At 67.8% G+C, this 55185-nt stretch carries 59 protein-coding genes and 1 tRNA gene (2 of these 60 only partly in view); 45 read left to right on the top strand and 15 right to left on the bottom strand.

The features are described from left to right. A protein-coding gene (gene pyrF, locus BM004_RS18385) for an orotidine-5'-phosphate decarboxylase (RefSeq protein WP_093215578.1) crosses the window boundary here: on the top strand, nucleotides 1-362 show its end. The gene continues 463 nt to the left of window position 1, outside the view; 362 of the gene's 825 nt are visible here — the last part of the coding sequence; its start codon lies beyond the left edge, outside the window; its stop codon occupies nucleotides 360-362. 10 nt (nucleotides 363-372) lie between these two features. Here the strand turns inward: pyrF and BM004_RS18390 are convergent, their stop codons facing one another. Next, the gene (locus BM004_RS18390) at nucleotides 373-1107 is read right to left on the bottom strand and encodes a helix-turn-helix domain-containing protein (protein WP_093129097.1); all 735 of its coding nucleotides are present in this window, start codon (nucleotides 1105-1107) and stop codon (nucleotides 373-375) included. A 138-nt stretch (nucleotides 1108-1245) separates the two neighbouring features. On the opposite strand from BM004_RS18390, the gene BM004_RS18395 reads away from it, so the two are divergent. The 7 genes from BM004_RS18395 (at nucleotide 1246) to BM004_RS18425 (ending at nucleotide 7640) form a co-directional block, all read left to right on the top strand. After that, a complete protein-coding gene (locus tag BM004_RS18395; RefSeq protein ID WP_177206531.1) occupies nucleotides 1246-2109 on the top strand; it encodes a hypothetical protein in 864 nt (287 codons plus the stop codon). A 14-nt stretch (nucleotides 2110-2123) separates the two neighbouring features. Then, on the top strand, nucleotides 2124-4076 hold the full coding sequence (locus BM004_RS18400) for an MFS transporter (RefSeq protein ID WP_093215580.1): 1953 nt from the start codon (nucleotides 2124-2126) through the stop codon (nucleotides 4074-4076). Nucleotides 4077-4192: 116 nt separating this feature from the next. After that, entirely contained in the window at nucleotides 4193-4693 is a 501-nt protein-coding gene (locus tag BM004_RS18405; RefSeq protein ID WP_093215583.1) for a YiaA/YiaB family inner membrane protein, read from the top strand. Between the two features lie 28 nt (nucleotides 4694-4721). Beyond that, nucleotides 4722-5180: a hypothetical protein gene (locus BM004_RS18410; RefSeq protein ID WP_093129100.1), complete on the top strand. Its 459-nt coding sequence runs from the start codon at nucleotides 4722-4724 to the stop codon at nucleotides 5178-5180. A gap of 23 nt (nucleotides 5181-5203) precedes the next feature. Beyond that, entirely contained in the window at nucleotides 5204-6001 is a 798-nt protein-coding gene (locus BM004_RS18415) for a DUF2145 domain-containing protein (RefSeq protein WP_093215741.1), read from the top strand. 36 nt (nucleotides 6002-6037) lie between these two features. Beyond that, a complete protein-coding gene (locus BM004_RS18420; protein ID WP_093215586.1) occupies nucleotides 6038-7126 on the top strand; it encodes a serine endopeptidase in 1089 nt (362 codons plus the stop codon). Nucleotides 7127-7250: 124 nt separating this feature from the next. Then, entirely contained in the window at nucleotides 7251-7640 is a 390-nt protein-coding gene (locus tag BM004_RS18425) for a DUF3597 domain-containing protein (RefSeq protein WP_093129102.1), read from the top strand. Between the two features lie 73 nt (nucleotides 7641-7713). On the opposite strand, the gene BM004_RS18430 is transcribed toward BM004_RS18425, so the two are convergent. Beyond that, nucleotides 7714-8502 carry an SDR family NAD(P)-dependent oxidoreductase gene (locus BM004_RS18430; RefSeq protein ID WP_093215744.1) on the bottom strand — a complete coding sequence of 263 codons (789 nt, stop codon included), beginning with the start codon at nucleotides 8500-8502 and terminating at the stop codon, nucleotides 7714-7716. Nucleotides 8503-8659: 157 nt separating this feature from the next. On the opposite strand from BM004_RS18430, the gene BM004_RS18435 reads away from it, so the two are divergent. Beyond that, nucleotides 8660-9025, top strand: coding sequence for a hypothetical protein (locus BM004_RS18435; protein WP_093129104.1), 366 nt, complete (start codon nucleotides 8660-8662; stop codon nucleotides 9023-9025). A gap of 18 nt (nucleotides 9026-9043) precedes the next feature. Here BM004_RS18435 and tgt read toward each other — a convergent pair whose 3' ends face one another. Both tgt and queA read right to left on the bottom strand, forming a co-directional pair. Next, on the bottom strand, nucleotides 9044-10216 hold the full coding sequence (tgt, locus tag BM004_RS18440) for a tRNA guanosine(34) transglycosylase Tgt (RefSeq protein ID WP_093215589.1): 1173 nt from the start codon (nucleotides 10214-10216) through the stop codon (nucleotides 9044-9046). A 10-nt stretch (nucleotides 10217-10226) separates the two neighbouring features. After that, a complete protein-coding gene (gene queA / locus BM004_RS18445; RefSeq protein WP_093215591.1) occupies nucleotides 10227-11270 on the bottom strand; it encodes a tRNA preQ1(34) S-adenosylmethionine ribosyltransferase-isomerase QueA in 1044 nt (347 codons plus the stop codon). A 139-nt stretch (nucleotides 11271-11409) separates the two neighbouring features. Here queA and BM004_RS18450 point away from each other — a divergent pair, with 139 nt between their 5' ends. Genes BM004_RS18450 through recG form a run of 3 tightly spaced genes read left to right on the top strand, consistent with a single transcriptional unit; the run spans nucleotide 11410 to nucleotide 15748 of the window. Continuing rightward, nucleotides 11410-12099 carry a DUF4166 domain-containing protein gene (locus BM004_RS18450; protein WP_093129107.1) on the top strand — a complete coding sequence of 230 codons (690 nt, stop codon included), beginning with the start codon at nucleotides 11410-11412 and terminating at the stop codon, nucleotides 12097-12099. Continuing rightward, the gene (locus BM004_RS18455; protein WP_093215594.1) at nucleotides 12096-13589 is read left to right on the top strand and encodes a TIGR01777 family oxidoreductase; all 1494 of its coding nucleotides are present in this window, start codon (nucleotides 12096-12098) and stop codon (nucleotides 13587-13589) included. Before BM004_RS18450 ends, BM004_RS18455 begins: the two co-directional genes overlap by 4 nt. An 11-nt stretch (nucleotides 13590-13600) precedes the next feature. Then, complete coding sequence (gene recG / locus BM004_RS18460) at nucleotides 13601-15748, top strand: ATP-dependent DNA helicase RecG (RefSeq protein WP_177206532.1); 2148 nt, start codon at nucleotides 13601-13603, stop codon at nucleotides 15746-15748. A gap of 27 nt (nucleotides 15749-15775) precedes the next feature. Here recG and BM004_RS18465 read toward each other — a convergent pair whose 3' ends face one another. Next, a complete protein-coding gene (locus tag BM004_RS18465) occupies nucleotides 15776-16408 on the bottom strand; it encodes a LysE family translocator (RefSeq protein ID WP_093215596.1) in 633 nt (210 codons plus the stop codon). 349 nt (nucleotides 16409-16757) lie between these two features. Between BM004_RS18465 and BM004_RS41460 the strand changes: the two genes are divergently transcribed. After that, entirely contained in the window at nucleotides 16758-19880 is a 3123-nt protein-coding gene (locus tag BM004_RS41460; protein WP_256219943.1) for an autotransporter outer membrane beta-barrel domain-containing protein, read from the top strand. 21 nt (nucleotides 19881-19901) lie between these two features. Here BM004_RS41460 and BM004_RS18475 read toward each other — a convergent pair whose 3' ends face one another. Further along, nucleotides 19902-20606, bottom strand: a complete 705-nt coding sequence (locus BM004_RS18475) for a GntR family transcriptional regulator (RefSeq protein WP_093129111.1) — start codon at nucleotides 20604-20606, stop codon at nucleotides 19902-19904. A gap of 328 nt (nucleotides 20607-20934) precedes the next feature. Between BM004_RS18475 and BM004_RS18480 the strand changes: the two genes are divergently transcribed. From BM004_RS18480 to BM004_RS18535, 12 genes are all read left to right on the top strand, one after another. Further along, entirely contained in the window at nucleotides 20935-21675 is a 741-nt protein-coding gene (locus BM004_RS18480) for a DUF969 domain-containing protein (RefSeq protein WP_093129112.1), read from the top strand. A 2-nt stretch (nucleotides 21676-21677) separates the two neighbouring features. Next, the gene (locus BM004_RS18485; RefSeq protein ID WP_093129113.1) at nucleotides 21678-22634 is read left to right on the top strand and encodes a DUF979 domain-containing protein; all 957 of its coding nucleotides are present in this window, start codon (nucleotides 21678-21680) and stop codon (nucleotides 22632-22634) included. Between the two features lie 10 nt (nucleotides 22635-22644). Then, complete coding sequence (pcp, locus tag BM004_RS18490) at nucleotides 22645-23343, top strand: pyroglutamyl-peptidase I (protein WP_256219944.1); 699 nt, start codon at nucleotides 22645-22647, stop codon at nucleotides 23341-23343. Nucleotides 23344-23391: 48 nt separating this feature from the next. Beyond that, nucleotides 23392-24156: a LamB/YcsF family protein gene (locus BM004_RS18495; RefSeq protein ID WP_093215751.1), complete on the top strand. Its 765-nt coding sequence runs from the start codon at nucleotides 23392-23394 to the stop codon at nucleotides 24154-24156. 8 nt (nucleotides 24157-24164) lie between these two features. Then, nucleotides 24165-25784 (top strand): 5-oxoprolinase subunit B/C family protein, encoded by a 1620-nt coding sequence (locus BM004_RS18500; protein WP_093215753.1) that lies wholly within the window; start codon nucleotides 24165-24167, stop codon nucleotides 25782-25784. Nucleotides 25785-25794: 10 nt separating this feature from the next. Further along, nucleotides 25795-27522, top strand: a complete 1728-nt coding sequence (locus tag BM004_RS18505) for an acetyl/propionyl/methylcrotonyl-CoA carboxylase subunit alpha (RefSeq protein ID WP_093215601.1) — start codon at nucleotides 25795-25797, stop codon at nucleotides 27520-27522. Nucleotides 27523-27527: 5 nt separating this feature from the next. Next, complete coding sequence (locus BM004_RS18510; RefSeq protein ID WP_093215604.1) at nucleotides 27528-28550, top strand: TRAP transporter substrate-binding protein; 1023 nt, start codon at nucleotides 27528-27530, stop codon at nucleotides 28548-28550. Between the two features lie 216 nt (nucleotides 28551-28766). Then, nucleotides 28767-31190: a sensor domain-containing protein gene (locus BM004_RS18515; protein WP_177206533.1), complete on the top strand. Its 2424-nt coding sequence runs from the start codon at nucleotides 28767-28769 to the stop codon at nucleotides 31188-31190. A gap of 113 nt (nucleotides 31191-31303) precedes the next feature. Beyond that, entirely contained in the window at nucleotides 31304-32269 is a 966-nt protein-coding gene (locus tag BM004_RS18520; protein ID WP_093135137.1) for a LysR substrate-binding domain-containing protein, read from the top strand. A gap of 171 nt (nucleotides 32270-32440) precedes the next feature. Further along, nucleotides 32441-33016, top strand: coding sequence for a Dps family protein (locus BM004_RS18525; RefSeq protein ID WP_093135134.1), 576 nt, complete (start codon nucleotides 32441-32443; stop codon nucleotides 33014-33016). A gap of 66 nt (nucleotides 33017-33082) precedes the next feature. Then, the gene (gene ubiA, locus BM004_RS18530; protein ID WP_093135185.1) at nucleotides 33083-33943 is read left to right on the top strand and encodes a 4-hydroxybenzoate octaprenyltransferase; all 861 of its coding nucleotides are present in this window, start codon (nucleotides 33083-33085) and stop codon (nucleotides 33941-33943) included. A gap of 11 nt (nucleotides 33944-33954) precedes the next feature. Next, a complete protein-coding gene (locus tag BM004_RS18535; protein WP_093215609.1) occupies nucleotides 33955-34425 on the top strand; it encodes a MaoC/PaaZ C-terminal domain-containing protein in 471 nt (156 codons plus the stop codon). Nucleotides 34426-34468: 43 nt separating this feature from the next. On the opposite strand, the gene proC is transcribed toward BM004_RS18535, so the two are convergent. Beyond that, on the bottom strand, nucleotides 34469-35335 hold the full coding sequence (gene proC, locus BM004_RS18540; protein WP_093215612.1) for a pyrroline-5-carboxylate reductase: 867 nt from the start codon (nucleotides 35333-35335) through the stop codon (nucleotides 34469-34471). Then, nucleotides 35332-36528 (bottom strand): esterase-like activity of phytase family protein, encoded by a 1197-nt coding sequence (locus BM004_RS18545; RefSeq protein WP_256219945.1) that lies wholly within the window; start codon nucleotides 36526-36528, stop codon nucleotides 35332-35334. Before BM004_RS18545 ends, proC begins: the two co-directional genes overlap by 4 nt. Before the next feature lie 226 nt (nucleotides 36529-36754). Here BM004_RS18545 and rplN point away from each other — a divergent pair, with 226 nt between their 5' ends. The 18 genes from rplN (at nucleotide 36755) to BM004_RS18635 (ending at nucleotide 45668) form a co-directional block, all read left to right on the top strand. Next, nucleotides 36755-37123 (top strand): 50S ribosomal protein L14, encoded by a 369-nt coding sequence (gene rplN / locus BM004_RS18550; protein WP_009124801.1) that lies wholly within the window; start codon nucleotides 36755-36757, stop codon nucleotides 37121-37123. Nucleotides 37124-37136: 13 nt separating this feature from the next. Then, entirely contained in the window at nucleotides 37137-37469 is a 333-nt protein-coding gene (gene rplX, locus BM004_RS18555; RefSeq protein WP_093135127.1) for a 50S ribosomal protein L24, read from the top strand. A gap of 11 nt (nucleotides 37470-37480) precedes the next feature. After that, the gene (rplE, locus tag BM004_RS18560; RefSeq protein ID WP_013544114.1) at nucleotides 37481-38020 is read left to right on the top strand and encodes a 50S ribosomal protein L5; all 540 of its coding nucleotides are present in this window, start codon (nucleotides 37481-37483) and stop codon (nucleotides 38018-38020) included. A gap of 8 nt (nucleotides 38021-38028) precedes the next feature. Then, the gene (gene rpsN / locus BM004_RS18565) at nucleotides 38029-38334 is read left to right on the top strand and encodes a 30S ribosomal protein S14 (RefSeq protein WP_093135124.1); all 306 of its coding nucleotides are present in this window, start codon (nucleotides 38029-38031) and stop codon (nucleotides 38332-38334) included. 20 nt (nucleotides 38335-38354) lie between these two features. Further along, nucleotides 38355-38750, top strand: coding sequence for a 30S ribosomal protein S8 (rpsH, locus tag BM004_RS18570; protein WP_056516708.1), 396 nt, complete (start codon nucleotides 38355-38357; stop codon nucleotides 38748-38750). Between the two features lie 24 nt (nucleotides 38751-38774). Continuing rightward, nucleotides 38775-39308, top strand: a complete 534-nt coding sequence (rplF, locus tag BM004_RS18575; protein WP_093135121.1) for a 50S ribosomal protein L6 — start codon at nucleotides 38775-38777, stop codon at nucleotides 39306-39308. Nucleotides 39309-39322: 14 nt separating this feature from the next. Continuing rightward, nucleotides 39323-39688, top strand: coding sequence for a 50S ribosomal protein L18 (gene rplR, locus BM004_RS18580; protein WP_042672913.1), 366 nt, complete (start codon nucleotides 39323-39325; stop codon nucleotides 39686-39688). A gap of 18 nt (nucleotides 39689-39706) precedes the next feature. Continuing rightward, the gene (rpsE, locus tag BM004_RS18585) at nucleotides 39707-40225 is read left to right on the top strand and encodes a 30S ribosomal protein S5 (RefSeq protein WP_093135118.1); all 519 of its coding nucleotides are present in this window, start codon (nucleotides 39707-39709) and stop codon (nucleotides 40223-40225) included. Between the two features lie 25 nt (nucleotides 40226-40250). Next, a complete protein-coding gene (gene rpmD, locus BM004_RS18590; RefSeq protein WP_009124818.1) occupies nucleotides 40251-40436 on the top strand; it encodes a 50S ribosomal protein L30 in 186 nt (61 codons plus the stop codon). 11 nt (nucleotides 40437-40447) lie between these two features. Beyond that, nucleotides 40448-40879 (top strand): 50S ribosomal protein L15, encoded by a 432-nt coding sequence (gene rplO, locus BM004_RS18595; RefSeq protein ID WP_093215614.1) that lies wholly within the window; start codon nucleotides 40448-40450, stop codon nucleotides 40877-40879. Between the two features lie 27 nt (nucleotides 40880-40906). Further along, complete coding sequence (gene secY / locus BM004_RS18600) at nucleotides 40907-42220, top strand: preprotein translocase subunit SecY (protein ID WP_093135113.1); 1314 nt, start codon at nucleotides 40907-40909, stop codon at nucleotides 42218-42220. A 64-nt stretch (nucleotides 42221-42284) separates the two neighbouring features. Continuing rightward, nucleotides 42285-42398, top strand: a complete 114-nt coding sequence (gene rpmJ, locus BM004_RS18605; protein ID WP_013544106.1) for a 50S ribosomal protein L36 — start codon at nucleotides 42285-42287, stop codon at nucleotides 42396-42398. 23 nt (nucleotides 42399-42421) lie between these two features. Beyond that, on the top strand, nucleotides 42422-42787 hold the full coding sequence (gene rpsM, locus BM004_RS18610; protein ID WP_013544105.1) for a 30S ribosomal protein S13: 366 nt from the start codon (nucleotides 42422-42424) through the stop codon (nucleotides 42785-42787). 12 nt (nucleotides 42788-42799) lie between these two features. Further along, nucleotides 42800-43204, top strand: coding sequence for a 30S ribosomal protein S11 (rpsK, locus tag BM004_RS18615; RefSeq protein WP_009124825.1), 405 nt, complete (start codon nucleotides 42800-42802; stop codon nucleotides 43202-43204). Between the two features lie 130 nt (nucleotides 43205-43334). After that, on the top strand, nucleotides 43335-43958 hold the full coding sequence (gene rpsD / locus BM004_RS18620; RefSeq protein ID WP_093135111.1) for a 30S ribosomal protein S4: 624 nt from the start codon (nucleotides 43335-43337) through the stop codon (nucleotides 43956-43958). A gap of 142 nt (nucleotides 43959-44100) precedes the next feature. Further along, nucleotides 44101-45090 (top strand): DNA-directed RNA polymerase subunit alpha, encoded by a 990-nt coding sequence (gene rpoA, locus BM004_RS18625; protein WP_009124827.1) that lies wholly within the window; start codon nucleotides 44101-44103, stop codon nucleotides 45088-45090. 84 nt (nucleotides 45091-45174) lie between these two features. After that, the gene (rplQ, locus tag BM004_RS18630; RefSeq protein ID WP_093135108.1) at nucleotides 45175-45570 is read left to right on the top strand and encodes a 50S ribosomal protein L17; all 396 of its coding nucleotides are present in this window, start codon (nucleotides 45175-45177) and stop codon (nucleotides 45568-45570) included. Between the two features lie 21 nt (nucleotides 45571-45591). Continuing rightward, nucleotides 45592-45668: transfer RNA gene (locus BM004_RS18635), tRNA-Met, on the top strand. 103 nt (nucleotides 45669-45771) lie between these two features. On the opposite strand, the gene BM004_RS18640 is transcribed toward BM004_RS18635, so the two are convergent. Further along, complete coding sequence (locus BM004_RS18640; RefSeq protein ID WP_093215617.1) at nucleotides 45772-46422, bottom strand: HD domain-containing protein; 651 nt, start codon at nucleotides 46420-46422, stop codon at nucleotides 45772-45774. A 114-nt stretch (nucleotides 46423-46536) separates the two neighbouring features. On the opposite strand from BM004_RS18640, the gene BM004_RS18645 reads away from it, so the two are divergent. Then, the gene (locus tag BM004_RS18645) at nucleotides 46537-47511 is read left to right on the top strand and encodes a GlxA family transcriptional regulator (protein ID WP_093215619.1); all 975 of its coding nucleotides are present in this window, start codon (nucleotides 46537-46539) and stop codon (nucleotides 47509-47511) included. 28 nt (nucleotides 47512-47539) lie between these two features. Here the strand turns inward: BM004_RS18645 and BM004_RS18650 are convergent, their stop codons facing one another. From BM004_RS18650 to BM004_RS18675, 6 genes are read right to left on the bottom strand one after another with little or no spacing between them, the layout of a single operon-like run. After that, nucleotides 47540-47938 (bottom strand): RidA family protein, encoded by a 399-nt coding sequence (locus tag BM004_RS18650; RefSeq protein ID WP_093135100.1) that lies wholly within the window; start codon nucleotides 47936-47938, stop codon nucleotides 47540-47542. Next, a complete protein-coding gene (locus tag BM004_RS18655; RefSeq protein WP_093215622.1) occupies nucleotides 47935-49557 on the bottom strand; it encodes an AMP-binding protein in 1623 nt (540 codons plus the stop codon). The genes BM004_RS18650 and BM004_RS18655 overlap by 4 nt, the downstream gene beginning before the upstream one ends. Nucleotides 49558-49562: 5 nt before the next feature. Further along, complete coding sequence (locus BM004_RS18660; RefSeq protein ID WP_093135095.1) at nucleotides 49563-50756, bottom strand: acyl-CoA dehydrogenase family protein; 1194 nt, start codon at nucleotides 50754-50756, stop codon at nucleotides 49563-49565. Nucleotides 50757-50760: 4 nt separating this feature from the next. Further along, the gene (locus BM004_RS18665; protein WP_093215625.1) at nucleotides 50761-51615 is read right to left on the bottom strand and encodes an enoyl-CoA hydratase family protein; all 855 of its coding nucleotides are present in this window, start codon (nucleotides 51613-51615) and stop codon (nucleotides 50761-50763) included. Then, entirely contained in the window at nucleotides 51612-52091 is a 480-nt protein-coding gene (locus BM004_RS18670; protein WP_093135090.1) for a MarR family winged helix-turn-helix transcriptional regulator, read from the bottom strand. Before BM004_RS18670 ends, BM004_RS18665 begins: the two co-directional genes overlap by 4 nt. Nucleotide 52092: 1 nt before the next feature. Further along, a complete protein-coding gene (locus BM004_RS18675; protein WP_093135087.1) occupies nucleotides 52093-54477 on the bottom strand; it encodes a bifunctional salicylyl-CoA 5-hydroxylase/oxidoreductase in 2385 nt (794 codons plus the stop codon). Between the two features lie 128 nt (nucleotides 54478-54605). Here BM004_RS18675 and BM004_RS18680 point away from each other — a divergent pair, with 128 nt between their 5' ends. Continuing rightward, nucleotides 54606-55185: the 5' portion of a class I SAM-dependent methyltransferase gene (locus BM004_RS18680; RefSeq protein ID WP_093135180.1), read on the top strand. It continues 692 nt past the right edge of the window; 580 of the gene's 1272 nt are visible here — the first part of the coding sequence; it begins with the start codon at nucleotides 54606-54608; its stop codon lies off the right edge, out of view.

Below are 55185 nucleotides of genomic sequence, written 5' to 3' on the forward strand. Positions count from 1 at the left end.
TGCAGGGCCAGCGCCTGGCGGACGTCGAGGGCCAGCCTTTCCTGTACGAGCACGTCGCCAAGCTGGCGCAGGGCCCGTGGAACCTCAACGGCCAGCTCGGGCTGGTGGTGGGCGCGACCTACCCGGCGGAAATCGAGCGCGTGCGCGCGCTCGCGCCGACGGTGCCGCTGCTGATTCCGGGCGTCGGCGCCCAGGGCGGCGACGCGGTGGCCACGGTGCGCGCCGGCTGGCGTGCCGACGCGCCGATCATCGTGAACTCGTCGCGCGCGATCATCTACGCGTCGTCGGGCGAAGACTTCGCCGAAGCCGCGAAGAACGCCGCGCGCACCACGCGCGACGCGCTGGAAGCCGCCAAGGCCTGAGCCTTCAGGCCTAGGCTCTGCGCAGGCGGGTGAACAGCTCGAACTCCCAGTTGCGCATGCCCAGCAGCAGCGTGTAGCCCTCGCGGTCCTTGGCCGACAGCTTCTGGTCGGTCTGGTGCTGCTGCGCAAAGTCTTGTGCCACGCGCTGCAGTCGCTCCAGGAAGGCCGGCGCCAGCGAACGGCTGATCGAGCCGTGCACCAGCAGCAGACCTTCGGCCGGGCCGTCGAAGCCGCCGCGGTAGTAGTCGAGCACCACGTTCTCGCGGAAGAACTCCATCACCGGGCCGTGCGGGCGCCAGCGGAAGGTCTTGGCCAGCTTCAGGCGGTACCGGTTCAGCGGGCGAAGCTCGATGATGCCGATGCGGTCCAGCTGCGCCAGGCAGCCGATGCACTCGGCCTCGCTGATGCGGTAGGCCGTCACGATCTGCTCCAGCGTCCACTGGCTCAGCACGCTGATGGCCACCAGCAGCAGCTTCTTGTCCTTCACCACGGCCTTTTCCTGCTCGTGCGTCAGCTCCTTCAGCAGCGGCTGGGCGTCGGCCACGCGGCGGGCCAGCTCGGCAAAGTCGATCTTCAGCGCCCGGCAGATGGCGTCCACGCGCGACAGCGGCATGTCGCTCTTGGCCAGCATGCGCTTCACGCTGGACTCGGCCATGTCCAGCGACCGGGCCAGGTCGGCGTAGGTCATGCGGGCGCTTTTGAGTTCGTTCTTGAGGGCTTGGACAAGGTCGACGGTGGTGCTCATGAGGGTGCAGGTCGGGCGAAGGGTATTGAAAGAAGATACCGAAGGGTGTGAATTAGTACCTCGTATCGATTCTCGATGCCTACAGGGAGGCTGGCAACCAGAATCCGCGGCTTGTTACCCCACCCACCGAGGACCGCCATGCTTCTGCCTCTTGCCAGCCGACTCAGCCGCCGCGAACGCGGACTGCTTTTCACCTTCGCGTTGCTGCTGCTGATCGGCTTCTTCGGCCCCGAGCTGCCGGCGGCCGAAGTGGCCATCGCCTCGGAGTTCGCCGACGACCGCGCCTGGCACGGCATGCCCAACGCGATGGACGTGCTGAGCAACATCCCGTTCCTGGTGATCGGCCTGTGGGGCCTGTACCGGCTCAACCGCATCGACCGCTCGCACCAGCAGGCGCTGTCGGTGTTCCCGCTGGCACCGCCCGCCAGCGACCCGCCCGACAACACGCTGGACTGCGCCTGGCTCTTCTTCGCCGGCCTGATCGCCACCGCCGCGGGCTCGGCCTTCTTCCACCTCGTGCCCGACGGCCCCCGGCTGGCCGCCGACCGCGCCGGCATGGCGGTGGCGTTTGCCGGCCTGATCGGCGTGGCGGTGTGCGAGCGGGTGAGCCAGCGCGCCGGCTGGCCGGCCGCCTGGTTCGTGCTGACGGCGGGGCTGCTGTCGGCCGAGGTGTTCCAGGAAACCGGCAACGTCATGCCCTGGGCGCTGGTGCAGTTCGGCGGCATGGCGCTGGTGCTGACGCTGGCGCTGTCCACCCCGATGCGCAAGTCGGTCGGCCTGAAGCTGGGCTGGGTGATCTTCTTCTACGTGGTGGCCAAGGGCTTCGAGCTGGCCGACCAGCCGATCTACGAGCTGACGCAGCACACCATCTCGGGCCATTCGCTCAAGCACCTCACGGCCTCGCTGGCGGGCCTGCCCGTGGTGTTCGCGCTGCGCAAGCTCGAGATGCACTGGCAGGCCGCGCTGCGGCACAATCCGGGCGCCGCCGCCGTGGCCGCCTGAGGAGAATCCTTCGAATGACAACCCCCGCCGCTGCCGCCACACCCGTGGCTCACGAAGCGAACGCCCACGCCAACCAGTTCGCCCTCCTCAAGCAGCGGCGCTTCGCGCCTTTCTTCTGGACCCAGTTCGCGGGCGCGGCGAACGACAACCTCTTCAAGTTCGCCTTCACCGTGATGGTGACCTACCAGCTCCAGCTGAGCTGGATGTCGCCGTCCATGGCGGGGCTGGTGATCGGGGCGCTGTTCATCCTGCCGTTCCTGCTGTTCTCGGCCACGGCCGGCCAGCTCACCGACAAGTTCGACAAGACGAAGATCATCCGCTTCGTGAAGAACCTCGAGATCGCCATCATGGTGCTGGCGGCCTGGGGCTTCGTGCGGGCCGACGCGGTGGTGCTGCTGGGCTGCGTGTTCCTCATGGGGCTGCACTCCACGCTGTTCGGGCCGGTCAAGTTCGCCTACCTCCCGCAGGTGCTCGACGCGCGCGAGCTCACGGGCGGCAACGGCATGGTCGAGATGGGCACCTTCGTGGCCATCCTGCTGGGCCAGGTGGCGGGCGGGCTGCTGGTGGCGCTGCCGCAGGTCGGCCACATGAGCGTGGCCGTGGCCTGCGTGCTGCTGGCGCTGGTGGGCCGGGGCGTGGCGCAGGCCATTCCGCAGGCGCCGGCCACCGACCCCGCGCTGGTCATCAACTGGAACCCGTTCAGCGAGACCTGGCGCAACCTCAAGCTCGCGCACGGCAACGTGGTGGTGTTCCGCTCGCTGCTGGGCATTTCGTGGATGTGGTTCTTCGGCGCGGTGTTTTTGAGCCAGTTCCCCAGCTTCGCCAAGGAAGTGCTGCACGGCAACGAGCAGGTGGCCTCGCTGCTGCTGGTGGTGTTCTCGATCGGCATCGGCGTGGGCTCGCTGCTGTGCGAGACGCTGAGCCGCCGGCAGGTCGAAATCGGCCTGGTGCCGCTGGGCGCCATCGGCATGAGCGTGTTCGCGATCGACCTGTACTTTGCCTCGCGCGGCCTGCCGCAGGTGCCCGAGATGGGCATCGGCGCCTTCGTGCACCAGGGCGCGCACTGGCGCGTGATGGCCGACCTGGCGCTGCTGTCGCTGTTCGCCGGGCTGTACAGCGTGCCGATGTACGCGCTCATCCAGCTGCGCAGCCAGCCCACGCACCGCGCGCGGATCATCGCGGCCAACAACATCCTCAATGCGCTGTTCATGATCGGCAGCTCGGTCATCGCCGGCGCGCTGCTGGGCGCGGGCTTCACCATTCCGCAGATCTTCCTGTTCACCGGCATCGCCAACGCGGTGGTGGCGTTCTACATCTTCCTGCTGGTGCCCGAGTACCTGCTGCGCTTCGTGGCCTGGGTGCTGTCGCGCTTCGTCTACCGCTTCGACATCAAGGGCGACGAGCACATTCCCACCGAGGGCGCGGCCGTGCTGGTGTGCAACCACGTGAGCTTCATCGACGCGGTGCTGCTGATGGCGGCGAGCCCGCGGCCCATCCGCTTCATCATGGACCACCGCATCTTCAAGGTGCCGGTGCTGGGCTGGCTGTTCAAGCTGGCCAAGGCCATTCCCATCGCCTCGCAGAAGGACGACCCGGCCGCCTACGAGGCCGCCTTCGCCAAGGCGCTGGAGGTGCTGCGCGAGGGCGACCTGCTCGCCATCTTCCCCGAGGGCGCGATCACACGCGACGGCGAGCTGCAGCCCTTCAAGGGCGGGGTGATGAAGATCATCGAGAGCGCGCGCGCCGAAGGCCTCGAGCCGCCGGTGATCCCGATGGCGCTGACCAACCTGTGGGGCTCGTACTTCAGCCGCATCGAGCTGCGCGGCGGCCAGAACGTGGCCATGGCCAAGCCCTTTCGCCGCGGTTTCTACAGCCGCGTGGGCCTGAACGTCGGCGGTGCCGTGCCGCCGGCCGAGGTGCAGCCCGACGCGCTGCGCCAGCGCGTGAGCGGCCTGCTCGCCGCCTGAAAGTACCGTCCTGAGATACCAGTGGCGCCGCCGGCCGCCACTGGTGCAAGCATTCAAGCCTCGCGGTGCGGGAGCGAACCATCATTCGCCCACCTTCACTACGCCGCGAGGCACACATGCAACCCCTTTCATCCACGACCGTCTCCATTCATCGCGACACGCGGGCCTGGCAGTTCCAGACCTGGGCCTCGTTCGCGATCGCCGTCTTCCTGTGCGCCACCGGCTTGAGCTGGCTGCCGGGCGAGGCGCTGGACCGGGCGTTCATGGTGATGGGCTACGTGTTCTGCCTGAGCACGGCCTTCATGCTGTCCAAGTTCATCCGCGACGGCGAACAGGCCGCCTCGGCCACAGCCACCGCCAGCCGCGACGTGCCCATGTGGCGCGTGGTGGTCTGGGGCGGCTTCTTCACCGCCATGGGCCTGACCGCCTGGGGCCTGGTGCGCATGGAGATCAACGACTCGTACAAGGCCTTCCTGGGCGTGAGCTGGCTGTTCCTGGTCAGCTCGGCCTTCACGCTGGCCAAGACGCTGCGCGACCGCCATGAAGCCGACATGGCCGAGGCCCGCCTGCAAGGCCGCCGCATGGCCCGCGCCGAAGCCGCCACCACCGCCGAGTAAGCCTGTGCCCGAACCACGAAAGACCGTCATGAAAAAGCAATTTGCCGCTGTCCTCGTCGCCGTCTGCACCGCCTTCGCCGGTGTCGCGGCCCCCTTGCAGGCCCAGGCGCAGAGCGACGCCTCCGTGGCCCTGTCGATGATGCCGGTGGCCTCGGTGCTGGTGGCCGGCTCGGCCGTCGGCGCTTCGGCCACCGCCGTGGTGGCGGTGCCCGCCGCGCTGTCGGCGGGCGGCTCCACGCTCGCGGTGGTCGCGGTCGAAGCCTCGGCCGACGGCACGGTGTACGTGCTCGAGCGCGCCTCCGACGGCGCCCGCGCCAGCATCAAGGTGGCGGGCCGCGCCACGCGCGGCGTGTCGAACGCCGTGGGCACCAGCGTGCTGGTCACGGTGATCGGCTCGGGCGTGGTGCTGTCGGCCGCCGGCGAGGTGCTGGCCTTCGTGCCCAACGCCATCGGCCGCGCGCTGCTCTACAACGAGAGGCTGTCGTGAAGCGCGCGCGGCCCCTCGCGGGCGTGCCCGCCGCGTTCGCCACGCTCGCCGTCGTTGCCGCCGCTGCCTTGCTGCCACTGCAGGCGCAGGCCGGCCGCTCGTGCGAGCAGGTCAAGCCCACGCCCGCGGTCATCACCAAGGGCATGCAGCTGGCCGAGCGCACCTCGCAGGCGCTGGACGCCAGCGGCGCGCGCGTGGTGATCCTGGCGCGCGCCGGGCAGGACCTGAGCAAGTACGGCCTGCGCTACTCGCACCTGGGGCTTGCCTACAAGACCGAGGCCGGCCCCTGGCGCGTGGTGCACAAGCTCAACCAGTGCGGCACCGCCGTGGCCGACATCTACCGCCAGGGCCTGGGCGAATTCTTTCTCGACGACCTGTGGCGCTACGAGGCCGCGTGGGTCGTGCCCACGCCGGCCGTGCAGGCGCAGCTGATGGCCGTGCTCACCGAGCCGCCCACGCGCATCGTGCGGCTGCACACCGCGCCTTACAGCATCGTGAGCTACGCGTGGGGCCAGAAGTACCAGCAGTCCAACCAGTGGGCCGTCGAGACGATGGCCGCCGCCATGGAGCCCGCCACCATCAACACCCGCGCGCAGGCGCAGGCGTGGATGCAGTTCAAGGGCTACGAGCCGACCACGCTGAAGCTCGGGCCGCTGACGCGGCTGGGCGGGCGCGTGGGCTCGGCCAACGTCGCCTTCGACGACCACCCGAACGACAAGCGCTTCAGCGACCGCATCGAGACCGTCACGGTCGACTCGGTGTTCGCCTGGCTGCCGCGCGCCGGCCTGGGCGCGGCGCCGGTGACGCTGAAGCTTCAATAAGACAGAGAAGACAAGGAAAACAGAGGAGAGAACGACATGAGCAAATCACTGCGCCTGTCAGAGAAATGGTTTCGCCGCGGCCTCTGGCTCGTGGCCTTCGTGTTCGCGAGCTTCCTGATCGGGCTCGGCAGCACCGTGGTGAGCGACCTGCCGCAGGTCGAGCGCGTGCGCGTGCTGGACGACTTCATCGACAAGCCCGCGGCGGAGCCGCTGCGCGCCGTCATCAAGACGTCGGAGACGGCGGAGCAGCAGGCCGCGCGCGAGCTCGACCAGGTCCGCCTGCAGTTGCAGGCCGCGCAGCAGGCCAACGCCAATGCGCGCGAAACCTTCGGCAACTGGCTCGCCACGCGCCGCGCCACCGCGCAGCCCGACCAGGACACCGAACTCATCGCGCGCACCAAGGCGCTCGATGCCTTCAAGCAGAAGGAAGAAGACGTGCAGCGCCGGGTCAACGCGCAGCAGCAGATCATGCTCGACGCGCGCCAGGCCGAGCAGCGCGCGCGCACCGCGCTGGCCGACCTGGAGCGCGACGCGCAGAAGAAGCTCGACGCCGAATACCGCCGCATCGAGCTGCGCGTGTTCGCCTACCGCCTCGCGCTCACCTTGCCGCTGCTGGTGGTGGCCGGCTGGCTGTTCGCGAAGAAGCGCAAGAGCACGTACTGGCCGTTCGTGTGGGGCTTCATCTTCTTCGCGCTGTTCGCGTTCTTCGTCGAGCTGGTGCCCTACCTGCCGAGCTACGGCGGCTATGTGCGCTACGTGGTGGGCATCGTGGTCACGGTGATCGTGGGGCGCTACGCGATCCTCGCGCTCAACAGCTACCTGGCGCGCCAGAAGCTCGCCGAGCAGCAGCCCGACCAGGTGCGCCGCGAGGAGCTCAGCTACGACACCGCGCTGACGCGCCTGGGCAAGGGCGTGTGCCCCGGCTGCGAGCGGCCGGTGGACCTGAAGAACGGCGAGATCGACTTCTGCCCGCACTGCGGCATCGGCCTGTTCGACCACTGCGGCCTGTGCGAGACGCGCAAGAGCGCGTTCTCCAAGTTCTGCCATGCCTGCGGCTGCTCGGCCGCGCCACGCGTGCTGCCGCCGCTCGATGGCGGCACGCCCGCGATGCCGCCTGCGAACTAGGTCACACCGCGGGCCTCGTTCGACACACCGTGTAGCGGACCCGCCGCACGGGCGTGCTACAACGCCGGCTGCGACACAAATGTTGCCGCAAGTTTGCAATCCCTCTCATCCACGGAGTACTCGCATGAGCATTTTCGGCAGCATCCTTTCCAAGATCTTCCCCTCGGCAAACGCTGCGCCTGCCCCTGCAGCGCCGGACGCCGCGGCACCCGCGGACGCTTCCGCCGCTCCTGCCGCCGCAGCGCCGCCGCCCGCCATCACCGTGGTGGACGTCGAGGCCCTGCTCGACGGCATGCCCGGCGCGAGCAGCCTGAACTGGCGCACCTCCATCGTCGACCTGATGAAGCTCCTGGGCCTGGACAGCAGCCTGGACGCGCGCAAGCAACTGGCCGCCGAGCTGAGCTACGGCGCCGACACCAGCGACAGCGCCAAGATGAACATCTGGCTGCATCGCCAGGTGATGACCAAGCTGGCCGCCAACGGCGGCAAGGTGCCCGCCGAACTGCGCGACTGATCCGCGCGTTCGCAACGCCCAGCAAAAAGCCCGGCATGCCGGGCTTTTTGCTTTGTATCGAAGACCGAGGGCTTCAGGTCCAGCCGGCGTCCACCACGTAGTCCTGCGCGGTGCACATGCGCGAGTCGTCGGCCGCCAAAAAGAGCGCCATTGCCGCGATGTCTTCGGCCATCACGCGACCCGGCAGGCACTGCGCCGCGTCGATCTCCGCGCCCGACTCCGGCTTCACCCACAGCTGGATCTGCCGCTCGGTCATCACCCAGCCCGGCACGATCGAGTTGACGCGGATGCCCTGCTTGCCCAGGTCGCGCGCCAGCGAGCGCGTGAGGCCGCGCGCCGCCGCCTTGCAGGCCTGGTACACGGGGTAGCCCTTGCCCTTGATCATCCAGCTGATCGAGCCGAAGTTGACGATCGAGCCGCCGCCCAGCGCGCGCATGTCGTCGGCCACCGCCTGCGCGGCGAAGAACTGGTGCTTGAAGTTGACGGCCACGAGGCGGTCGAAGTCGTCGCTGCTCACGTCGGCCATCTCGTGGCGGCGGTCGTTGGCGGCGTTGTTCAGCAACACGGCGATCGGGCCGAAGCGTTGGCGCACCGCGTCGATGGCGGCCGTGAGCGCGGCCGTGTCGGTCACGTCGCAGGGCACGAACAGCGCCGGATGCTCGCCCTGCAGCTGCGCCGCGAGCGCGCTGCCGGCGGCGGTGTCGAGGTCGCAGAAGCCGACCTTCGCGCCCTGCGCGTGGAAGGCCCGCACCAGCGATTCGCCGATGCCGCTGGCGCCGCCGGAGATGAACACGGCGCGCCCGGCCAGCGAGGGGTAGCGCGCGGTGTAGGGGGCGGTGTGGGAAGAAGGTGCGTTGGTCATGGGCATGCGGCAACAGCAGTGGGAACGGACGGCTAGCGTACCGGAGGAACGCGCCCGAAGCGAGGGGAAGCGAGGGGAAGCGGGGGGCGGGCAACCGGTCGGCGTATGGCTTCCGGCGAATGGGCAAGGTGCGCCGTCGTGGCTACGCTTGTTCTCCATGACGAAGACCTTTCCCCGCCGCGCCATGCTGGCGCTCGCGCTCCTTCCCGCGGCCCTGGCGGTGCGCGCCGTGCGCGCGCAGGCGAGCGCGCCCGTCCAGCTCTTCAAGGTGGTCTCGCCGCGCGACGAGGTGATCGTGGGCGTCGAGGCGTCGCAGCTCGGCGCGGGCAGCAACCCCGCCGTGGAACGGCTGGCCGCGCAGCTGGCGGCCAAGGGCCAGCTCACGCTGTGGCAGTACGCCTCGCACAAGGACGCGAGCGGCGCGCTGGTGCAGGCGCCGCTCAAGCAGATCGTGGTCTTCAGGAACGAGCTGCTGCGCATCGAGCCCTACAGCTCGCCGCTGCCGGTCCAGCCCGTCAAGTAGACGGGTAGGCGTCGGGCGTCAGACGCCCCTCGCGCGCTCCGACTTGAAGCGAGCGCGGAACTCGGTGAACGTGCCCGCGTCCAGCGCCGCGCGGATCTCGGTCATCAGGTTCAGGTAATAGTGCAGGTTGTGGATGGTGCACAGCATCGGCCCGAGCATTTCGCCGCAGCGGTCCAGGTGATGCAGGTAGGCGCGGCTGAAGCCTTCGCGCCCGCCGTCGTTCCACGACACGCCCGAGGTGCCCGCGCACGCATGGCAGGTGCAGCTCGGGTCGACCGGCTGCGGGTCGGTCTTGTGGCGCGCGTTGCGCATCTTCAGGTCGCCGAAGCGGGTGAACATGGTGCCGTTGCGCGCGTTGCGCGTGGGCATCACGCAGTCGAACATGTCCACGCCGTCGGCCACGCCCTGCACCAGGTCTTCGGGCGTGCCCACGCCCATCAGGTAGCGCGGCTTGTTCGCGGGCAGCCGGTGCGGCGTGTGGCCCATGATGTGCAGCATTTCTTCCTTGGGCTCGCCCACGCTCACGCCGCCCACGGCGTAGCCGGGAAAGTCCATGTCGACCAATGCGGCCAGCGACTCCTCGCGCAGGTTCTCGAACATGCCGCCCTGCACGATGCCGAACAGCGCGTTCGGGTTTTCGAGCCGCGTGAATTCCGTCTGGCAGCGCTTGGCCCAGCGCAGGCTCAGCTCCATCGAGGTGCGCGCCTCGGCCTCGGTGGTGATGTGGCCCTTGGTGTCGTAGGGCGTGCACTCGTCGAACTGCATCACGATGTCGCTGTTCAGCACGGTCTGGATCTGCATCGAGACCTCGGGCGTGAGGAACAGCTTGTCGCCGTTGACGGGCGACGCGAACTTCACGCCCTCTTCGCTGATCTTGCGCATCGCGCCCAGCGACCACACCTGGAAGCCGCCCGAGTCGGTGAGGATGGGCTTGCTCCACTTCTCGAACTGGTGCAGCCCGCCGAAGCTGGCCATCACGTCCAGGCCCGGGCGCATCCACAGGTGGAAGGTGTTGCCCAGGATGATCTGCGCGCCCATCTCTTCCAGGCTGCGCGGCATCACGCCCTTCACGGTGCCGTAGGTGCCCACGGGCATGAAGATCGGCGTCTGCACCTTGCCGTGGTTGAGCGTGAGCGTGGCGCGGCGCGCGTGGCTGTCGGGGTCGGTCTTCAGGAGTTCGAAGTTCAGCATGGTCGTCGTCTCAGTCTTGTTGGCGCTGCAGCAGCATGGCATCGCCGTAGCTGAAGAAGCGGTAGCCGTTGGCAATGGCGTGGGCATACAGCGCCATCACGCGCTCGTAGCCCGCGAAGGCCGAGACCAGCATCATCAGCGTGCTCTTGGGCAGGTGGAAGTTGGTCACCAGCAGGTCGACGTGTTCGAACCCGAAGCCCGGCGTGATGAAGATGCGCGTGTCGCCCGCGGTCTCGCCGCTCTTGGCCCACGACTCGAGCGTGCGCACCGTGGTCGTGCCCACGGCCACCACGCGGCCGCCGCGCGCCTTGCACTCGGCAATGGCGCGCTGCGTGGCCTCGGGCACCTCGTAGCGCTCGGCGTGCATCGTGTGCTCCGCGATGTTCTCGGTCTTCACCGGCTGGAAGGTGCCGGCGCCCACATGCAGCGTGACGCTGGCGCGCTGCACGCCGCGCGCTTCGAGCTCTGCCAGCAGGCCTTCGTCGAAGTGCAGGGCGGCGGTGGGCGCGGCCACCGCGCCGGGCACGCGCGCGAACACGGTCTGGTAGCGGCTCTCGTCGTCGGCCGAGTCGGTGTGCGTGATGTAGGGCGGCAGCGGCACGTGGCCGCAGCGCTCCATCAGCATGTAGGGGTTCTCGCCCGTGTCGCTCTCGAAGCCGAAGCGGAACAGTGCGCCGTCTTCCTCGGGCCAGCGGCCCAGCAGCGTGGCGCGGAAGCCGCCCACCATCTCCAGCGTGGTGCCCACAGGCGGCTTCTTGCTGACTTTCATGTGGGCCACGACCTCCTGGCCCTGCAGCACGCGCTCGACCAGCAGTTCGAGCTTGCCGCCGGTCGGCTTCTCGCCGAACAGGCGCGCCTTGACCACGCGCGTGTCGTTGAAGACCAGCAGGTCGCCTTCGCGCAGCAGCGAGGGCAGGCTCTTGAAGATGCGGTCGACCGGGGCGGGGCCTGTGCCGTCGAGCAGACGGGAGGAGGTGCGTTCGGTGGCCGGGTGTTGCGCCACCAGGTCGGGTGGCAAGAGAAAATCGAAATCGGAGAGCGTGAAAGCGCGCATGGTGCTTGGGGGCCGGACGGCCCGTGTGCTTGAGGGCCGGACGGGCCCGTTCCAAGGAAGACGGCCGGGATTGTCCCACGCCGCGAAAACCGCCTCGCTGCGTGAGGTTGCGCACGAGTTGCCAAGGCAGAATCGGCGCATGGTCGATTCACAAGCAGCACGCGTTTCACCGGGGCCCGAAGCCGGCGTTCCACCCGGTCCCTCCGAAGGCGAGCTCTTCAAGAAGATCATGGGCAACACCTGGCTCGGCCTGCACCCCGACATCCGCCGCCGCTTCGAGAAGAACCCTTCGCCGGGCAAGGCACTGCACTACCTCGGCGCGCTCAGCGAACTGCGCTGCTCGCGCTTCGGCAAGCTGCTGGGCCACCTGACGCAGCCGATGATCCAGGGCGCGCTGATCCCGTACAGCGACAGCAACTTCCCGGTCGAGATCCAGGTCTACGCCAAGCCGCAGGACCCGGCCATCTACAAGCAGCGCATCTACCGCCTGCACGGCCGCAAGCCCATCCAGTTCACCAGCTTCATGCGCGAGAGCGAACGCGGCGAGGTGCTCGAGTACGTCGGCATGGGCCTGGGCATGAAGCTGGTGCTGAGCGTGGAAAACGGCAGCCTGCATTTCGAGAGCGACGGCTATTTCTGGGACGTGTTCGGCTGGCGCATTCCGCTGCCCGGCCTGTTCACGCCGGGCAAGACTTTTCTGTGGCATCACAACGAGACGCCCGAGCGCTTCAACATCCGCATCGAGATCCGGCACTGGCTGATGGGCACGACCTTCACGCAGGTCGGCGTGTTCGAGGAAGTGACCGATCCGAAGACGGTGGCCGCATGACGCTCGACACCCACCTGCTGGCCCTGCAGCTCATGGCCGCCCAGGGCGCGCTCGGCGCGTTCGACACGCTCTACCACCACGAAGGCACCGAGGCGCTGCCGCGGCGCGGCACGGCGGGGCTGGAGCTGTCGATCCACGCGACGCGCTCGTCGATCTATTGCGCCATGTTCATCGGGCTGTCGGCCTGGGCCTGGCACGGCGCATGGGCCTGGGTGCTGCTGGCGGTGTTCGGCGTCGAGATCGTGCTCACGCTGTGGGACTTCGTGGTCGAGGACAACAGCCGCCTGCTGCCGCCCACCGAGCGCGTCACGCACACGGTGCTGGCCATCAACGCCGGCGCGTTCATCGCGCTGCTGGCGATGAACGCGGTGGACTGGGCCGCGCAGCCGACCGCGATGGTGTGGCAGCCGTACGGATGGCTCAGCGCCTTTCTCGCGCTGTGCGGCGTGGGCGTCGGCGTGTCGGGGCTGCGCGACGGCTTCGCGGCGCGCGCGTTGTTCAAGCAGCGCAAGCAGGCGCAGGTGCGCGACGCCCAGGCGCCGGTGCGTTTCGGCACGAAGCCGCAGCGCGTGCTGGTCACGGGCGGCACCGGCTTCATCGGCCAATTGCTGGTGCGACAGCTGCTGGCCGACGGCCATGCGGTGACGGTGTGGACGCGCGACGCGCGCGCCGCCGCCTGGGGCTTCGGCGGCGCGGTGCGCTGCGTGCAGTCGCTCGACCAGGTGCCGGCGGCCGACGACATCGACGTGGTCATCAACCTCGCGGGCGCGCGCATCCTGGGCATGCGCTGGAGCGAGCGGCGCCAGCAGCAGTTGCTCAAGAGCCGCGAAGGGCTCACGCAGCAGCTTGTGGCGTGGGTCGCCGCGCGGCCGCGCAAGCCCTGGCTGCTGCTGTCGGGCTCGGCCATCGGCTACTACGGCGTGCAGCCGCAGGGCGATGCCGCCGAGCTCGCCGAAGACGCGCCGCCGCAAGCCATCTTCATGTCTCAGCTGTGCCAGCGCTGGGAGCAGGCGGCGCATGCGGCCGTGGCGCACGGCGTGCACGTGGCCTGCATGCGCTTCGGCTTCGTGCTGGGCCACCAGGGCTCGCTGCCGCAGCTGCTGATGCCGGTCCAGCTCGGCATGGGCGGACGGCTGGGCAGCGGGCGGCAGTGGCTGTCGTGGGTGCATGTGCACGACCTGGTGCGCGCCATGGCCCATGTGTGGACCGTGACCGAGCAGGCCGCGGCCCCCGCGACGGTGCAGGCCTTCAACTTCACCGCGCCCGGCGCGCTGAGCCAGGAGGAATTCACCCGCGTCGCCGCCAGCGTGCTGCACCGCCCCTGCTGGATGCCCACGCCGGCCGCGCCCGTCAAGCTGCTGCTCGGCGAACAGGCCGACCTGCTGCTCGAAGGCCAGCGCGTGGTGCCCGCGCAGTTGCTGCGCACCGGCTTCAGCTTCCTGTTCCCCGATGCGCGCAGCGCCTTGACGGACCTCTGCCGCCCGCGCTAGAAGCCCAGTTCGTGCCCGCCAAGAAAACCCCGTCCCCTGCCAAGGCCGCTACTGCAGCGAATGCCGCGAACGCCGCCGCGCCTGCGCCAGCGGGCCCGCCCGGCAGCGGCCTGAGCCTCGTGCAGCGCGCGCTGCGCAAGCTCGGCCTGGTGCGCGACATCGACTTCGCGCTCTACCTGCCGATGCGCTACGAGGACGAGACGCGCATCGTGCGACTGGCCGATACGCGCGACGGCGACATGGCGCAGGTCGAGGGCGTGGTCACCGAATGCGAGGTGGTCTACCGACCGCGCCGCCAGCTGATCGCCACCATCGACGACGGCAGCGACACCTGCCAGCTGCGCTTCTTCAATTTCTATCCGTCGCAGCAGAAGCAGTTGGCCGTGGGTGCCAGCGTGCGCGTGCGCGGCGAGATGCGCGGCGGCTTCGTGGGCCGGCAGATCATGCATCCCACGGTGAAGGCGGCAGGCACCGCGCTGCCCAACGCGCTCACGCCGGTCTACTCGACCGTGGCCGGGCTGGCGCAGCCGGTGCTGCGGCGCGAGGTGCGCTCGGGCCTGGCGCGCGCGGTGCTCGACGAAACGATTCCGGTGCAGATCGGCCTGCGCGGCGCATGGGACCTGCGCGCCTCGCTGAGCTTCCTGCACTACCCGACGCCCGACGTGTCCATTGCCGCGCTCGAAGACCACAGCCACCCGGCGTGGCAGCGCATCAAGGCCGAGGAACTGCTCGCGCAGCAGCTGTCGCAGTTGCAGGCGCGGCTGGAGCGCGCGGCGCAACGCGCGCCGGTACTGCCTTCGACCGCCGAGCCGGTGGCCACCTCGCTGCATGCGCAACTGCTCGCGGTGCTGCCCTTCGGCCTGACCGGCGCGCAGCAGCGCGTGGGCGAAGAAATCACGGCCGACCTGCACCGCGCGATCCCGATGCACCGCCTGCTGCAGGGCGACGTCGGCTCCGGCAAGACCGTGGTGGCCGCGCTGGCGGCGGCGCGCTGCATCGACGCGGGTTTCCAGTGCGCGCTGATGGCGCCCACCGAAATCCTCGCGGGCCAGCACTTCGGCAAGCTGGTCGGCTGGCTCGACCCGCTGCTGGCCGCGCGCGGCCAGCGCGTGGCGTGGCTCACGGGCAGCCAGAAGAAGAAGGAGCGCGACGAGATGTCGGCGGCGGTGGAGAGCGGCCAGGCCGCGCTGGTCATCGGCACGCACGCGGTCATCTCGGAGAAGGTGCGCTTCAGGAACCTCGCGCTGGCCATCATCGACGAGCAGCACCGCTTCGGCGTCGCGCAGCGCCTGGCATTGCGCGGCAAGGCTGTCGGCGACCTGGAGCCGCACTTGCTGATGATGAGCGCCACCCCCATTCCGCGCACGCTGGCGATGAGCTACTACGCCGACCTGGACGTGTCCACGCTCGACGAACTGCCGCCGGGCCGCACGCCCATCGTCACCAAGCTGGTGGCCGACCACCGGCGCGACGAGGTCATCGACCGCATCCACTCGCAGATTGCGCAGGGCCGGCAGGTGTACTGGGTGTGCCCGCTGATCGAGGAGAGCGAGGCGGTCGACCTGCGCAACGCGACCGAGACGCGCGAGGAACTGGCCGGCACGCTGGGCGAGCCGATCCAGGTCGGCCTGCTGCATTCGCGCATGCCCACGGCCGAGAAGCAGGCGGTGATGGCCGCGTTCACCGCCAACGAGATCCAGGTGCTGGTGAGCACGACCGTGATCGAAGTGGGCGTCGACGTGCCCAACGCCTCGCTCATGGTGATCGAGCATGCCGAGCGCTTCGGCCTCTCGCAGCTGCACCAGTTGCGCGGGCGCGTGGGGCGCGGCGCGGCGGCCTCGGCCTGCGTGCTGCTCTATGCGCCAGGCGACAGCGGGCGCGTGGGCGAGGCGGCGCGCGCGCGATTGAAAGCCATGGCCGAGACCGGCGACGGCTTCGAGATCGCGCGGCGCGACCTCGAGATTCGCGGGCCCGGCGAGTTCCTGGGCGCGCGCCAGTCGGGCGCGCCGCTGCTGCGCTTCGCCGACCTCGCGACCGACACCTTGCTGCTCGACTGGGCGCGCGAGCTGGCACCGGTCATGCTCGAGAAGCACCCCGAGCTGGCGCAGCGGCACATCGACCGCTGGCTCGGCACCAAGGCCGAGTACCTGAAGGCCTGAGTCCGTTCAGCCAAGCCGGAAGGCGTGTCAGCCCGCGGGCCGGCGCGTGAACGCCAGGATCAGCCCGAAGCCGACCATCATGCTGCCGCTCACGCGGTTGAACCAGCGCATCGCGCGGCTGCCGTCGGCCAGCCGGCGCATGCGCGCGCCGAGCATGGCGTACAGCGCGATCGCCACCAGCTCGAACACCAGGAAGGTCACGCCCAGCAGCAGGTAGCTGGAGGCGTAGGCGCCCGGCACCACGAACTGCGGAAAGAAGGCGGTGAACACCAGGATGGCCTTCGGGTTGCCGGCCGCCACGGTGAACTCCTGACGCGCCAGCGCGCGCAGCGAGGGCGGCGCGCCGGCGTCGCGTTGCTGCACCTCGGCCGTGGGCGCCGGTGCGCGCAGCAGGCGAACGCCGATCCACACCAGGTAGGCCGCGCCGATGTACTTGATGACGTCGAAGGCCAGCTCCGACGCGACCAGCACCGCGCCCATGCCCAGCCCCGCGATGGCGATCATGATCGCGAAGGCCACGAGCCGGCCGCTGGCCGCGATCACGGCCGGCGACACGCCGTGCTTCGCGCCGTTGGTCACCGACAGCAGATTGTTGGGGCCGAAGGCCATGTTGATGGCGAAGCAGGCCGGCAGGAACAGCAGGTAGGCAGACAGGGTCATGGGGGCATCCAGGCTCTGAGATGACGGAAGGGACCAAGAAGGTTCGCCATTATCCGCAGCACGCCCCGCACGTTGACGAAGGCAAACAAACGCAACATCAGTGCATTGGCTCGAGAGCTTGCGTGCACATGCTGTCGCGTGGCGTGCGGCATTTCCTGTCGGGGAAATGAGCAGCTGCCGCCATGGGCAATGCTTCCTCGACTACCTCGCCTGGCACCGGTATCTCCACCGCGCTGCCGTGGGAAACAGTTGTTCATGTTTCGCCTTTTGGCTCGCGTCTTGCACACGGGCCGGTGCGGCTCGCCGCTGTCTGTTCGAACAACAAATCAACAGGGAGGAAGGTCGAATCATGACTTCGAAAAGGATGAAGAAATTCGCACTGGCCATGGCACTCGCCGGCCTTGCGACACACCAGGCATGGGCCATTCAGAGCTACGCGGGAGATCCGGGCATGCTCGGTTCGCCGGCGAGCTGGCGCACGCCGGAGTTCGTGCGCGACTGGGGCCTGCGCGCCATGGGCGCCGAGTACGCCTATGCGGCGGGCTTCAGCGGCATGGGCGTCAAGGTGGGGGAGGTCGACTCGGGCTACGACGCATCGCACCCCGAGTTTCCGGTCTCGCGCTTCCACGGTGTCCTGGTGGGCACGGTGCCCGGCGCCTACAGCGGCGTCTACAACGACCGCCATGGCACGCACGTCGGCGGCAGCATCGCCGCCAGCCGCGACGGCGGCAGCGCCACGGCCAACATGCACGGCGTGGCATTCAACGCGGACCTCCATGTCGTCAACACCGCAAGGAGCGACAGCGCCAACTTCGGCCGGCCGACCCCCGGCCAGTCGGCGGCCCTCACGGCCGACGATCGGCACATCGCCGATGCCTACCGGCAGGCGAACGCGCAGGGCGTGCGCATCATCAGCACCAGCTGGGGCAGCCCGCCGTCCGGCGAGCGCTACGACACCATGGCGCAGCTCCATGCCGCCAACGGCTACTACGTTGCCAACACCACCTGGATGCAGGGCGCGTTCGACGCCGCGAAGACCGACACGCTGATGGTCTTCAGCGCGGGCAACGGCGGCTGGCTCAATCCCAGCGCGCGCGCCGCGGCGCCGTACTTCGACCCCAAGCTCGAAGCCAACTGGCTCGCCGTGTCGGCCCTGAGCACCGCGGGGCAGACCCTCAACGCCGACGGCTCGGTCAACGTGCCGGGCACGCAGAACTTCAACAAGTGCGGCGTGGCGAAGTGGTCCTGCGTCACGGCGCCGGGCGTAGGCATCAACGGCACCGTGCTGGCTGGCGGCTACGCGTCGCTGTCGGGCACCTCGATGGCCGCGCCCCACGCGTCCGGCGCGCTGGCCCTGGTCATGGAGCGCTTCAGCTACCTGACGAACGAGCAGGTGCTCATGGTGCTGAAGACCACGGCGACGCAGAACGCCACCATCCCCAATCCGGCCGGGCCGGGCACGCTCGCCAACCCCGAGGCCGGCCAGCAGGTCAAGGTGCCCGACGTGGTCAACGGCTGGGGCACGCCGAGCCTGCGCCGCGCAATGAACGGCCCGGGCCAGTTGCTGGGGCCCTTCGCGGTCGACACGCAGGGCCGCAGCGACACCTGGTCGAACAGCATCTCCGACATCGCGCTCAAGGCGCGCAGGACCGAGGACGCCAGCGAGGCCGTGGCCTGGGGCGCGACCCGGCAGGCCAAGGGCTGGACCGCGGGCCTGCCGGCCGGCGCCAGCGACGCCGACCGCAGCGAGTACGCCACCGGCGTGGCCCGCGAAGCCGCGCGCGGCGCCCGGGTCTATGAAGGCAGCCTGGAGAAACGCGGCGCCGGCACGCTCACCCTGAGCGGCCAGAACAGCTACGCGGGCAGCACCGCCGTCCATGGCGGCACGCTCAGGGCGGGTGCCGCCAACGCGTTCAGCGGCTCGTCGGCCCACATCGTGGGCGCGGGCGGCACGCTCGACCTTGCAGGCTTCGGCCAGAGGCTGCCCTCGCTCAGGAACGGCGGCCTGGTTTCGCTGGCGGGCACGGTGCCGGGGACCGTGCTCACCGTCACCGGGGCCTACGTGGGCGACAACGGCACCCTTCGCCTGGGCACCGCGCTCGGCGACAGCGGCAGCGCGAGCGACCGGCTGGTGCTCGACGGCGCGGGCGCGAACGCCAGCGGACGCACCACGGTGCAGGTGGCCAACCTCGGCGGCCTCGGCGCCTTGACCGCGGGCAGCGGCATCGAGCTCGTCAGCGGGCTCAACGGCGCGAGGACCACGGCGCAAGGCACCAGGGACGCCTTCGCGCTCGCGGGCGGCCACGTCGATGCAGGGGCGTACGAGTACCGCCTGCACGCGGCCGATGCCAACGGCGCGGGCGAGAACTGGTACCTGCGCTCCACGGTGGCGGTGGCGCCGCCGGCACCGGCAGGGGCGCCGACACCTGCCGGGGCGCCGACATCTGCAGGGGCGCCAATACCTGCCAGGACGGCGCCCCTGCAAGTCCCCGCCTACCGCGCGGAGGTGCCGCTGCTCGCCGCGCTGCCCGAGCAGTTGCGCCAGGGCAATCTCGCGATGCTGGGCAGCCTGCGGGTGCGCATGGGCGACGACGATGCGGGTGCCGGCCGCAACGATGCCGGCGATGCCGACGATCTGTCCCGGCGCAGCGCCTGGGGGCGCGTCATCGGCAGCCACCTGGACATCCGCCAGGCAGGCACCGTGAGCCAGAGCAGCCGCGGGCGCATGGCGGGCCTGCAGGCCGGCACCGACCTGTGGGCGAACCGCAACTGGCGCGCCGGCGTGTACGCCGGCCGGCTCGAGGGCGATGCCAGGACACGCGGTTTCGCGCGCGGCGTGCTCGACCTGGGCGTGGGGCGCAACTCGCTGCGCAGCGACTACCTCGGCGTGTATGGCGCCTTCATGAACGACACCGGGTTCCATGCCGATGCGGTGCTGCAGGGCGGACGGCATCGCTACACGGCGGAACTGCTCGACAGCGCGGGCGGCGCCTCGGGCAAGGGGCGCAGCACGCTGGTGTCGCTGGAAGTGGGCCAGAGCTTCGCACTGGGCGGTCGCTGGACGATCGAGCCGCAGCTGCAACTGGTGCGCCAGAGCCTGGCGATCGACGACGTGAACATCGTCGGCGCCCGCGTATCGCAGGACGGCGACAGCGGCTGGACCGTGCGCGCGGGCTTGCGCCTGCGCGGGCAGCTGGCCACCGCGGCGGGCATGCTGCAGCCGTATGCGCGCCTGAACGTCTACCGCACGACCGGCGGCGCCGACACCGCGACCTTCGTGGGCCCGGCCGGATCGAGCGCCATCGGCAGCCGCACCGGCGGGACAAGCACCGGGTTGGCGGGCGGTGCGACCCTGGCGCTCGGCGAGCGCACCAGCGTGTACGCCGAGTTGGGGAAGCTGTTCGCGTCGGGCGGCGGCGCGCGCGTCAAGAGCGGCATCGACGCCAGCCTGGGCATGCGCGTGAAGTGGTGAGGCGTCTCGCCCCCGGCCCGCTCAGTTGTCGATGCCGCTTTCGGGCATCTGCCGCGCATACACGGCGAGCACGATGCGTTCGGAGTGGATCAGGTACTCGTTGAGCGACGCCGAGCCCTCGGTGAACTTGCCGGCCTCGATGAGCTCGAGCAGCTTCGTGTTCATGTCCACGTAGGGCGCGTGCAGGAACTCCGGGTCCTTGAGCAGGCCGAAGGCCAGCCGCAGCTCGACCAGGATATGGGCGAACAAGATGTTCAGCCGCTCGCTGTCCGCCAGCTCCACGATGCCCTTGTGGAACTCCATGTTGGCCGTGCCCACGCCCAGCCAGTCGCCGGCGTCGCGGCACTTCAGCGCCATCTCCACGGCTTCGCGCATGTGCTTCTTGGCCGGGTGGCGCGGGTAGGCCTGCGCCAGCGCCTGGCATTCGATGAGCCGGCGCACGCGGTAGATGTCGATGATCGACGCGATGCTGGGCACCGCCACGAACACGCCGCGGTTGGGCGCGTGCTTGAGCAGCCCTTCCTTGGTCAGCGTGCGGAACACCTCGCGCAGGGTGTTGCGCGAAATCTCGAAGCTGTCGGCCAGCGCCGCCTCCGACAGCCGCTGCCCGGGCGAGAACTCGCCCTTCACGATCTTCTGGCGGATCAGCTCGGCGACCCGGTCGTTGAGCGTCTGCGTGCCGGCGGCCGGCGCGGCAGGGGAGGTCGGGGAAGCCAGTGAGGTCATGCCGGGAAGGGGGATGGGAAAAGCCGAAGGAGCAGGGAAAGCCGCGCGTTTTTAGCAGATTCCGCCCGCCGGGTCGCCGTTTCCCCCCCGTTTGCCGCCCCGCTTGCCATGGCGCTTGCGCGCGCACCAAAGGCGCCCGCGCTCAGGGTTTCCATGGGGTTGGCCAGGCACTGTTGTTGGGCACACTCACCACAATTGTTCAACAATCGTGGACAAATGAGTGATTCAGAAGAAATAGATTGCTCATTCATTGGCACGAGGTTTGCATCAAGCGAATGACCGGCGCCCCCGCGCAAGGTGTCTCTGAATCCCAAAACGAAAGACCAACATGACTCCTGACATCCCTCATTTGTGGCCGCTGATCGGCGTGGCCGTGATCATTGCGGGCTTCATCCTGCGCTTCAATCCGATGCTGGTGGTGATCGTCACGGCCATCGTGACGGCGGCCGCCGCGGGCTTCGGCCCCATGGCCATCCTCACGGCCATCGGCACCGGGTTCATCAAGACGCGCAACCTGCCGCTGATCATTCTTCTGCCGCTGGCCGTCATCGGCCTGCTCGAGCGCCACGGCCTGCGCCAGCACGCGCAGAACTGGATCAGCCGCATCAAGTCGGCCACCGCCGGGCGCCTGCTGATCGTCTACCTGGCCGCGCGCGAGCTCACGGCCGCCGTCGGCCTCACCAGCCTGGGCGGCCACCCGCAGATGGTTCGCCCGTTGCTGGCACCGATGGCCGAAGGCGCCACCGAGACCCGCTACGGCAAGCTGCCCGAGCGCCTGCGCCACAAGCTGCGCGCCTATGCCGCGGCCACCGACAACGTGGGCCTGTTCTTCGGCGAAGACATCTTCGTGGCCTTCGGCGCCATCGTGCTGATGAGCACCTTCCTGCACGAGGCCGGCATCGACGTGGAGCCGCTGCACATCGCGCTGTGGGGCATCCCGACCGCGATCGCCGCCTTCGTCATCCACGCCTGGCGCCTGCGCCGCCTCGACCAGTCGATCGCCCGTGAAATGCAAGGCGCCAAGGAAGAGCCGGCCGTACCCGCCGTCGCCGCGCAGGAGGGCCGCTGATCATGATTCTCTCGATCCAGCACCTCTACATCCTGGTGGGCCTGATCCTCGCGATCACGGCCATCATGACCCTGACCGACCGCCAGCACCCCAAGCGCTACACCAGCGGCCTGTTCTGGGCGCTCTACGCCATGGTCTTCCTGGTCGGCGACAAGCTGCCGCCGGCCTGGGTCGGCGTGGGCGCCATCGCCATGGCCGTCATTGCCGGCCTGCGCGGCGTGGGTGCGGGCAAGCACCGCGAGCCCTCGGTCGCCGAGTACGCCGCCAGCGCCAAGCGCCTGGGCAACAAGCTGTTCATGCCCGCGCTGGCCATTCCGCTGGTCACCGTGATCGGCACCGTGCTCATGAGCAAGGTGAAGATCGGCGACGCCTTCCTGCTCGACCCCAAGAACACGACGCTGGTGAGCCTGGGCGTGGGCTGCGTGGTGGCGCTGGCGCTGGCCTGCTGGTTGACGCGCGAGACGCCGGTGCAGGGCATGCGCGAGTCGCGCCGCCTGACCGACGCGCTGGGCTGGGCCGTGGTGCTGCCGCAGATGCTGGGCATGCTGGGCCTGGTGTTCTCCGACGCGGGCGTGGGCAAGGCCGTGGCGTACATCACCACCAGCTACATCAACATGGACATCCGCTTCGTGGCGGTGGTGGTCTACGTGCTGGGCATGGCGCTGTTCACCATCATCATGGGCAACGGCTTCGCGGCCTTCCCGGTGATGACGGGCGGCGTGGGCGTGCCGGTGCTGGTGGGCGTGTACCACGGCGACCCGGCCGTGATGGCGGCCATCGGCATGTTCTCGGGCTACTGCGGCACGCTGATGACGCCGATGGCGGCCAACTTCAACATCGTGCCGGCGGCGCTGCTGGAGCTGCCCGACAAGAATGCGGTGATCAAGGTCCAGGTGCCGACCGCCGCCGCCTTGCTGGTGGTCAACATCTTCCTGCTGTACTTCCTGATGTTCCGTTGAGGTGCCGCGCGTGACCACAGATGCCACCCGGGCCCGCGCACCGCACGCGCCGCACGCACCGCGCGTGCTGGTCGCGGGCTTCGAGCCCTTCGAGAACGATCCCGTCAACCCCGCCTGGGAGATCGCGCGCGCGCTCGACGGCTGGGCCTGCGAGGGCGCGGTGGTGCAGGCGGTGCAGCTGCCTTGCGTGTTCGGCCGCGCCATCGACACCCTCGACGCCGCGCTGGTGGGGCCCGCGCCCCGGCTGGTGCTGTGCGTGGGCGCGGCGGGCGGGCGCACCGAGATCTCGATGGAGCGCGCCGCGCTGAACGTGGACGACGCGCGCATTCCCGACAACGCCGGCTACCAGCCCATCGACATCGAGGTGGTGGCCGGCGGGCCGGCGGCGTATTTCTCGACGCTGCCCATCAAGGCCATGGTGCGTGACATGCGCGCCGCGGGCCTGCCGGCGGCGGTGTCGAACACGGCCGGCACCTTCGTGTGCAACCACATCTTCTATGCGCTGATGCACCGGCTCGCCACGCGGCCCGCGCTCGCGCACACGCGCGGCGGCTTCGTGCACGTGCCCTACCTGCCCGAGCAGGCCGCGCCGAAGCCGGGCGTGGCGAGCATGGCGCTGGCCGCGCAGGTGGAGGCTTTCCGCGTGGCGATACGCACCGCGCTGACCGTGCGCGACGACGTGCGCGAAACCGCCGGCCGGCTGCACTGATCCCGCATTGACCCTTGAGGCGTGCGCCCGCGCACGCCGGAGAACACGATGAACATCGACTTGAACAGTGACCTCGGCGAGAGCCTGGGCGTATGGCGCATGGGCGACGACGCCGCCATGCTGTCGCTGGTGAGCAGCGCCAACGTGGCCTGCGGCTTCCATGCGGGCGACCCGGCCGGCATCCTGCGCACGCTGCGCCAGGCCAGGGAGCGCGGCGTGGCGGTCGGCGCCCACGTGGCGTACCGCGACCTGGTGGGCTTCGGGCGCCGCAACATGGACGTGGACAGCGCCGACCTGCGCGCCGACGTGATCTACCAGATCGGCGCGCTCAAGGGACTGGCCGCGGCCGCCGGCACCACCGTGCGCTACGTGAAGCCGCACGGCGCGCTGTACAACACCATCGCCCACGACGAGCGCCAGGCGCGCGACGTGATCGCCGCCATCCGCGAGACCGACCCCGGCCTGTGCCTGGTGGCGCTGGCGGGCTCGCCCCTGCTGGGCTGGGCGCGCGGCGAAGGCCTGCGCGCGGTGGCCGAAGCCTTTGCCGACCGTGCCTACACGCCCCAGGGCACGCTGGTGTCGCGCCGCGAGCCCGGTGCGGTGCTGCACGACGCGCATGAAGTGGCCGAGCGCATGCTGCGGCTGGCCGCCGACGGCGTGGTCACGGCCATCGACGGCAGCACGGTGCGCATCGAGGCCGAGTCGGTCTGCGTGCACGGCGACAGCCCGGGCGCGGTCGAGATGGCGCGCCAGGTGCGCGCGCGGCTGGAGCAGGCGGGCGTGACGATCCGTTCCTTCGTGGACGCCGCATGACCATGCCGATGCGCTTCCTGCCGGTCAACCTGAACGCGGTGCTGGTCGAGCTCGACGACCTGCCGCAGACGCTGGCGCTGCTGGCCTCGCTGCGCGCCGACCCCATCGCGGGCATCGAGGAGCTGGTGCCCGCCGCGCGCACCCTGCTCGTGAGCTTCCGCCCGGCCGCCATCGCGGCGGACGAACTGGTGCGCCGCATCGGCCAGCGCAGCCTGGACGCCCGCGAGACGCGCATCGACAAGCGCATCGAGATTCCGGTGCGCTACGACGGCGAAGACCTGGCCGAGGTGGCCGGGCTGTTGGGCATCACGCCCGACGAAGTGGTGCGCCGCCACACCGGCAGCGACTACACGGTGGCCTTCACCGGCTTCGCGCCCGGCTTCGCCTACCTCTCCGGCGGCCACCCGAGCCTGAACGTGCCGCGCCGCAAGGTGCCGCGCACGCGCATCCCGGCGGGCGCCGTGGGCCTCGCGGGCAGCTTCAGCGGCGTGTACCCGCAGGCCAGCCCGGGCGGCTGGCAGATCATCGGCATCACCGACGCGCCGATGTGGGACCTGTCGCGCGCGGCCCCTGCGTTGCCCGCGCTGCTGCAGCCGGGCGACACGGTGCGCTTCGTGGATGTCACGGCGCAGCCGCACGCAGCGCCCGTGGCCGCGACTGCTGCGCCTTCGCCGCCCGCCGCAGCGCCAGGTGGTTGCGCCTTCGAGATTCGCGCGGCCGGGCTCCAGGCGCTGCTGCAGGACGGCGGCCGCCACGGCCAGGCGAAGCAGGGCGTGTCCGCCTCCGGCGCGATGGACCGGCGCTCGCTGCAGGCGGCCAACCGGCTGGTCGGCAACGCCTCGGACACGGCCTGCATCGAGATCGCCTACGGCGGCTTCCAGCTCGCCTGCCGCGGCGACGCGGTGGTGGCCGTCACCGGCGCCGACGGCCCCGTCACGCTCACGCGTGCCGACGGCGCGGCGTGGCCGCTGCCGCGCTACCAGCCCGTCGCGCTGGCCGACGGCGACGTGCTTTCGCTCGGCGAGCCGCAGGCCGGCATTCGCAGCTACCTGGCCGTGCGCGGCGGCTTCGACGTGGCGCCGGTGCTCGGCAGCCTGTCGACCGACACGCTCGCGCGCATCGGCCCGCCCGCGGTGGCCACGGGCGACGTGCTGCCCGTGCGTGCCGTGAGCGCAGGCGCCTTGGTGGGCGCCGCCGAAGCAGCGCCAGCCGGCCTGCCCACCGTGCAGCAGGAGGTCGTGCTCGACATCGTGCTCGGCCCGCGCACCGACTGGTTCACGCCAGAGGCCGTTGCGCTGCTGTGCAGCCAGTCGTGGGCGGTCACGCCGCAGTCCAACCGCGTGGGCATCCGCCTGGCGGGCGAGGTGCCGCTGGCCCGCGCCAACCACGCCGAGCTGCCGAGCGAGGGCACGGCCTACGGCGCGCTCCAGGTGCCGCCCAGCGGCCAGCCCGTGCTGTTCCTGGCCGACCACCCGCTGACCGGCGGCTATCCCGTGATCGCCTCCGTCGCCACCCACCACCTGGACCGCGCCGGGCAGATCCCCGTGAACGCCCGCGTCCGCTTCAACCCGATCGCCGTTCCCGGCCCCGTCGCTCCCAGTGCACCCAGCGCACCCCGCACACAGTGAAAGCCCTCCGATGAAAAAACTCCTGATCGCCAACCGCGGCGAAATCGCCGTGCGCATCGCGCGCGCCTGTGCCGATCACGGCGTGCAGTCGGTCGCCGTGTATGCCGACGCCGACCTGAACGCGCTCCACGTGCGCATGGCCGACGAGGCCTACGGGCTCGAAGGCAACAAGCCCGCCGACACCTACCTGAACATCGCCAAGCTGCTCGCGGTGGCCAAACGCGCCGGTGCCGACGCGGTGCATCCGGGCTATGGCTTCCTGTCCGAGAGCGCCGCGTTCGCGCAGGCCGTGATCGACGCGGGCCTGACCTGGGTCGGCCCTTCTCCCGCGGCGATCGCGACGCTGGGCGACAAGGTGCAGGCCCGCAAGCTCGCGCTGAAGGTCGGCGCGCCATTGGTCGCGGGCACGGCCGACCCGGTGAACAGCGCGGCCGAGGTGCTCGCCTTTGCCGAGCAGCACGGCCTGCCGGTCGCGATCAAGGCCGCGTTCGGCGGCGGCGGGCGCGGCATCAAGGTGGCGTGGCGGCTCGACGAGGTCGAAGGCCTCTACGAATCGGCGGTGCGCGAGGCCGTGACGGCCTTCGGGCGCGGCGAGTGCTACGTCGAGCAGTTCCTCGACCGCCCGCGCCACGTCGAGGCGCAGGTGCTGGCCGACACGCACGGCAACGTGGTGGTGCTCGGCACGCGCGACTGCTCGCTGCAGCGGCGCAACCAGAAGCTGGTGGAAGAGGCGCCCGCGCCCTTCCTGAGCGACGAGCAGCGCGAGCGCATCCACCGGTCGGCGCGCGACATCTGCGCCGAAGCCGGCTACACCGGTGCCGGCACGGTCGAGTTCATGCTGAGCGCGAGCGGCGCGATCTCCTTCCTCGAGGTGAACACGCGGCTGCAGGTGGAGCACCCGGTGACCGAGGAAACCACGGGCATCGACCTGGTGATCGAGCAGCTGCGCATTGCCGAAGGCCTGCCGCTGTCGATCACGCAGACGCCCGCGCCGCGCGGCCATGCGTTCGAGTTCCGCATCAATGCGGAAGACGTGGGGCGCGGCTTCCTGCCGTCGCCCGGGCCGGTGAACGTGTTCGACGCGCCCTCGGGCCCCGGCGTGCGCGTGGACACGGGCGTGGACGCGGGCTCGCAGGTGCCGGGCACCTTCGACTCGCTGATGGCCAAGCTCATCGTCACCGGCGCCACGCGCGCGCAGGCGATTGCGCGGGCGCGCCGCGCGCTGAAGGAATTCCGCATCGAGGGCCTGCCCACGGTGCTGCCGTTCCACCGCGCCGTGATGGCGCACCCGGACTTCGTGTCGGGCGACGCCTTCAAGGTGCACACGCGCTGGATCGAGACCGACTTCGCCAACGGCGAGGCCCCGGCCATGCGCCCCGACCTGCTGCCCGATGCGGCGCTGGTGCGCACGGCGATCGAAGTGGACGGCCGGCGCCTGGCGCTGGGCCTGCCGGGCGTGCTGCTCAGCGGGCTGTCGTCGGTGGCGGCTGGCGGTGGCATTGCGCGGGCCGAAGCTGCGGTGGCCGATGCCGCCGCCGTGGCCGCGCCAGTCTCGGGCACGCTGCAGGGCTGGAAGGTGGCCGATGGCGACGAGGTTGCCGAGGGCGCCGTCGTCGCCGTGATGGAGGCGATGAAGATGGAAATGCAGGTCGTCGCGCACCGCGCCGGGCGCATCGCCTTCGCCGTGGCCGCGGGCGGCTACGTGGCCGCGGGCGCGGCGCTCGCGACCATCGGCTGACGCGCATGGACCGCGCCACCACCGACCGCCGAGCTTTCAGCCGCCGGACGTTCGCATCGCTGGCTTGCGGCGCGGCGGCGTGGTCCGCCGCGCCTTCGGCCTTCTCGGCGCCCGGCGCCACCGTGTGGCGGCTGGCCACCGGCTACCCCGCGGAGAACTTCCACACGGTCAACCTCGTGGCCATGGCGCGCGAGGCCGAGCTGGCCACCGGCGGGCAGCTGCGCATCGAGGTGCGCCCGGGCGGCGCGCTGTTCGCGCTGAACGCCATTCGCGCGGCGGTGCAGGAAGGCAAGGCCGAGGCCGGCGAAGCCATCATGAGCAGCCTGGTCGCCGACGTGCCGATCGCGGGCGCCGACTCGGTGCCCTTCATCACCGGCAGCTACGACGACGCGCAGCGGCTGTGGCGCATCCAGCGGCCGCTGATCGAGAAGGCGTTCGCGCAGCGCGGGCTGCGCGTGCTCTACGCGGTGGCGTGGCCGCCGCAGGGCTTGTATTCGAACCGGCCGCTCGGCGCCATGGCCGACCTGCGCGGCATGCGCATGCGCGCCTACAACGCCACCACCGCGCGCATTGCCACGCTGATGGGCGCGGTGCCGGTCGACGTGCCGGCCACCGAGCTCGACAGGGCGCTGGCGGACGGGCGCATCGATTGCATGATGACCTCGGCCGTGACCGGCGTCGAAAGCCGCGCGTGGCAGTCGATGCGCTACTTCTACGAGGTCAACGCCTGGTTCCCCAAGAACCTCGTGTTCGCGAACGCCCATGCCTGGGACGCATTGGCGGCGCCGTCGCGCGACGCGCTGGCCAAGGCGGCCACCGCCGCCGAACTGCGCGGCTGGGCCGCCAGCGCCACGGCCGCGGCCCGCTCGATGGACGAGCTGCGACGCAACGGCGTGAAGACCGAGCCGGTGCCCTACCTCTTCAGCCGCGACCTGCGCCGCCTGGGCGAGCATTTCTCGCTGGACTGGGTCAAGCAGGTGGGCGTGGGCGCCAACGACATCTTCATTCCGTACTTCGACAAGCACTGAAACGGTTAACTTTTGTTTCAAGCTGCCGTATGATCATTGCGGTTTACCCTGCATTTCTGAGTAAAACATCCGTAAATCGCTTCAAGCATCGACAAAGCAACATCAGAGCGCGCGTCGAGGGGGGATGACTCTCTGTGCAGTTCTTCTGTTCGATGAATGCCGGTGTGCAAGATGCAAGACGCGTGGATGGATGGGGAGAGTGGCACTGCCTTCGCAGTGCCTGAAGACGCAGGGCAGGTGTCGCCGACGCCGCCCATGCCGGTGGAATTGCAGGCGCTCAACAGCGCTTTCGCCACGCTGACGCTCGACGCGCGGGGCCGCGTGTTGCGGGCCAACAACCATTTCGTGCGTGCCTGGGGCTACGAGCCCGGCGAACTCGAAGGGCGCGACTTTCTCGACATCAGCCCCGGCGACGGCCTGGCGGCCAGCCCGTCCGACATCTGGGACAGCGTGCTGCGCGGCGAGCAGCGCGTGGTCGAGCGCATGCGCCTGCACAAGGACGGCGCCCAGCGCTGGGTCCAGGCCTTCTACACGGCGCTGGCCGATGCGGACGGCGTGGTGCGGCAGGTGGTGGAGATCTCCAGCGACATTTCTTCGCGCGTGCTCAAGGCCGCCGACGACCGCGGGCAGATCCAGGCCATCAACGTGTCGCAGGCGGTGGTCGAGTTCGCGCTCGACGGCACGGTGCTCGATGCCAACGCGCGCTTCCTCGAGGCCATGGGCTACGAGCTGGCCGAGGTGGTCGGGCGGCACCACCGCATGTTCGTCGACGCGGCCCATGCCGCCAGCGCGGAGTACGCCGCCTTCTGGGTGGCGCTGGCCGGCGGCAACCACCATGCGGCGGAGTACCGGCGCCTGGGCAAGGACGGCCGCGAGGTCTGGCTGCAGGCCACCTACAACCCGATCTTCGACCCCACGGGGCGCGTGCGGAAGGTGGTCAAGTACGCCACCGACATCACGCAGGAGAAGCTGCGCCAGGCCGACTTCCAGAGCCAGATCGAGGCCATCAACAAGTCGCAGGGCGTGATCACCTTCGCCACCGACGGCACCATCCTCGACGCCAACCCGAACTTTCTCGCGACCCTGGGCTACGGGCTGAACGAGGTGGTGGGCCGCCACCACCGCATGCTGATGGAGCCCGGCGTGGCCGGGACCGAGTCGTACGCGCAGTTCTGGCAGACGCTGCGCGCGGGCATGTTCGTGTCGGGGCGCCACAAGCGCATCGGCAAGGACGGCCGCGAGCTGTGGCTGCAGGCCTCCTACAACCCGGTGTACGACCTGAACGGCCAGCTCACGAGGATCATCAAGTTCGCGAGCGACGTCACCTCCGACGTGGCGCTGGCTCAGGCGTTCGAGGACGCGCAGCGCCAGGCGCAGCACGACGCGGCCACTTCGCTGCCCAACCGCACGCGGCTGTCGGCCTTCATGGCCGCCGCGCTCACGCATCCGCAGGCGCGGCTGGTGGTGCTGTACCTGGACCTGGACCGCTTCAAGCCCATCAACGACACCTACGGCCATCCGGTGGGCGACAAGGTGCTGGGCGAAATAGCCGACCGGCTGCGCCGCTCGCTCAAGAGCGACCAGCTGGCCGCGCGCATCGGCGGCGACGAGTTCGTGATTGCCGCGCCCAACCTGGCGGACGAGGAGATCGACGCCTACTGCCAGCACCTGCTGGAGGCGATCGCCGAGCCCATCCGCAACGACGTGGGCCTGCTGGAGGTCGGCGTGTCGATCGGCGTGGCGGTGTCGCCGGCCGACGGCACCACGCCCGACGAACTGCTGCGCTCGGCCGACACGGCGCTCTACCGTTCCAAGCACAACGGCCGCGGCACCTACTGCTTCTTCGCCAACGAGATGAACGACCGCGTGACGGCCAGCCGCCGCATGATCGAGGAGATGCGCCGCGGCATCGCGGCCGGCGAGTTCTACCTGGACTTCCAGCCGCGCTTCGACGCGCGCACGCAATCGATCCGCAGCGCCGAGGCGCTGGTGCGCTGGGCGCATCCGCAGCGCGGGCGCATCGGGCCGGACGACTTCATTCCGCTGGCCGAAAAGAGCGGCCTGATCCTGCCGCTGGGCGACTGGGTGCTGCAGACCGCCTGCGAGGCCGCGGTGCAGTGGCCGGAGATCGGCGTGTCGGTCAACGTGTCGCCGGTGCAGTTTCGCGACGGCCGGCTGGTGCAGCGCGTGAGGGAGGTGCTGGCCGGCGCCGGCCTGGCGCCCGAGCGGCTGGAGATCGAGATCACCGAAGGCGTGCTGATGGACGACGCCGAGGGCGCGGGCATCGTGCTGCGCGAACTCAAGGCGATGGGCGTGAAGCTGGCCATCGACGATTTCGGCACCGGCTATGCGTCGCTCAGCTCGCTGCGCAGCTTTCCGTTCGACGTCATCAAGATCGACCGGCAGTTCATTGCCGACATCGAACTGCGCGACGGCAGCCGCGACGTGGTCAAGGCGATCCTGGCGCTGGGCAAGGCGCTGGGGCTGTCGGTCACGGCCGAGGGCGTGGAGACCGACGGGCAGCTGCAGACGCTGATCGAGGACCACTGCGCCGAGGTGCAGGGCTTCCTGCTGGGCCGGCCGATGCCGGCGCCGAGGCTCGTGGAGATGGTCGAGGACGATGTGGAGTCCGCGCGCTGAGCTGCACGGAACGCGGTGAGCGCGGTGGGCACAGGCAGTTTCGGGACTTTGGCAGGGCCTTCCGGCCCCGGCGCTGCCCGGTTGCCGCCCCTTGCGCATAATTGAAGCAAGCTATGACTCTCACCGAACTCAAATACATCGTCGCAGTAGCCCGCGAACGCCATTTCGGCAAGGCCGCCGAGGCCTGCTACGTGTCCCAACCGACCCTTTCGGTCGCCATCAAGAAGCTCGAGGACGAGCTCGAGGTCAAGCTCTTCGAGCGCAGCGCCGGCGAAGTGACCGTCACGCCGCTGGGCGAGCAGATCGTGCAGCAGGCGCAAAGCGTGCTCGACCAGGCCGCCAGCATCAAGGAGATCGCCAAGCGCGGCAAGGACCCGCTGGCCGGCCCGCTGAACCTCGGCGTGATCTACACCATCGGGCCGTACCTGCTGCCCGACCTCGTGCGCCAGGTGATCCAGCGCACGCCGCAGATGCCGCTGGTGCTGCAGGAGAACTTCACCGTCAAGCTGCTCGAGATGCTGCGCGCCGGCGAGATCGACTGCGCCATCATGGCCGAGCCCTTTCCCGACACCGGCCTGGCCATGGCGCCGCTGTACGACGAGCCCTTCATGGCCGCGCTGCCCAACAAGCACAAGTTCGCCGACCGCGAATCGATCACCTCCGAAGAACTGCAGAGCGAGACCATGCTGCTGCTGGGCACGGGCCACTGCTTTCGCGACCACGTGCTCGAGGTGTGCCCCGAGTTCGCGCGCTTCTCCAGCAATGCCGAAGGCATACGCAAGAGCTTCGAGGGCTCGTCGCTGGAGACCATCAAGCACATGGTGGCCTCGGGCATGGGTGTGACGCTGGTGCCGCGCCTGTCGGTGCCGGCGGATGCGCTCAAGCCCAAGGTCAAGGGCCGCAAGGAGCCCGAGCAGATGGTGCGCTACCTGCCCGTGCGCGACGCCAACGACCGCGACCCGCCCACGCGCCGCGTGGTGCTCGCATGGCGGCGCACCTTCACGCGCTACGAGGCGATCGCGGCGCTGCGCAATGCGATCTACGCGTGCGAGCTGCCGGGCGTCAAGCGCCTGTCGTAGCAGCCTGCCAGCAGCCCGCCGTGGCCCATGGCGGCGCGCGATTCGAGAGATCGGCCTACGCGCCGCGTGTTTTGAATCGTTGATCGCTGAGATAGAGTGACGCTGTTGCGAAGCCGCACGCCGGCTTCGAGAATTCCGGTGTCCCTCCAACTTGAAGAAAGAGCTCCCGCCATGGCCAAAGCCCCGAAGAAATCGTCGTCCGCTTCCTCCGCCGGCAAGGTGCCCAAGAAGGGCGGCGCGGTGGTCGCGCAGGAGTCCGGCAGCCGCAATGCGCCGATCATCAACATCGGCATCGAGCGCCAGGACCGCGCCGCCATCGCCGAAGGCCTGAGCCGCGTGCTGGCCGACACCTACACGCTGTACCTCACCACGCACAACTTCCACTGGAACGTGACGGGCCCGCACTTCAACTCGCTGCACGCGATGTTCATGGGCCAGTACACCGAGCTGTGGGGCGCCACCGACGTGCTGGCCGAGCGCATCCGCGCGCTGGGCCACTACGCGCCGGGCTCGTACGCCGAGTTCAGCAAGATCGCCACCGTGCCGGACGTGCCGCAGACCCCGCCCAAGGCGATGGAGATGGTGCGCATCCTGGTGAAGGGCCACGAAACCGTGTCGCGCATCGCGCGCGAGTTCATTCCCGTGGCCGAGGAAGCCGGCGACGACCCGACGGCCGACATGCTCACCGCGCGCTGCACGGTGCACGACCAGACCGCCTGGATGCTGCGCTCGCTGCTCGAAGACTGAGCGCGCACCGTCCTTGCACCAACCAGGAGCGGCACAATGGCCGCTCTTTTTTTGCCCGCCCGCCGCATGCTTGCCCGTCGTTTCGCGCTGTACCTCGACCTGATCCGCTGGAACCGCCCCGCCGGTTGGCTGCTGCTGCTGTGGCCCACGCTGGGGGCGCTGTGGTTCGCGGCTGACGGCTGGCCGGGCTGGCACCTGCTGGTGGTGTTCACGCTCGGCACCTTCCTCATGCGCAGCGCGGGCTGCTGCATCAACGACGTGGCCGACCGCGACTTCGACCGCCACGTGAAGCGCACCGCGCAACGCCCCGTGACCAGCGGCGCGATGTCGGTGAAGGAAGCGCTGGGCCTGGGCGCCGTGCTGGCGCTGGCGGCCTTCGGCCTGGTGCTCACGACCAACCGCGTGACGGTGCTGTGGTCGTTCGCGGCGCTGGCCATCACGCTGATCTATCCGTTCGCCAAGCGCTATGTGTCGATCCCGCAGGCGGTGCTGGGCATTGCCTTCAGCTTCGGCATTCCGATGGCCTTTGCGGCGGTGCAGTCCACGGTGCCGCCGCTGGTGGCGTGGCTGCTGGTCGGCAACCTGTTCTGGGTGCTGGCCTACGACACCGAGTACGCGATGGTCGACCGCGACGACGACCTGAAGATCGGCATGAAGACCTCGGCCATCACCTTCGGGCGCCTGGACGTGGCGGCGGTGATGGCGAGCTATGCGATCTTCCTGGCCATCTGGGGCTGGGCCGGCGCGAGCCATTCGCTGGGCCTGCCGTTCTGCGCGGGCCTTGCCATTGCCGCGGCGCAGGCCGCGTGGCACTGGCGGCTGATTCACGGCCGCACACGCGACGGCTGCTTCAAGGCCTTCCGCCTGAACCATTGGCTGGGCTTCACCGTGTTCGCCGGCATCGTGGCCGGCTACGCGCTGCGCTGAGGGCGTTTGCCATGCTCGAACGGTTGAACCAGAAGATCGGCCAGGAGGGCTTCTCCGGCTGGCACTGCATCACGCAGGACATGGTCGAGCGCTACTCGGCGCTGTCGGGCGACGGCGAAGGCGAGTGGATCCACCTCGACCCCGCGCGCGCCGCGCGTGAAGCCGGCTATGGCGGCACCATCGTGCAGGGCTTCTTCCAGGTCTCGCACCTGATCAAGCTGACCGGCGAGGCGATGCGCACGCTGCTGCCCTTCGATTCGAACCACGCGCTGAACTACGGCTTCGACCGCCTGCGCTTCGTGCGGCCGATGCCGGTGGGCGCGCGCTTCCGGGCGCGGGTGCGCATCATGGACGTGACGCCCAAGCCCGGCGACAGCTTCCTGCTGAAGGAAGAAGTGCGGCTCGAGCTGGAGGACGGCACCGTCACGCTGGCCGCCGAGTGGCTGTTCTTCCTCGGGCCGGGCGCGTTGCCGCCGGCCTGACATTCACCAGCGGCGATCGGCAATGGGCCGTTGGCCGTTGCGATCAGCCGCGGCCGAATTCCTCGCCCAGCTCGGCGGCGCGCTTCTGCGCGGCGCGGATCGCGGTCTTGAACTGCGCTTTCACGTCGGCCTGCTGCATCGAGGTGATGGCCGCATAGGTCGTGCCGCCCTTGGAGGTGACGCGCTCGCGCAGCACCGACGGCGGCTCCGTGGCGCTGTGCGCCAGCGCCGAGGCGCCCGTGAACGTGCCGATCGCCAGTTGCTGGGCCTGTTCGGGCGTGAGGCCCATCTCGACGCCGGCCTCGGTCATCGCCTCGATGAAATAGAACACGTAGGCCGGCCCGGAGCCCGACATGGCGGTGACGGCGTCGAGCGCCGGTTCGGCGTCCACCCAGATGAGTTCGCCGGTCGGCCCCAGCAACTGGGCGACCATGGCGCGGTCGGTGCTCTCGACGCCGGGGCGCGCATACAGGCCCGTCATGCCCTGGCCCACGAGCGCCGGCGTATTGGGCATGGCGCGCACCACGCGCTCGGTGCCCAGCCAGCGGGCGATGCTGTCCGACGGAATGCCCGCGGCCACGCTCAGGTGCAGCGCGTCGCCGGCGAACGCGCGCACGGAGCGCGCGGCCTCGGCGAAGGTCTGGGGCTTGACCGCCCAGACCACCACGCCGCAGCGCGCGAGGGCGTCGCTGGCCTCGGCCTGGGCCGTGATGCCGAAGGAATGGGCCAGCTTGGCGCGGGCTTCCTCGAAGGGCTCGACCACCTCGAACGCGTCCGCCGGGGTGCCTTGCTGGATCAGGCCGCCGATGATGGCGCTGGCCATGTTGCCGCCGCCGATGAAGGCGACGGGCGGCAGCGGTGGCAGGGGCGCGGGGCCGGTGCGGGGGAGGAAGGTCACGGCGATGGTCATGGTCGGGCGGCTCGGTCTGGACGGTCTGTGTATTCGAAGGCGACGAACTGGGTCACTTGAAGCGGGTTGAAATTGTCGTCGCTCACGACCACCAGCATGCGCTTGCCGTCGGGCAGCGGCGGGCCCCAGCACATGCCCTCGGTGTTGTCGAGGCGGGACAGGCCCAGCGCGGCGAAGTCGGCCACCGGCGTCTTGGCCGCGGGGCGGTGGTTGCCGGGCGCCAGCGCGTCGACGGCGAGCACGTCGCTCGCGGCGCGGGTGTCTATTTCATACAGGCGCAGCGAATTGCCCTTGCCGGTGGCGTAGGCGCGCTCCAGCACCAGCATGCGGTCGGCGTCGAGCATGAGGATCTCGCTCACGCCGTTGTCGGCGTAGCTGCCGGGAATGAGCGGGCGCAGCGGGATGGCGTCGGGCACGTAGGCGATCTGGCGGTCGGCCTGGCCGGTTTCCAGGTCGATGCGGGTGAAGCGGCAGGGGCCGCCGGGCGCGCCGGTGGTGGGCTCGGGGCCGTCCTGTATCAGGGCGTTTTCCATGCCGAGCCAGGCGAAGCGGCCGTCGGGCGTGAGCGTGACGCCTTCGAAGCTCAGGTTGTCGCGCGGGCCGCGGCGCTGGGCCGGGTCGACCTGGAACATCGCCGGCATCGTGAATTCGCGCAGAAAACGCCCGTCGCGCGCCGATTCGTACAGCGCGGGGCCGAAACCGCGGGCGACGTCGCCTTCGCTGGTCCACAGCAGGGTGTTGGTGGCGGGGCGCAGGCGCAGGGCCTCGGGGTCGGGCACGGGGAGCCCGTCGACCGCGTGGCGCCGGTTCGGCCAGGGGCCGCCGCCGGGGCGTTGCAGCTGGACCACGCCCGTGGGTTCGGGCGGGGTGGCTTGGGCCTGGGCCTGCGGCTGGGGCCAGCGGGCGGTGTAGAGGCGTACAGGCGCCAGGTCTGACCGGTCGTCGCTGATGAGCAGGTACTCACCTCGGACGGGGTCGTAGTCGATGCCCGAGAGGCCGCCCGCCGTGGTGCCCTCTATTAACAGGCGGTGCGGCCAGCGCGCCTCGGCGATGCGGCGAAGCTGCCCGGGGTTGGGATTGGGCGTTGCGCTCCTGCAACCGGCCAGGCCCAGCGTGAGCAGGCCGGCCGCCCCCGCGCCGGCTGCGAGCAGGCGGCGGCGTGGGAGGGCGGGAGGCGAAAAGGAGGATTTCACGGGCTGGCGCACGCCCGAAGTCTAGTGCCAGTGAGAAATGGTGTAATGGGGTTGTTGACATCGCCATAAGTGCGTGCCACAATCGCGGGCTTCGCTTCCAAAAGGCGAAGCTTTCAGCCCAAAGCGGAAGCGCCCCGAGTGGTTCGGGGTGTGGACGACGGGACCAAGACTGACCGCGGTGCTTCCCTCCTGGAGGCACATCGGTACAAGTTGGGAATATCAAGAAATGATCCAAACTGAATCCCGGCTCGAAGTGGCCGACAACACAGGCGCGAAATCCGTCCTGTGTATCAAGGTGCTCGGTGGCTCCAAGCGGCGTTATGCCAGCGTGGGCGACGTCATCAAGGTGAGCATCAAGGAAGCCGCTCCGCGTGGTCGCGTCAAAAAGGGCGAGATCTACAGCGCAGTGGTGGTCCGCACCGCCAAGGGCATCCGTCGTGCTGACGGTTCGCTCGTCAAGTTCGACGGCAATGCCGCCGTGCTGCTCAATGCCAAGCTGGAGCCTATCGGCACCCGCATCTTCGGACCGGTCACGCGCGAACTGCGCACCGAGAAGTTCATGAAGATCGTGTCGCTGGCACCTGAAGTTCTCTAAGGACAACAACGTCATGAACAAGATTCGCAAAGGCGACCAGGTCATCGTGTTGGCCGGTCGTGACAAGGGCAAGCGCGGCGTCATCTCGCTGCGCAAGGACGACTCGCACGTCCTCATCGAAGGCCTGAACCTCGTCAAGAAGCACACCAAGCCGAACCCCCTCAAGGGTACGACCGGTGGCATCGTCGAGAAGTCCATGCCCATTCACCAATCCAATGTGGCGATCTTCAATGCCGCGACCGGCAAGGCCGATCGCGTGGGCATCAAGGTCACCCAGGGTGCTGACGGCAAGCGCGTGGCTGTTCGCGTCTTCAAGTCCAGCGGCGACGAAATCAAGTTCGCCTAAGAGGTACTCACATGGCACGTCTCCAACAACACTATCGCGAAAAGATCGCGAAAGACCTGACGGAAAAGTTCGGCTACAAGTCGCCGATGCAGGTTCCGCGCCTCACCAAGATCACGCTCAACATGGGTGTGGGTGAAGCAGTCGCCGACAAGAAGGTTCTCGACAACGCTGTCGCCGACCTGACCAAGATCGCTGGCCAGAAGCCCGTGGTCACCAAGTCGAAGAAGGCTATCGCTGGTTTCAAGATCCGCGAAAACCAGCCTATCGGCTGCATGGTCACGCTGCGTGGCGTGCAGATGTATGAGTTCCTGGACCGTTTCGTGACCATCGCGCTGCCGCGTGTTCGCGACTTCCGCGGCATCTCCGGCCGTGCGTTCGACGGCCGTGGCAACTACAACATCGGCGTCAAGGAACAGATCATTTTCCCTGAGATCGAGTACGACAAGGTCGATGCCCTGCGCGGTCTCAATATCAGCATCACGACGACGGCCAAGACCGACGAAGAAGCCAAGGCGCTTCTCGCTGGTTTCCGTTTCCCGTTCAAGAACTGAGGCGAACTGTGGCTAAACAATCTTTGATCCAGCGCGAACTCAAGCGCGACAAGCTGGTTGCCAAGTACGCTGCGAAGCACGCAGAACTGAAGGCGGCTTCCAACGACCAGAAGAAGAGCGAAGAAGAGCGCGCTGCTGCACGCCTGGCGCTGCAGAAGCTGCCGCGCAACGCAAATCCGACGCGTCAACGCAACCGCTGCGAAATCACCGGTCGCCCGCGCGGTACCTTCCGTCAATTCGGTCTGGCTCGCGCCAAGATCCGTGAACTGGCTTTCGCTGGCGACATCCCCGGTGTCACCAAGGCCAGCTGGTAAGCCAGGCAGGAGCAAACAACATGAGCATGAGTGATCCCATTGCCGACCTGCTGACGCGTATCCGTAACGCGCAGATGGTGGCGAAGCCCACTGTGTCGATCCCGTCTTCCAAGGTGAAGGCCGCGATTGCACAAGTCCTGAAAGACGAAGGCTACATCGACGGCTTCGAAGTGAAGACTGATGCAGGCAAGTCCGAACTCGTCATCACGCTGAAGTACTACGCTGGCCGTCCGGTCATCGAGCGTATCGAGCGCGTGAGCCGCCCCGGCCTGCGCGTCTACAAGGCCAGCGCAGCCATTCCGCAAGTCCAGAACGGCCTCGGCGTTGCGATCGTCACGACCCCCCAGGGCGTGATGACCGACCGCAAGGCTCGCGCTACCGGTGTCGGTGGCGAAGTTCTGTGCTACGTCGCCTAACCGAGACATCGAGGAGTTACTGAAATGTCCCGAGTAGGAAAAATGCCGATCACCATCCCCGCAGGCGTGGATGTGTCGATCAAGGAAGACCAGATCAGCGTCAAGGGCACGGGCGGCACGCTCAGCCTCACGCGCAATGTGCTGGTGAACGTCGCCAACAACGACGGCAAGCTGAGCTTCGCGCCCGCCAACGAATCGCGTGAAGCCAACGCGATGAGCGGCACGCTGCGCCAGCTGGTGAACAACATGGTGGTCGGTGTGACCAAGGGCTTCGAGAAGAAGCTCAACCTGGTGGGCGTGGGCTACAAGGCCGCCGCAGCCGGTTCCAAGCTGAACCTGCAAGTCGGTTACTCGCACCCGGTCAACATCGAAATGCCGCAAGGCATCACGGTGGCCACCGCGACCCCGACTGAAATCGTGATCAAGGGTGCTGACCGTCAGCGCGTTGGTCAAATCGCCGCTGAGATCCGCGCTGTTCGTCCGCCTGAGCCTTACAAGGGCAAGGGCATCCGTTATTCGGACGAGAAGATCGTGATCAAAGAGACCAAGAAGAAGTAAGGGGCAGCAAAATGATGTTGACCAAAAAAGCACAGCGTCTTCGCCGCTCGCGCCAGACCCGCATTCGCATCGCGACGCAGGGCGTGGCCCGTCTGACGGTGAACCGCACCAACCTGCACATCTACGCCACCGTCATCTCCGACGACGGCACCAAGGTGATTGCAACCGCATCGACGGCAGAAGCCGAAGTGCGTACCTCGCTCGGCGGTTCGGGCAAGGGCGGCAATGCCGCTGCTGCCACCGCCGTCGGCAAGCGCATCGCTGAAAAGGCGAAGGCTGCCGGCGTCGAGAAGGTCGCTTTCGACCGCGCAGGTTTCGCATACCACGGCCGCGTCAAGGCGCTGGCCGAGGCCGCCCGCGAAGCCGGTCTGCAGTTCTAACCGGACACGAGATTCAAAATGGCAAAGATTCAAGCAAGAACGCAGAACGAAGGCCCTGAAGACGGTTTGCGCGAGAAGATGATCGCGATCAACCGCGTCACCAAGGTGGTGAAGGGTGGTCGTATCCTCGGTTTCGCAGCACTCACCGTGGTCGGTGACGGCGATGGTCGCGTTGGCATGGGCAAGGGCAAGTCGAAGGAAGTGCCCGCAGCAGTGCAAAAGGCGATGGAAGAAGCGCGTCGCAACCTGTTGAAGGTTTCGATCAAGAACGGCACGCTGCACCACCAGGTGCAAGGCCACCACGGCGCTGCAAAGGTCGTGATGTACCCGGCCCCCAAGGGTACCGGCATCATCGCCGGCGGCCCGATGCGCGCTGTGTTCGAAGTGATGGGCATCACCGACATCGTGGCCAAGAGCCATGGTTCGTCGAACCCTTACAACATGGTTCGCGCCACGCTCGACGGGTTGAAGAACTCGACGACCGCTGGTCAGGTGGCTGCCAAGCGTGGCCTCACCGTCGAAGATATCTTCGCTTGAGCGCAAGCCTGAAAGAAGTATTCAAATGACGACGCAACAACAAACCCTCAAGGTCCAACTGGTCAAAAGCCCGATTGGTACCAAGGAATCGCATCGCGCGACCGTGCGTGGCCTCGGCCTGCGCAAGCTCAACAGCGTGAGCGAGCTGCAAGACACCCCGGCGGTGCGCGGCATGATCAACAAGATCAGTTATCTGGTCAAAGTTCTGTAAGAGAGACTGATATGGAACTCAATGGCATCAAGCCGGCAGCCGGCGCCAAGCACGCCAAGCGTCGCGTTGGCCGTGGTATCGGCTCTGGCATCGGCAAGACCGCGGGTCGCGGTCACAAGGGTCAGAAGTCGCGCGCAGGCGGTTTCCACAAGGTCGGCTTCGAAGGCGGTCAAATGCCTCTGCAGCGTCGCCTGCCGAAGCGTGGCTTCAAGTCGCATCTGCTGAAGTTCAACGCCGAAGTCACGCTGACTGCTCTCGAGCAGCTCGGCCTGGCCGAAGTCGATGTGCTGGCACTGAAGCAAGCCGGCCTCGTTGGCCAGCTCGCCAAGGTCGTCAAGATCATCAAGACCGGTGAGCTGACCAAGGCCGTCAAGCTGACGGGCGTGGGCGCAACGGCTGGCGCCAAGGCTGCTATCGAAGCAGTCGGCGGCAGCATCGCCTGATCACCAACGGACTGAAAGAAGTTCTTCGTGGCAACTAACGCGGCAACGATCGCAAAAACAGGCAAGTTCGGCGACCTTCGTCGTCGGCTCGTCTTTTTGCTGCTCGCGCTCGTGGTCTACCGGATTGGCGCGCACATTCCTGTGCCGGGTATCAACCCGGACCAGCTGGCAGCGTTGTTCCAGGGCCAGCAGGGCGGCATTCTGAGCCTGTTCAACATGTTCTCGGGCGGTGCGCTGTCGCGCTTCACCGTGTTCGCGTTGGGGATCATGCCGTACATCTCGGCGTCGATCATCATGCAGCTGATGACCTACGTGCTTCCGACCTTCGAGCAATTGAAGAAGGAAGGCGAGGCCGGTCGCCGCAAGATCACGCAGTACACGCGGTACGGCGCGTTGGGTCTGGCACTGTTCCAGTCGTTCAGCATCGCAGTGGCGCTCGAGTCGTCGGCCGGCCTGGTCATCTCGCCCGGTTTCGGCTTCCGCCTGACCGCCATGGTGAGCTTGACGGCGGGTTCGATGTTCCTGATGTGGCTCGGCGAGCAGATCACCGAACGTGGCCTGGGCAACGGCATCTCGATCCTGATCTTTGCAGGTATCGCGGCCGGTCTGCCGAACGCCATTGGCGGCCTGGCTTCGCTGGTGACGACCGGTGCGATGAACCCCATCATTGCGCTGTTCATCGTCGCGGTGGTGGTGCTGGTCACGTACTTCGTGGTGTTCGTCGAACGCGGTCAACGCAAGATCCTCGTGAACTATGCGCGGCGCCAGGTCGGCAACAAGGTGTATGGCGGTCAGTCGTCGCACCTGCCCCTGAAGCTGAACATGGCCGGTGTGATTCCGCCGATCTTCGCTTCGTCGATCATCCTGCTGCCCGCAACGGTGGTTGGCTGGTTCAGCACGGGTGACGGTGGTTTCCGCTGGATCAAGGACATTGCCGGCGCACTGCGTCCGGGCGAGCCGATCTACGTGCTGCTGTATGCCGCTGCGATCGTTTTCTTCTGCTTCTTCTACACGGCACTCGTGTTCAACAGCAAGGAAACGGCCGACAACCTGAAGAAGAGTGGTGCATTCATTCCTGGCATTCGCCCGGGTGACCAGACCGCTCGCTATATTGACAAGATTCTGGTTCGCCTGACGTTGGCCGGCGCGGTGTACATCACCTTCGTCTGCCTGCTGCCAGAGTTCCTGATCCTGAAGTACAACGTGCCGTTCTACTTCGGTGGTACCTCCCTGCTGATCATCGTGGTCGTCACGATGGACTTCATGGCCCAGGTGCAAAACTACATGATGTCCCAGCAGTACGAATCGCTGCTGAAGAAGGCGAACTTCAAGACATCGTAGGGCTGTGTTTCAGTATTGAGTCCGGGCGGTAGACCGCCACGTTAAACAGTTTTAGGAGAATGAAATGAGAGTTTCGGCTTCGGTCAAAACCATCTGCCGTAATTGCAAGGTCATCCGCCGTAAAGGTGTGGTGCGTGTGATTTGCACCGACCCGCGCCACAAGCAGCGCCAGGGTTGATTGAAGAGTATTAGAGGACGCACATGGCACGTATTGCTGGCATCAACATCCCGCCGCACAAGCACGCTGAAATCGGCCTGACCGCCATCTTCGGCATCGGTCGCACCCGCGCCCGTCAAATCTGCGAAGCGAGCGGCATCGAATATTCGAAGAAGATCAAGGATCTGACCGACGCCGATCTCGAAAAGATCCGCGACCAGATCGCTCTGTTCACCATCGAAGGCGATCTGCGTCGCGAAACGACGATGAACATCAAGCGTTTGATGGACATCGGTTGCTATCGCGGCTTCCGTCACCGTCGCGGCCTGCCGATGCGCGGTCAGCGCACGCGCACCAACGCACGCACTCGCAAGGGTCCGCGCAAGGCTGCGCAGTCCCTGAAGAAATAAGGATAGAACAGCATGGCTAAAGCACCTGCAAACAACGCCGCACAGCGCGTTCGCAAGAAGGTTCGCAAGAACGTCGCGGACGGTATCGCCCACGTGCATGCCTCGTTCAACAACACCATCATCACGATCACCGATCGCCAGGGCAACGCCCTGTCGTGGGCTTCGTCGGGTGGCCAGGGCTTCAAGGGCTCGCGCAAGTCGACCCCGTTCGCTGCGCAGGTCGCTTCCGAAGTGGCCGGCCGTGCTGCTGTTGAACAAGGTATCAAGAACCTCGACGTCGAGATCAAGGGCCCCGGCCCCGGTCGCGAATCGTCGGTGCGCGCCCTGGCTGCGCTCGGCATCCGGATCAATTCCATTGCCGACGTGACGCCCGTTCCGCACAACGGCTGCCGTCCCCAGAAGCGTCGCCGCATCTGATCGTCAGTCCGCAAGGCGCAGCCGGCTTTGAATAGCGGCTGCGCATTTGTTTTTTATCTAAGCCCACCGCCACTCGCGTCTCGCAGGTGGCTCCCGCAGGCAACTGCGGCAGATACACAAAGGAAGAATCGTGGCACGTTACCTCGGCCCCAAGGCCAAACTTTCCCGCCGTGAAGGCACCGACCTGTTCCTGAAGAGCGCCCGCCGTTCGATCCAGGACAAGGCCAAGTTCGACTCCAAGCCCGGCCAGCACGGTCGCACCTCGGGTCAGCGCACTTCCGACTACGGCCTGCAACTGCGTGAAAAGCAGAAGGTCAAGCGCATGTACGGCGTGCTGGAAAAGCAATTCCGCCGCTACTTCGAAGAAGCGGACCGCCGCCGTGGCAACACCGGCGCCAACCTGCTGTTCATCCTCGAATCGCGCCTGGACAACGTCGTTTACCGCATGGGCTTCGGCTCGACCCGCGCCGAAGCGCGCCAGCTCGTGTCGCACAAGGCGATCACGGTGAACGGTCAGTCGGTCAACATCCCGTCGTACCTGGTCAAGACCGGTGACGTGGTTGCCGTGCGCGACAAGTCGAAGAAGCAGAACCGCATTGTTGAAGCGCTGCAACTCGCTCAGCAAGTCGGCATCCCGGCATGGGTCGATGTGAACGCCGACAAGGCTGAAGGCACGTTCAAGAAGGTGCCCGATCGCGACGAATTCGCAGCCGACATCAACGAATCGCTGATCGTCGAACTGTATTCGCGTTGATTTTTTCTACCCGCACCCGCCCTTCGGCGCGTGCGGGAGATTGTTATTGTTGTTCACGTTCCTGCTCCGCACTCTGCTGCGGATCAGGTGCTTCACCAGCCTTACCGGTGTAACGAGCCGGGGGTATTGAGAGGAAGTCTGCATGCAAACCACCCTGCTGAAACCCAAGACCATTCAGGTCGAGCAACTTGCCGCCAACAAGGCCAAGGTCACGCTCGAACCTTTCGAGCGCGGCTACGGCCACACGCTCGGCAACGCGCTGCGTCGCGTTCTGCTGTCGTCCATGGTGGGCTACTCGGCCACCGAAGTCACGATCGCTGGCGTTCTGCATGAGTACTCGTCGATCGACGGCGTGCAGGAAGATGTCGTCAACATCCTTCTGAACCTCAAGGGCGTGGTGTTCAAGCTCCACAACCGCGACGAAGTCACGCTGAGCCTGCGCAAGGACGGCGAAGGCCCGGTCCTGGCATCGGACATCCAGACGCCGCACGACGTCGAGATCATCAACCCCGATCACGTGATCGCGCACCTGTCGCAAGGCGGCAAGCTCGACATGCAGATCAAGGTTGAAAAGGGTCGCGGCTACGTGCCCGGCACGATGCGCCGCTACGCGGACGAGCCGACCAAGTCGATCGGCCGCATCGTTCTCGACGCGTCGTTCTCGCCCGTGAAGCGCGTGAGCTACACCGTCGAAAGCGCTCGCGTCGAACAGCGTACCGACCTGGACAAGCTGCTTGTCGAGATCGAGACCAACGGTGCGATCACCGCGGAAGACGCAGTGCGCGCTTCGGCTAAAATCCTGGTCGAACAGCTCGCCGTGTTTGCGCAGCTCGAAGGCGGCGAACTCGCTGCATTCGATGCACCCGCACCGCGCAGCGCACAGCAATTCGATCCGATCCTGCTGCGCCCTGTCGACGAACTCGAACTGACGGTGCGTTCGGCCAACTGCCTGAAGGCCGAAAACATCTACTACATCGGTGACCTGATCCAGCGCACCGAGAACGAGCTGCTCAAGACCCCCAACCTGGGTCGCAAGTCGCTCAACGAAATCAAGGAAGTCCTCGCTTCGCGCGGCCTGACCCTGGGTATGAAGCTCGAAAGCTGGCCGCCGGCCGGCCTCGACAAGCGTTAATTTGAATTTGGCTCAGAAAAGAGCCAGTGCACCGGGCAGTACCTGACACGGCTGCCTGTTTTTATAAAGTAAAGGAAAAGCACCATGCGTCACGGACACGGACTTCGCAAACTCAACCGCACCAGCTCGCACCGCCTTGCGATGCTGCAGAACATGATGAACTCGCTCATCGAGCATGAAGTCATCAAGACCACGGTCCCCAAGGCCAAAGAACTGCGCCGCGTCATCGAACCGATGATCACGCTCGCCAAGAAGCCCACGCTCGCCAACAAGCGCCTGGCCTTCGACCGCCTGCGCAGCCGCGACAGCGTCGTCAAGCTCTTCGGCGAACTCGGCCCGCGTTTCGCCGCGCGTCCGGGCGGCTACACCCGCATCCTGAAGATGGGCTTCCGCGTGGGCGACAACGCGCCGATGGCGCTCGTCGAACTCGTCGACCGTGCTGAAATTAAAGCTGATGCAGCTGAGCAAACTGCTGATTAATAAGCTATAATTTATACTTGCCGCGCGATGGAGCAGCCTGGTAGCTCGTTGGGCTCATAACCCAAAGGTCGCAAGTTCAAATCTTGCTCGCGCAACCAATTTAAAAGGCCCTTTGATTGATCAAAGGGCCTTTTTTCTTGGCCGGTAATTGAATTGAAAAAGCCCTCGCAATGAGGGCTTTCTTGTTTCTGGAAATTACCTTCAACCGTGCCAGGCCGAGCAGCGAATCACGCTGCAGAAGTTGCCGCGGTGAAAGTGCGGCTCCTTGTCCGCGATCACATCCGCCTTCACGTTGCCGAAGGTCGTCTCCGGCTTGTGCCGAATGCCGTCGTAGAAGGCCTGGATGATGTCTTCCTTGAAGTGCTCCGTGCGCGGATGCGCGTGCACGACCTTCGTGCGCTCGGCATCGCTGTATTCCTTGTAGGTCAGCCCCAGCACGTCCATCTCGACACCGGCCGTCACCAGTGCCACCACCGGGTGCATGTGCTGCGGAATGCCCGGCGTCGTGTGCAGCGCGATCGCGGTCCACACCAGGTCGATGTCCTGCTGCGAGATTCCGTGCCCGCGCAGAAAATCGCGCGCCACGTTCGCACCGTCGACCTCGAAGCGCTCATGCGCGCTGCTGTGCTTCTTCACCAGCCCCATGTCGTGGAACATCGCGCCGGCGTACAGCAGCTCGGGGTCGAAAATCAGCCCGCGGTGCTTGCCGGCCAGCGCGCCGAAGTAGTAGACCCGGCTCGAGTGATGAAAAAGCAGAGGCGGCGCGGTGTCCTGAACCAGCTCCGTGATCTCGCGTGCGAGCTTGCTGTCGGGGATGCGCACGCCTTCGATGTCTGTCGTCGTGAAGTCCATGTGGATTTCTCCTGTGAGTGTGAACACGACTTTAGGAGCGAGCTACATTGGCGTGTTCAGCCGTAGAGCGATGAATCCAGACATTGCAGGGTTGAAAGAGACACAGGAAAAATCGTGCGCAGCACCAAGACCATCGCGATCCTCGCCATGCCCGGCGTCCAGCTGCTGGACGTGTCGGGCCCGCTCGACGTCTTCGCCGAAGCCAACGTGCAAGCCCATGCGCAGGCCTATCGCCTGCGCGTCATCGCAACGCGCCGTGGCGCCATTCGCAGTTCATCGGGTGTTCGACTGATGCCCGACGCCGTCATCGGCGACGAACCCGAGGAGCCCATCCACACCCTGCTCGTCGCCGGCACGCCGCACGCGGCAAGCGCCATGTCCGATCTCGGCGTGGCCGCATGGCTGCGCCAGCGCACGCCCAAGGTGCGCCGCTTCGGTTCCGTCTGCAGCGGTGCTTTCGTGCTGGCGCAAGCGGGGCTGCTCAACGGCCGGCGCGTGACCACGCACTGGGCCGTTGCCGAACAGCTCGCGCACGACTTTCCGTCGGTCACCGTCGATGCCGATGCCATTCACGTGCGCGACGGCCGCCTGCGCACCGCGGCGGGCGTGACGGCCGGCCTCGACCTCTCGCTGGCCCTGGTCGAGGAAGACCTGGGCCGCGACATCGCCATGAAGGTCGCGGCCCAGCTCGTGATGTTCTTCAAACGCCCCGGCGGCCAGATGCAGTTCAGCCGCAAGGGTGAAGCCGCGCCCACGGGCAGATCGGCGCTGCAGGAGGTTCAGCGCTGGATCGCGGCCAACCCCGCCGTCGACCACAGCGTTGCGAACCTCGCCGCGCGCATGGGCCTCAGCGAGCGCCATTTCGCGCGGCTGTTCAGGCAGGAGGTCGGGGTCACACCCGCGGGGTGGGTGGAAGACATTCGCGTGGCGGCCGCACGGCGCCTGCTGGAGGCTGGCGACGTCGCACCCAAGCAGGTGGCGCCCCTGTGCGGTTTCGCCGATGCCGACACGTTGCGCCGCGCGTTCCAGCGGCAGGTCGGCATCACGCCGGCGGAATACCGCAAGCGTTTCGCGCACGCCATCGTCTGAAGAACGAGGGCGGTGCGCGCGGGCGGCATCAGTCCGGAACGACCGCCGTCACTTCGATCTCGACCTTCGCGCGGTGCTCGACCAGCGCGGCCACCTGCACGCAGGTCATGGCCGGGAAGTTGCGGCCCATCGCATCGCGATAGACCGGGCCGAGCTCGGCCAGCCGGCGCGTGTACTCGTCGCGGTCGGTCACGTACCAGGTCATGCGCACCATGTGCTCGGGACCCGCGCCGCCTGCGCGAAGCACCTCGGCGATGTTGCGCAGCGCCAGGCCGCATTGGTCGATGAAGTCGTCCGACTCGAACTGCTGCTGCGCGTTCCAGCCGATCTGGCCGCCGACGAACAGCATCGTGCCGCGCGCGGCAACGCCGTTCGCATAGCCCTTGGGAGGCAACCAGCCTTCAGGCTGCAGGAGTTTGTTGATCATGGTGTGGTGTTGAGTTGTCTCAGTTTGAATCGCTGGAGCTTGCCGGTCTCGGTGCGTGGAAGCACCGTCACGAACTCGATCTCCCGCGGGTATTTGAAAGGCGCAATGGTCGCCTTCACATGGTCCTGCAGCGACTTCACGAGGGCCGCATCGCCTTCGTTGCCGGGCTTGAGCACGCAGAACGCCTTCACGATCATGCCGCGGTCGGCGTCGGGCTTGCCGATCACGCCGCACTCGGCCACGGCCGGGTGCTTGAGCAGCGCGTCCTCGACCTCGGGGCCGCCGACGTTGTAGCCGGCCGTGATGATCATGTCATCGGCGCGCGCCTGGTAGAAGAAGTAGCCGTCGTCGTCCTGCACGAACGAATCGCCGGGGTAGTTCCAGCCGTTCTTCACGTAGTCGGCCTGGCGCACATCGTCGAGGTAGCGGCAGCCCACGGGGCCTTGCAGCGCGAGTTTGCCGACGGTGCCGCGCGGCACCTCGTTGCCTTCGTTGTCCACCACCTTCGCGGTGAAGCCTGGCACGGCCTTGCCGACCGCGCCGCGGCGCACGTCGTTGCCGGCCGCCGAAATGTAGATGTGGAACACCTCCGTGCCGCCGATGCCGTCGAGCATCTCGATGCCCGAGGCCTCTTTCCACAGCTGGCGCGTGGCGTCGGGCAGCGCCTCGCCCGCGCTCACGCTGATGCGCAGGCTGGGCATGCCGTGCTGCTTCACGAACGGCGCCATCTGGCGGTAGAACGTGGGCGCCGTGTAGCAGATGGTCGCGCCCACCTCGTTGATGAGCTTCACCAGCCCTTCGGGCGTGAACGGCGCATCGGCGAAATAGATCGACGCCCCGGCCCACATCGGGAACACCAGCATGCCGCCCAGGCCGAAGGTGAACGCCAGCGGCGGCGAGCCCACCACGATGTCGTCACTGCGCGCACGCAGCACATGGCGCGGCCAGGTCTCGCACATCGCCAGCACATCGCGGTGCGTGGTCACCGGCGCCTTCGGCTTGCCCGTGGTGCCCGAGGTGAACGCGAGCAGCGCGATGTCGTCCGATGCGGTGGGGCAGGCCGTGAACACGCCGCTCTTCTTCGCGGCGCGCGCGGAGAGCGAGTCCGGTGCATCGGGCTTGTTGAACGCGATCACTGCGGCAAGCACGGGGTGCTCGCGCTGTGCGATCACGAGTTCGTCGAGCAGGCGCCCATCGCACAGCGCGGCCACAGGGCGCGACTTCTCGATGATCTCGCCGAGCTCCTTCGCGCGCAGCAGCGGCATCGTCGCCACGGCGATCAAGCCGGCCTTCACCACCGCGAGCCACGACAGCGCCATCGCCACCGAGTTGCCGCCGCGCAGCAGCACGCGGTTGCCCGGCACCAGCCCGAGGTCTTCCGTCAGCACCTGTGCGATGCGATTGACCTCCACGGCCGCTTGCGCGTACGTCAGCGTGCCTTGCGGCGAGCGCAGCATCGGCTTGTCGCCGAAGCCTTTCGCCTCGGCCTTGTCGAGCAGCTCCTCGACCAGGTTCAGCTGGTCGGGCAGCTGCAGCTCGGGCAGCTCATAGCGAAAGACGGGCAGCTGCGCGGCAGGCGGCAGGCGGTCATGAACGAAGCGGTCGACTTGGGCAGACACGGTATTTATCCCCGCAGAACGGATTTGCCAATGATCAGTTGTTGAACCTCCGTCGCGCCTTCGTAGATGCGCAGCGAGCGGATGTCGCGGTAGAGGCTTTCAATCTTCGTGCCAACCTTCACGCCGAGGCCGCCGTGCATCTGCAGCGCCATGTCGATCACGCGGCTCGCGTTCTCGGTGGCACACATCTTGGCCATGGCTGCGGCGGCCGACACGTCGCCCACCGCGGGCGCGCCGCGCTGTTCCGCGTCGTCGCGCATCCATGCGGCGCGGTAGGTGAGCAATGCGGCGCTGTCGATCAGCGCGGCCATCTCGCCGAGCTTGGCTTGCGTGAGCTGGAAGTCTGCGAGCGTCTGGCCGAACATGCGGCGGTTCTTCGAATGCGAGATGGCTTCGGCCAGCGCGCGGCGGCCCATGCCGAGTGCGGCCGCAGCCACCGACGCACGGAAGATGTCGAGCGTGCGCATCGCCAACTTGAAGCCGCCGTTGAGCTCGCCGAGTTGCGCCGTGCGCGGCACCACGCAGTTCTCGAAACGCAGCGTGGCCAGCGGGTGCGGCGCCATCACGTCGATGTGCTCTGAAGTGTCGAGGCCCGGCGTCGTCGCGTCGACGATGAACGCGGTGATGCCGCGCGTGCCGCCCGTGGGGTCGGTCTTCGCGAAGACGCAGTAGAAGTCGGCGATGCCGCCGTTGCTGATCCAGGTCTTCTCGCCGTTGAGCTTCCAGCCGTCAGGTGTGGCTTCGGCGCGCATGGCCATCGCGCCCACGTCGGAACCCGCTTCGGGTTCGCTGAGCGCGAAGGCGGCAATCTTGCTGCCCTTGGCCACGGCCGTCAGGTAGTTCGCATGCTGATCGGGCGTGCCCGCGAGCGTGATCGCGCCGCTGCCCAGGCCCTGCATGGCGAACGCGAAGTCGGCCAGCGGCGAATGGAAGGCCAGCGTTTCGCGCAGCAGCACGAGCGCACGCGAATCGAGGCGCTCGAGCGCGCCGCCCGACGAGCCCGGCACGGCATAGCGCAGCCAGCCACCGGCGCCCAATCGCTGCACCCAGTCGCGGCAGGCCGCGCGGTCGTCGTGTTCGTCGATCTCTTGCGATGCGGCCCAGGGCAGCAGGCCCTCGGCCAGTTCATGGTGCGCCGCATCGAAGAAGGGCAGCGCGAGGTGCGTGGTCGATGGCGGTGCGGGTGCTTTGGTCATCATCGCTTCAGTCTCCGCCGAACACGGGCTTCTTCTTGGCCGCGAAGGCTTCGTACGCCCGCTTGAAGTCTTCGGTCTGCATGCAGATGGCTTGTGCCTGCGCTTCGGCTTCGATGGCCTGGTCGATGGTCATCGACCATTCCTGCGCCAGCATGGTCTTGGTCATGCCGTGCGCGAAGGTCGGGCCTTCGGCCAGGTCGCGCGCCACCTTGGTGGCGGCTTCGAGCAGTGCGTCACTTTCGTGCAGCGCGTTGAAGAAGCCCCAGGCATGGCCCTCCTGCGCGGTCATGGCGCGGCCGGTGAACAGCAGCTCCGACGCGCGGCCCTGGCCGATCACGCGCGGCAACAGTGCGCAGGCACCCATGTCCGCACCGGCAAGGCCCACGCGTGTGAAGAGGAACGCGGTGCGCGTGGCCGGCGAGCCGTAGCGCAGGTCGCAGGCCAGCGCGATCATCGCGCCGGCACCGGCGCACACGCCGTCGATGGCGCCCACGATCGGCTGCGGGCATGCGCGAATGGCCTTCACCAGGTCGCCCGTCATGCGCGTGAACTCGAGCAGCTCGGGCATGTGCATGCCGGTCAGCGGGCCGATGATCTCGTGCACGTCGCCGCCGGAGCAGAAGTTGCCGCCCGCGCCGGTCACCACGATCACCTTCACGTCGGTCGCGTAGGTCAGCGCGCGGAACAGGTCGCGCAGCTCGGCGTACGAGTCGAAGGTGAGCGGGTTCTTGCGCTCCGGCCGGTTCAGCGTGATGGTGCCGACGCCGGCTTCAAAACGCCATGCGAAGTGTTCGGCCTTGTAGGCTGCCTTCGCTTCGAATTGCGCGCGCATGGGGTTGCCTGCGCCGATGTAGTGCTTCATTCCGTCTCCGCCATCGATTGGTTGTGTGAGTGTTGCTTGACCTTGCCGAGCAGCTTGTGAAGCTGCGCGATCTCCTTGCCGCTGAGGCCCGAGAAGGCCCCGACGATCCAGTCTTCGTGCTGCTGCGCCATGTCGTTGAAGAGCTTGCGCCCGCGCGGCGTGAGGCGCACGCGCCATGCGCGGCGGTCGCCCTCGACATTGATGCGTTCGACCAGCCCTTCGGTCACGAGCTGGTCGGTGATGCCGGTCACGTTGCCGCCCGTCACCATCATGCGGCGCGAGAGCTCGTTCATCTTCAGGCCGTCGGGCGAGCGCTCGAGTTGCGACATGAGGTCGAAGCGCGGCAGCGTCGTCGCGAACTGCGAGCGCAGTTCGTTGCGCACCTGCTTCTCGATGAGCTGGGTGCAGGTCAAGAGGCGCAGCCAGAGCCGCAAGGCTTCGGGGTGTTCGCTGTGCGCGCGCGCTTCGAGGTCCATGTCAGTGCGTCTCCTCGCTGTTCTGGGCGGCCACGGCGGCATTCGCCGCGGCGGCCATCTGCTGTTGCTTGGCGATCTCGCGGTACATCTGGTCGCGCCCGCTCAGGTACTGCCTGGGCCATTCGACGTCGCGGCTTTGCAGCTTGGCCGCTTCATGCAGCGTCCACGCCGGGTCGGCCAGGTGCGGGCGCGCCACGGCGCACAGATCGGCGCGGCCGGCCGCGATGATGCTGTTGGCCTGGTCCGCGTCGGTGATGGCGCCCACGGCAATGGTCGAGATGCCGACCTCGTTGCGGATGCGGTCCGAGAACGGCGTCTGGTACATGCGGCCATACACCGGCTTGGCGGCGCGCGTGGTCTGGCCCGACGACACGTCGATGAAGTCGGCGCCGGCGTCCTTGAAGAGGCGCGCGACCACGATCGCGTCGGCGTCGGTGTTGCCGCCCGGTGCCCAGTCGTGCGCGGAGATGCGCACGCTCATGGGCTTGTCTTCGGGCCACACGGCGCGCATGGCGCGGAACACTTCGAGCGGGTAGCGGCAGCGTGCTTCGATGTCGCCGCCGTATTCGTCGGTGCGCTGGTTGGTGAGCGGGCTGATGAAAGCCGACAGCAGGTAGCCGTGCGCGCAGTGCAGCTCGAGCCAGTCGAAGCCGGCCTCGCGCGTGCGGCGGGTCGAGTCGACGAACTGGTCGCGCAGCGTGTCCATCTCGGCGCGGGTGATGGCGGCGGGCAGCTGGTTCTGTTCGCCATACGACACGGCGCTCGCGCCGAGCACCGGCCAGTTGCCGTCTTCGAGCGGCTCGTCGGTGCCTTCCCAGCCCACGCGCGTGGAGCCCTTGGGGCCGCTGTGGCCGAGCTGCATGGCGATCTTCGCGCTCGACTGCGTGTGCACGAAATCGACGATGCGCTTGAACGCGGCCTGCTGCGTGTCGTTGTACAGGCCCGTGCAGGCCGGCGTGATGCGGCCTTCGGGCGTCGGGCTGGTCATTTCGACGAACACCATCGCGGCGCCGCCGAGCGCGCGTGCGCCCAGGTGCACCAGCAGGAAGTCCTGCGGCACGCCGTCGACCGCGCTGTAGGTGGCCATCGGCGACACCAGGATGCGGTTCTTCAGCGTGAGCCCGCGCACCTTGTAGGGCATGAGCATCGGCGCCATGGCCTTGCCGCCCGCGAGCCATTGCTCGTAGCCGCCGAGCCATTGCGTGTCGCGCACGCGCAGGTTCTCGTGGCTGATGCGTTGCGAGCGCGTGAGCAGCGAATATGCGAACTGCTCGATCTGCATGCCCGTGTAGCGCGGCACGTTCTCGAACCATTCGGTGGAGTTGCGCGCGGCGTTCTGGATCTTCAGCACCTCGACGCTGCGGCGCGCCTCGTAGCCTTCGAGCACGTGGTCGACCGTGCCGCCCTGCGCGAACTCGTTCGCCAGGTCGATCGCGTCTTCCAGCGCGAGCTTGGTGCCCGAGCCGATGGAGAAGTGCGCCGTGTGCGCGGCGTCGCCCATGAGCACCACGGGCACCGAGCGGCCTTCGACGTCGATGCGGTGCGTCCAGCGTTCGCACACCACGCGCGGAAAGCGGATCCAGTTGGCCGAGCCACGCAGGTGCGTGGCGTTGCTGATGAGCGCGTGGCCGTCCAGGTACTTGGCGAACAGCTTCTCGCAGAAGGCGACGGCCTCGGGCTGTTCCATCTGGTCGAGGCCGTGGGCCTTCCACACGGCCTCGGGCGTCTCCACGATGAAGGTCGAGGTCTTGTCGTCGAACTGGTAGGCATGCGCCTGGAACCAGCCGTGCTCGGTCTGTTCGAAGGCGAAGGTGAAGGCGTCGAAGGTCTGGTGCGTGCCCAGCCACACGAAGCGGCAGTTGCGCAGGTCGACGTCGGGCTTGAACACGTCGGCGTAGCGCTGGCGGATGCGGCTGTTCAGGCCGTCGCTGGCAATGACCAGGTCGGCGTTGTACTTGGCGGCAATCGCCTGGTCGTCGGTGGCGTCGGTTTCGAACACCAGCGCCACGCCGAGCTCGAGGCAACGCTCCTGCAGGATGTTCAGCAGCCGCTTGCGGCCGATGCCGCAGAAGCCGTGGCCGCCCGAGCGCACCTGGCGGCCCTTGAAGAAGACCTGGATGTCGTCCCAGTGGTGGAACTCGTTGCCGATGAGCGCGGCGGTGGGGCCGTCGGCCGCGCGCAGGTTGCCCAGCGTCTGGTCGCTCAGCACCACGCCCCAGCCGAAGGTGTCGAACGGGCGGTTGCGCTCGACCACGGTGATCTGCAGCGCGGGGTTGCGCGCCTTCATCAACAGGGCGAAGTACAGGCCGGCAGGCCCGCCGCCGATGCACAGGATGCGTTGGAGGTCCGAGGCGGGAGCGGGTTTGACCGTGCTGAGGCTGTTCATGGTTGAATAGTTTAGGCATAAACAATCTGCTGTCAATGCGGATTCGTAACCAGGGCCGCGGGGTACCCCGTGCCGCTGCCGGAGCGGCAGTCATGCAAAAACTTGCAAAAATCAATACCATGGGCCCCATGCAAAACTTGATACCCAAGATCGAGTCGCAGCTGGCTTCGCTGCCTGTCCCCATCGCGCTGGAACTGCCGGATGGCCGGCGCGTTGCCCAGGCCGGGGCCCGCGTCACGCTGGCTTTCAAGGAGTGGACGGTGCTCGCCAAGCTGGCGGCCCGGCAGGTGGGCGCCATCGGCGAGGCCTATGTCGAGGGCAAGGTGCAGATCGAGGGCGCCATGCGCGACCTGATCGACGCCACGGTGGGCATGCTGCCGGGCAATCCGGCGGAGACCGACACCAGCTGGTGGAGCCGCCTGCAGCACCGCACGAAGTCGCGCGGCTCGCATTCGCTGCGCAAGGACGCCGCGCAGATCGAGTTTCACTACGACGTTTCCGACGACTTCTACGCGCTGTGGCTCGACCCGCGCCGCGTGTATTCCTGTGCCTACTTCCGCACGCCCGAGCTCACGCTGGCGCAGGCGCAGGAAGCCAAGCTCGACCACATCTGCCGCAAGCTGATGCTGCAGCCGGGCGAGCGCTACCTGGACATCGGCTCCGGCTGGGGCGCATTGCTGCTGTGGGCGGCCGAGCACTACGGCGTGG

This window comes from Variovorax sp. OK212 (assembly GCF_900112425.1).
Lineage (GTDB): Bacteria > Pseudomonadota > Gammaproteobacteria > Burkholderiales > Burkholderiaceae_C > Variovorax.

Coding starts and splice junctions, on each gene's coding strand:
- BM004_RS18640 (WP_093215617.1), bottom strand. CDS start 46,422: ATGGACTTCACGACGACAGACATCGAAGGCGTGCGCATCCCCGACAGC.
- rplQ (WP_093135108.1), top strand. CDS start 45,175: ATGCGTCACGGACACGGACTTCGCAAACTCAACCGCACCAGCTCGCAC.
- BM004_RS18495 (WP_093215751.1), top strand. CDS start 23,392: ATGAACATCGACTTGAACAGTGACCTCGGCGAGAGCCTGGGCGTATGG.
- BM004_RS18500 (WP_093215753.1), top strand. CDS start 24,165: ATGCGCTTCCTGCCGGTCAACCTGAACGCGGTGCTGGTCGAGCTCGAC.
- BM004_RS18465 (WP_093215596.1), bottom strand. CDS start 16,408: ATGACCCTGTCTGCCTACCTGCTGTTCCTGCCGGCCTGCTTCGCCATC.
- rplF (WP_093135121.1), top strand. CDS start 38,775: ATGTCCCGAGTAGGAAAAATGCCGATCACCATCCCCGCAGGCGTGGAT.
- BM004_RS18535 (WP_093215609.1), top strand. CDS start 33,955: ATGCTCGAACGGTTGAACCAGAAGATCGGCCAGGAGGGCTTCTCCGGC.
- ubiA (WP_093135185.1), top strand. CDS start 33,083: ATGCTTGCCCGTCGTTTCGCGCTGTACCTCGACCTGATCCGCTGGAAC.
- BM004_RS41460 (WP_256219943.1), top strand. CDS start 16,758: ATGACTTCGAAAAGGATGAAGAAATTCGCACTGGCCATGGCACTCGCC.
- queA (WP_093215591.1), bottom strand. CDS start 11,270: ATGCGCGCTTTCACGCTCTCCGATTTCGATTTTCTCTTGCCACCCGAC.
- rplO (WP_093215614.1), top strand. CDS start 40,448: ATGGAACTCAATGGCATCAAGCCGGCAGCCGGCGCCAAGCACGCCAAG.
- BM004_RS18480 (WP_093129112.1), top strand. CDS start 20,935: ATGACTCCTGACATCCCTCATTTGTGGCCGCTGATCGGCGTGGCCGTG.
- BM004_RS18390 (WP_093129097.1), bottom strand. CDS start 1,107: ATGAGCACCACCGTCGACCTTGTCCAAGCCCTCAAGAACGAACTCAAA.
- proC (WP_093215612.1), bottom strand. CDS start 35,335: ATGACCATCGCCGTGACCTTCCTCCCCCGCACCGGCCCCGCGCCCCTG.
- rpsK (WP_009124825.1), top strand. CDS start 42,800: ATGGCTAAAGCACCTGCAAACAACGCCGCACAGCGCGTTCGCAAGAAG.
- BM004_RS18420 (WP_093215586.1), top strand. CDS start 6,038: ATGAGCAAATCACTGCGCCTGTCAGAGAAATGGTTTCGCCGCGGCCTC.
- tgt (WP_093215589.1), bottom strand. CDS start 10,216: ATGCTGAACTTCGAACTCCTGAAGACCGACCCCGACAGCCACGCGCGC.
- BM004_RS18675 (WP_093135087.1), bottom strand. CDS start 54,477: ATGAACAGCCTCAGCACGGTCAAACCCGCTCCCGCCTCGGACCTCCAA.
- BM004_RS18520 (WP_093135137.1), top strand. CDS start 31,304: ATGACTCTCACCGAACTCAAATACATCGTCGCAGTAGCCCGCGAACGC.
- BM004_RS18410 (WP_093129100.1), top strand. CDS start 4,722: ATGAAAAAGCAATTTGCCGCTGTCCTCGTCGCCGTCTGCACCGCCTTC.
- rpsH (WP_056516708.1), top strand. CDS start 38,355: ATGAGCATGAGTGATCCCATTGCCGACCTGCTGACGCGTATCCGTAAC.
- BM004_RS18650 (WP_093135100.1), bottom strand. CDS start 47,938: ATGATCAACAAACTCCTGCAGCCTGAAGGCTGGTTGCCTCCCAAGGGC.
- BM004_RS18405 (WP_093215583.1), top strand. CDS start 4,193: ATGCAACCCCTTTCATCCACGACCGTCTCCATTCATCGCGACACGCGG.
- BM004_RS18425 (WP_093129102.1), top strand. CDS start 7,251: ATGAGCATTTTCGGCAGCATCCTTTCCAAGATCTTCCCCTCGGCAAAC.
- BM004_RS18670 (WP_093135090.1), bottom strand. CDS start 52,091: ATGGACCTCGAAGCGCGCGCGCACAGCGAACACCCCGAAGCCTTGCGG.
- BM004_RS18430 (WP_093215744.1), bottom strand. CDS start 8,502: ATGACCAACGCACCTTCTTCCCACACCGCCCCCTACACCGCGCGCTAC.
- BM004_RS18475 (WP_093129111.1), bottom strand. CDS start 20,606: ATGACCTCACTGGCTTCCCCGACCTCCCCTGCCGCGCCGGCCGCCGGC.
- BM004_RS18395 (WP_177206531.1), top strand. CDS start 1,246: ATGCTTCTGCCTCTTGCCAGCCGACTCAGCCGCCGCGAACGCGGACTG.
- BM004_RS18485 (WP_093129113.1), top strand. CDS start 21,678: ATGATTCTCTCGATCCAGCACCTCTACATCCTGGTGGGCCTGATCCTC.
- rpoA (WP_009124827.1), top strand. CDS start 44,101: ATGCAAACCACCCTGCTGAAACCCAAGACCATTCAGGTCGAGCAACTT.
- rplX (WP_093135127.1), top strand. CDS start 37,137: ATGAACAAGATTCGCAAAGGCGACCAGGTCATCGTGTTGGCCGGTCGT.
- BM004_RS18435 (WP_093129104.1), top strand. CDS start 8,660: ATGACGAAGACCTTTCCCCGCCGCGCCATGCTGGCGCTCGCGCTCCTT.
- rplN (WP_009124801.1), top strand. CDS start 36,755: ATGATCCAAACTGAATCCCGGCTCGAAGTGGCCGACAACACAGGCGCG.
- rpsM (WP_013544105.1), top strand. CDS start 42,422: ATGGCACGTATTGCTGGCATCAACATCCCGCCGCACAAGCACGCTGAA.
- BM004_RS18505 (WP_093215601.1), top strand. CDS start 25,795: ATGAAAAAACTCCTGATCGCCAACCGCGGCGAAATCGCCGTGCGCATC.
- rpsE (WP_093135118.1), top strand. CDS start 39,707: ATGGCAAAGATTCAAGCAAGAACGCAGAACGAAGGCCCTGAAGACGGT.
- rpmD (WP_009124818.1), top strand. CDS start 40,251: ATGACGACGCAACAACAAACCCTCAAGGTCCAACTGGTCAAAAGCCCG.
- rpmJ (WP_013544106.1), top strand. CDS start 42,285: ATGAGAGTTTCGGCTTCGGTCAAAACCATCTGCCGTAATTGCAAGGTC.
- BM004_RS18450 (WP_093129107.1), top strand. CDS start 11,410: ATGGTCGATTCACAAGCAGCACGCGTTTCACCGGGGCCCGAAGCCGGC.
- BM004_RS18660 (WP_093135095.1), bottom strand. CDS start 50,756: ATGATGACCAAAGCACCCGCACCGCCATCGACCACGCACCTCGCGCTG.
- BM004_RS18510 (WP_093215604.1), top strand. CDS start 27,528: ATGGACCGCGCCACCACCGACCGCCGAGCTTTCAGCCGCCGGACGTTC.
- rplR (WP_042672913.1), top strand. CDS start 39,323: ATGTTGACCAAAAAAGCACAGCGTCTTCGCCGCTCGCGCCAGACCCGC.
- BM004_RS18400 (WP_093215580.1), top strand. CDS start 2,124: ATGACAACCCCCGCCGCTGCCGCCACACCCGTGGCTCACGAAGCGAAC.
- BM004_RS18525 (WP_093135134.1), top strand. CDS start 32,441: ATGGCCAAAGCCCCGAAGAAATCGTCGTCCGCTTCCTCCGCCGGCAAG.
- BM004_RS18665 (WP_093215625.1), bottom strand. CDS start 51,615: ATGAAGCACTACATCGGCGCAGGCAACCCCATGCGCGCGCAATTCGAA.
- rplE (WP_013544114.1), top strand. CDS start 37,481: ATGGCACGTCTCCAACAACACTATCGCGAAAAGATCGCGAAAGACCTG.
- BM004_RS18455 (WP_093215594.1), top strand. CDS start 12,096: ATGACGCTCGACACCCACCTGCTGGCCCTGCAGCTCATGGCCGCCCAG.